We start from the raw sequence: 57,671 nt of genomic DNA, 5'->3' as shown, positions 1-57,671 counted from the left end.
GGCTCCCAAGTGGTCGCGGACTATCTGCGCAAGGCCGGTCTGCAGGAGGACCTCGACGCGTTGGGATATGAGGTCGTGGGATTCGGATGCACCACGTGCATCGGGAATTCGGGTCCGCTTCTTCCCGAGATCTCGCAGGCGGTTAACGAGAACGACCTCACCGTCACCGCGGTTCTCTCCGGGAACAGGAACTTCGAGGGACGTATCAGCCCCGATGTCAAAATGAACTATCTCGCGTCGCCGCCGCTGGTCATCGCCTATGCTCTCGCGGGCACGCTGGACTTCGATTTCGAGTCGCAGCCGTTGGGGTCCGATGCCGACGGACATGACGTGTTCCTTCGCGACATCTGGCCCAGCAACGAGGATGTGCGGGACATCGTCGACCGGACGATATCGCGGGATATGTATGTCGACGACTATTCCTCGGTTTTCGACGGCGACGAGCGGTGGAAGGGGCTCAAAGTCCCCAAGGGGGAGCTCTTCGCATGGGATCCGCGCTCCACGTATGTGCGCCGTCAGACGCTTTTTGATGGAATGTCGGCCAAACCCGAACCGGTCACCGATATTTCCGGTGCCCGCGTTCTGGCTCTTCTCGGCGACTCCGTCACGACGGACCACATCTCTCCGGCCGGCGCATTCACCTCGTCGAGTCCCGCGGGGAGGTATCTCACGGAGCATGGGGTGGCTCAGAAGGATTTCAACTCCTACGGGTCGCGCCGCGGGAACCACGAGGTGATGGTTCGTGGGACTTTCGGCAACATACGGCTACGCAACCAACTTCTCGCATCCGTGGGAGAGGAGGTGCGTCCTGGTGGGTTCACCTTCGATTTCATCAGCGGCAAGCCATCGACCATCTTCGACGCGTCGGTCGACTACGCCGCCAAGAAGGTCCCGCTTGTCGTTCTGGCCGGCAAGGAGTATGGCACGGGGTCCTCGCGCGACTGGGCGGCCAAGGGCACGATGATGCTGGGGGTGAAGGCCGTGATCGCCGGCAGCTTCGAGCGCATTCACCGCTCGAACCTTATTGGAATGGGAGTGCTTCCGCTGCAGTTCCCTGAAGGTGAGTCGGCGCAGTCGCTGGGGCTGGATGGCACCGAAACGTTCTCGATCACGGGAATCGAGAAGTTCAATGATGGCGTGATTCCTCAAACCGTCCATGTGCATGCGGCGGCCACTGACGGCGGGACCGTGGATTTTGACGCGGTTGTCCGGGTGGACACTCCCGGTGAGGCCGCGTATTTCCGCAACGGTGGAATACTCCAGTACGTTCTGCGCAATCTCATGCAGCAGCGCTGAGAGACTGGACCGAGACTCTGGTCGCGCACGGGGATGGGCGGGATGCGCCCATCCCCCGCTCTTCGGTTCCGGTCGGCGCCGCGCAGGACGCTCACGCGGTGGCGCCGACGCGGCGGCTAATCAGTTGCGGCTTCCGAAAAGGCGCAGAAGATACAGGAACATGTTCACGAAGTCCAGATAGAGGTTCAGTGCGCAGACGATCGAAAGACGCTTGATGGCAACGGTGTCCGTTCCATACGTGGCGAACAGGGCCCGGGTCTTCTGGGCGTCGTATGCGGTCAGGCCGGCGAATATGAGGAGGCCGATTGCCGAGACGAGCATGACGGTCGAATCGCTGGGGGAGATGAACATGAGGACGACTTCGCCGATGATGAGAACCAGAAGAGCGGTGAACAGAATGGGCCCCGCCTTGAGCATGTCTCGTTTGGTGGTGAGCGCGAGCATGGTGAGGGCGAAGAAGAAACCGATGCTCAGGCCCAAAGCCATGCCGATGGAGCTCAGATCGTACACATAGAAGATCGAACTGAGGGTGAATCCCATCAGCGCCGCATACAAATAGAACACCATCCGTGCTGTCGCAGGGCGCATGGTCATGGCCCTCGCGCCAAGAGCCACGGCCATGACCACTTGGACAATCAGCAGCCCGATCCAGCCCAGACTGCCGGTGGCGGTGTGGAAGGACTCCAAGGCTCCGGTCATCTGGGTGAGCACGGCCACTACGGCGGTCACCACCAAGCCTGCGGTCATCTCCGCGTATGCCCGGGTCACGGACACACGCACCGCATTGTCGCGGCTATAGGCGGCGGTGCCATCCATCACCGTCTGCGCGCCTGTCCCATACGGGTAGGATGAGGCTGAACCGGCCTGTCCCGGCGCATATCCGTAGTTGGTGCCGTTCTGGGCCTGCTGGGAATACCGGCCGTCATAGTTCTGATATGGAGTCTGTCCTTGGGGGGCGTTGGCGTTGTTGTCCATCTCTGCTCCTTCGTGGTTGCGTCTGTGTCGGGGAGGTGCTGGCGTGCGGGGCACTCGCCGCGCATGCCGTTTCTCTCCCAAGTCTCACAATCACCGTCATTCTAGTAAGACCCTCTGTAAGTTGGCTGGATGTTGTTCCGCCCTCCGCGCAACATGGGTGAATGCCGTCAACATGCAATATGGAATGAAGAGACGGAGCGCGGATGCATGCGCCCCCGTTCTCGCCAGCATTGAATGCGGACGTCCCTGTTGAAAGGAAAAACATGATCAACGAATCACGAATTGTCTTGAACAACGGGGTGTCCATACCTCAAGTCGGATTGGGGGTCTTCCAGAATCCGGACGGGGAGACGACGGTGAACGCGGTCCGTGAGGCTCTGTCCGTCGGGTATCGGCATATCGACACGGCCAGGATCTATGGGAACGAGTCCTCCGTTGGGGAGGGACTGCGGCAATCGGGCGTCGCCCGTCGTGACGTGTTCGTGACGACGAAACTGTGGAACGAGGACATCCGTCAGGAGCGGACGCGTGAGGCATTTCTCGAGAGCCTCGACAGGCTGGGGCTCGACTATGTGGACATGTACCTTATCCATTGGCCGGCGGATCATTGGCAGCGTGCATGGGAGGAGATGGCCGGGCTTTATGAGGAGCACCGCATCCGTGCCATCGGCGTGAGCAATTTCCAGCCGCACCATCTCAGGGAGCTGATGACCATAAGCTCGGTGCTTCCGGCCGTGGATCAGATTGAATCATCCCCTTTGTTCGCCAACAACGAAACCATCTCTTTCGCCCGTTCGCGGCATATCGACGTTGAGGCGTGGAGTCCTCTGGGAGGAACGGGGGGCTCCCTGCTGTCGGATCCCCATCTGCTCGCGCTGGCGGCGAAGTATGGGAAGTCCCCCGCGCAGATCGTGATCCGGTGGCATATCCAGCGGGGTGTGATCGTGATACCGAAGTCCACCCATGCGGAAAGGATCCGGGAGAACATCGACGTCGCCGATTTCGCATTGTCATCAGAAGACATGGCGGCGATCGACTCCATGGAGACGGGGACTCGCGTGGGAGCGGATCCCGATCACTTCGACTTCTGAGACTCCTCAGATGCCCCGGCCTGCTGCGATCCAGGCTCCAGACCCGGACGCGGAGTCTCGTCGCCGCGCGGGGCCCCGTTGATGTCGCGGTGAATGCTCTGCATCTGAGCCTCGACGTTCTGAAGGCTGCGCGCGCAATCCAACAGGGTCTGGGAATGCTCGGACAGCTTCGCATCGGGAAGGTTGGATTTGTAGCGCAGGGCGTGCTCGAGGCTTGCCCAGTAGTCCATGGCGATGGTGCGGAACTGCACCTCGACGGGCGTGTAATGGGCGCCTGTTGAGAGGAAGACGGGCACCGCGTAGATGACATGCAGGCTCCGGTATCCGTTCTGCTTCGGATTGCGGATGTAATCCTTGACCCGAAGCACCTGGATGTCCGATTGGGCCGAAAGATAGCGTGACACCGAGTAGACATCGTCGCGGTAGTTGCATATCACACGGATTCCCGCAACATCGAACAGGTGATCCTTGATGGATTGCGTGTTCAGGGGCAGTCCCTTGCGCTCCAGCTTTCCGATGATCGAGCCGACCGATTTAAGCCGACGTTCCATGTGGTGGATGGGATCATGCGAGAAGCGGACCTGGAACTCGTCGTCGAGAATCTCGAGCTTCGTGCTGATCTCGTACATCGCACCCTCATAGACCTGCATGAGGTCGATGAAGTCGCTCGTCTGTTCGACGGGTATGCGTCGGTCCGAAGTCCCGGCGGACTCCAGCCGGGCCTGCATCTCGGATGAATTGATGCGATCATGGCGGTCAAGTATCACGGAAACCCATGATACGCGGGGTTGTGTGCGAATGTTGGGAAGCCTTGTGACCTTCAGGAGGTTGGAAGCCTTCCCCCGGGGAGTCGCCGCGGCGTCGCGGGGTGTCACGCGGATAGAATCGCTCGTATGGATGAAGCGATGATGACGCGCGACGAAAGACAGGTGGGCGATCGCCCCGAAGGCGAGACGGCTCCGCGATGCGGACGGGGGGTGTATTACGTCCACACGCTCGGGTGCCAGATGAACGTCCATGATTCCGAGCGCATCGCCGGAGTGCTTGAGGAGCAGGGCTATCGTGCGGCGTCGCGCCGGCAGGTTGATGATGGCGAGGTCGACGTCGTGGTGTTGAACACATGCGCAGTACGTGAGAACGCTGCCGACCATATGTACGGGATGATTGGTCAGTGGGCTGAGCTGAAAAGGAACAGACCGGGAACGCAGATCGCGGTCGGGGGCTGCATGGCGCAACTCGACAGGGAGCGCATCGCACGGCGGGCCCCCTGGGTCGACGCCGTCTTCGGAACGCGCAATGTCGGCTCGCTTCCGAGGCTTCTCGATCAGGCGAGGGCCGAGGGGGTGGCCCAGGTGGACGTCTCCGAGGGCGTGAGGTATTTCCCCAGTGATCTTCCCGCGGCGAGGGGATCCAAGGTGTCCGCATGGGTGTCCATATCCATGGGGTGCAACAACACGTGCACCTTCTGCATCGTTCCTACGACCAGGGGGAGGGAAAGGGACCGGCGCCCCGGGGACATCCTTGACGAGATTCGCGCGTGCGTGGACTCGGGCGCCCGCGAGGTCACGCTTCTGGGGCAGAATGTGAACTCCTTCGGATACGCGATGGGCGATCGCTATGCGTTCTCCAAGCTTCTCCGGGCCTGTGGAGACATCAAGGGATTGGACCGTGTCCGTTTCACGTCCCCGCATCCCGCCGCGTTCACGGATGATGTGATCGAAGCCATGGCGTCCACACCCAACGTCATGCATCAGCTTCATATGCCGCTGCAGTCGGGGTCGGACGCGGTGCTGCGTTCCATGAGACGGTCGTATCGCAGCTCACGTTTCCTCGACATATTGCGCAAGGTTCGAGATGCGATGCCGGATGCGCGGATAACCACGGACGTCATCGTCGGATTTCCCGGCGAGACCGAGGAGGATTTCCAGGCGACGATGGACGTGGTGCGCGAGTCGCGCTTCGCGTCGGCGTACACCTTCGAATATTCGCCGCGTCCAGGAACTCCCGCGGCATCCATGCCGCAGGTTCCACATGATGTGGTCCGTGATCGGTTCGAACGGCTGCTTGCGGTCCAGGCTCCCATAACGGAGGACTTCATGCGCGGCTTTGTCGGACGGGATGTGGAGGTTCTTGTCACTGGGGACTCGGGACGGAAGGACAGGTCCACTGGACGGGCCACGGGACGCGAGAGAACCGGGGAGCTTGTCCATATCGGCGTGCCGCAGGGATATGCCGCGCCGGGACTGGGGGATGTGGTCCGGGCCACGGTCACGCATGCCGGGGCTCATCATCTCATCGCAGATCCGGATCCGAAACGGGGACAGACCTATGACATCCGGGTGTGACGATGGTGGGGGGAGGACCCATACCGCCGGAAGGGGTCTCTCCACCGGCTTGGCGGAATCGGAAGGTCCCGCGACTGAACCCAATATCGAAAGGGAATCCGATGGGCGCAGGGTGGTGTCTATCGTTGGCCCGACGGCTTCGGGGAAGACATCGCTGGCCATCGCGCTCGCCGAAGCTCTGGGGGGTCGGGGACAGAAGGCGGAGATAGTCAACGCGGATGCTTATCAGATGTATCGGGGGATGCGAATCGGAACGGCGCAGCCGACCGATGAGGAGCTCTCGCGCGTCGCGCATCATCTGGTCGGTGTCATCGAACCGGACGAGGTTATGACGGCGGCGAGGTTTCAGACCATGGTTCGAGGATGCATTCGTGGATTGCGCACGAGGGGGGTGAGGCCAATCCTCGTCGGAGGATCGGGATTGTACGCTCGCGCGGCGCTTGACGACATCTCCTTCCCCGGTACGGATGCGGCCGTCCGCACGCGCCTTGAGGCCAGGTCGCGTGAGGAGGGGCCGGGGGTGCTTTTCCGGGAGTTGCAGGAGCGTGATCCGCAGGCGGCGTCCCATATGGATCCGAGGAATGTGCGACGCACCATTCGGGCGTTGGAGGTTATCGACATCACCGGACGACCGTATTCGGCGAGCCTTCCCCGGTATCGTTATGCGGTTCCCGCAGTGCAGATAGGGTTGGATCTTGACCGTGCGGAGATGGACCGGCGCATCGACGAACGGACCCGGTCGATGCGCGACCACGGATTGGTCGACGAGGTTCGTGATGTCCGTCGGCACTGGGGGCCAACCGCGGCGCGCGCCTTGGGCTACCAGCAGATCGTTGATTATCTTGACGGTCTGTGGTCCTGCGATGAGGCGTTCGACGACATCGCGCGCCGAACAAGACGTCTTGCCCGCAAACAGATGGGCTGGTTCGGAAGGGATCCTCGGATCCATTGGATCGATGCGTTGAATCCCGAACGTCTGGATACTGCTTTGGCGATCGTGGACCGTGCCGATTCCGGTGCTTATGATGCGACGGATGCGCGTGCCGATGAGTTCGCCCACCATCCGCTGGGAACGGTTTCGACGTCGCGGTCGCCCGACGACACCGACGTCTCCGTGTGACCGCCGCTTCGCTGGAGCGTGCGGATTGTGATCCGGAGCGTCTTGGGAAAGGACTCCGGTGGTTTTCGGACGGGTCCTCTGCGTAGAATCGATTGTGTTATGGCACGACAGGCATCTTCCTCAAAGAAAAATTCCGCGTCCGCGCGGTCGCATGGCCGACGCGGTGATGGCGCGTCCTCCGATGCGCGCGACGAATCCGTTCAGGAGCCGATGTGGTATCGCGTCCTTCTCGCGTTGCCCAGGGCCTTGGGAACACTGGTGCGTTCGGTGAGCGGAGTGGGTGACGAATATGATCCCGCGTACCGTCGTGACGGAGTTTGCCTTCTTCTTCTCGTGCTCGCCGTGCTTTTCTGCGCATCGGAATGGTTCAGGGTCGACGGCGTTCTCGGCAGGGTGCTTCATGCCATGGCATCGGGCGTGTTGGGGGTTATGAGCGTCGTTCTTCCGGTGCTTCTTCTCATACTTGCCATCCGGCTTATGCGTCATGCCGGAAAAAGCTCCGAGAATCCCCGTGTCATCAGTGGCTGGTTTCTCCTGCTTTGGTCGGTCTGCTCGATTATCGACATCGTTCTTTTGGCGGATGTCAAGGGCTTCTCCATGTCCGCGGTGCAGGGCGCCGGTGGCCTGTTGGGATTCGCGTTGGGATCGCCTTTGGCGTGGGGACTGTCGAATGTCTTCGCGATCATCGTTTTCGTTCTCGTCGGACTGTTCTCGGTTCTCATGATTCTGGGACGGAGCATCAGCGACATTGTCGATGGTGTGTCGGGTTTGAGGTCACGTTCGCATGATGGCGACAAGGATCAGGATGAGGAGTTCCCCGATGAGATGCGTGTCGGCGATGATGTCATACCGGTCGCGGCCGGTGTTCCCGCACATGATGGCAGCGGTGAGGATGAGGATGTTGGCGACGAAGTCCGTCGGCCCTCGGGATTGAGGGGGTGGTGGTCTCGGCTGGTTCACAGGGATCGAAACGATCCCGACGGGCATCTCGACCGTTACGCGGGCGATGACCCATTCGTGTCGGCGACTGGATCTCGAACGGATGGTGACGGCGACGCGCGGCAGCCATCGACGGGGCGTTCCGTCGCATCGTCGGGCAGAACGGATTCCTGGGATGGATCCGATTCTCGCCATGGCGATGATACCGTTCCCTTGGGTGGGACGGCTGGTTCCCCCGATGCCGTCGACGCTTCCGTTGCTGAGACGGTCGCGATGGGTGCGGCGGGCGTCGAACAGTCTTCCATCGGTGGTGGGGGCGACGATGCTGATCCGTGGGCGATGACGATCCCGGTGGGAGCCACGCGGTCGGGTCGCTCCGAGACGCAGGGACGGACGGATGTCGAGGAATCCCCGGTCTCTTCCGGTGGCGTCGTTGCCCCGTATCATCTTCCCGACCTTGAGCTGCTCACGCATGGGAAGCCGCATGCGGCCCGTACTGCCGCGAATGACGCGGTGATCCGGTCTTTGGCGTCGACCTTCCAGCAGTTTAATGTGGATGCCAGGGTGGTGGGTTTTCTCCGTGGTCCGTCGGTGACGCAGTACGAGGTCGAGCTTGGCCCCGGAGTCAAAGTCGAGAAGGTGACGAATCTCCAGCGGAACATCGCATACGCCGTGGCCAGCTCCGATGTGAGGATACTGTCGCCCATTCCGGGCAAATCGGCCATAGGAATAGAGATCCCGAACGTCGATAGGGAGATCGTCCATCTGGGGGATATTCTGCGCTCGGACAAGGCGTTGTCGGATCCGAATCCGATGCTCGCGGGTGTGGGCAAGGACGTCGAGGGACATGTCGTCACCGCCGATCTGACGAAGATGCCCCATCTGCTTGTCGCAGGAGCAACCGGTTCGGGAAAATCCAGCTTCATCAATTCGATGCTCACGTCGATCATCATGAGGGCGGATCCGGAGCAGGTCCGCCTGATTCTGGTTGATCCCAAAAGGGTCGAGTTGTCCGCGTACGCCGGGATACCGCATCTTCTCACCCCGATAATCACCGATCCGAAGAAGGCATCCCAGGCGTTGGAGTGGGTCGTCAAGGAGATGGACGCGCGGTATGACGACCTCCAGTTCTTTGGATTCCGCCATGTCAAGGATTTCAACGCGGCCGTCAGGGCCGGGAAGGTCCATGCCCCAGCCGGATCCAACAGAAAGGTGGCGCCCTATCCCTATCTTCTGGTGGTGGTCGACGAGATGGCGGATCTGATGATGGTCGCCAAGAACGATGTCGAGAGCTCCATCCAAAGAATCACGCAGCTTGCCCGCGCGGCCGGCGTCCATCTTGTGCTGGCCACGCAGCGGCCTTCCGTCGATGTGGTAACGGGACTGATCAAGGCGAACATTCCGTCCCGTTTGGCGTTTGCCACATCGTCGGCGACGGATTCGCGAGTCATTCTCGACACCGTTGGCGCGGAGACGCTTATCGGCCAGGGTGACGCGTTGTTTCTCCCCATGGGATCCGCCAAACCGATTCGTGTGCAGGGGTCCTGGGTGAGCGAATCGGAGATCCGCAAGGCCGTCGACTTCGTCCGCACGCAACGCAAGCCGCGCTACCGTGAGGACATCGAGCAGATGGCCAAGGAGTCGGATATGAAGGCCGCCGAGCCCGAGGAGGACATAGGCGGCGATATGGATGTTCTTCTTCAGGCTGCCGAGCTTGTTGTCACGACGCAGTTTGGTTCGACGTCGATGCTGCAGCGCAAGCTTCGTGTGGGATTCGCCAAAGCCGGAAGGCTTATGGATCTGTTGGAATCTCGTGGCGTCGTGGGTCCGTCCGAGGGGTCGAAGGCGCGCGAGGTGCTTGTGCAGCCGCAGGATCTTCCCCAGGTTCTGGCCTTCATACGCGGGGAGACGTCGGCCATCGAACCATCCGGATCCCCGTCTGAGGATAGGTGAGTCCGGAGTGGTGGCTATTCCTGTCAGGACGATGTTTCGCGCGTATCGACGTTGTGGGTGTTGGTGGGGCTAAGGTGGAGTCCATGCGGAAAGCTCATGATACGGAACGAAGGCTTCTTGACGGTTGGAACAGCCCGCCGAATCTGGTGACGTACACACGCATTCTTTTGGTGATTGTTTTCATCGTCATCGATGTCATGGCGGGACCTTGGGGCGTGTCGAATGTCCGGTTGCGCTGGGCGGCCGCGATCCTCTTCATCGTCGCCGCGTCCACCGACAAACTTGATGGCTGGATGGCGCGATCCCACAATCAGGTGACCGAACTGGGGAAGCTGCTGGATCCCATAGCCGACAAGCTGTTGATTGGCTCGGCCTTGGTGGTGGCCTCCGTTTTCGGTGAGATATATTGGTGGGTCACGGTTCTCATGCTTGTTCGGGAGATCGGCATCACCGTGATGAGGTTCTTCGTCATTGATACGGGCGGACGCGTTATCGCGGCCTCCTCTGCGGGCAAATACAAAACGCTCGCGCAATGCGTGGGTCTGGGCCTGATTCTGCTTCCCGCGTGGTCGTTGGCGCCCTCGTGGCAGTCCTCTCCCATGTGGCTTGACGTGTATTACGTCGCCGCTTACACGGTTGTGTATCTGTCTCTGATCCTGTGCCTGTACTCGGGCGCGCTGTATGTCCTTGGTGTGGTCCGGGCGCGTCGGTCGCGGATGAGCCGTGGTTCTGAGGATGGGTCGGACGAATGATGGCGTCGCCGTCCGATGGCGTCGTCGACTGGCATGACGATGGCACGTGGTTGGACGGCATGTCCGATGGCGATATCGATCGGGAATGCGACGCCTTGTCGCGTTCGGTGATGGTTCAATGCCGGATGCGCGGTGTCCGCATCGCGGTGTCCGAATCGTTGACCGGAGGGCTGCTCGCGGATGCCTTTGTGAGGGTTCCTGGAGCGTCGACGGTGTTCCTGGGTTCCGCAGTGACGTATGACGTCAGGGCGAAGGCGTCGATTCTCGGCGTGAATCGCGACGTTCTGCGCGACCGTGGAGCGGTTGATCCGACCGTCGCCGCGCAGATGGCTTCCGCGGTCGCGCGCCTGTTCGATCAGCCCGTGTACGGAGGTAGGGTTCTGGGGCTGTCGACGACTGGTGTGGCCGGGCCCGGCCCCGATGGCAGGGGAATGCCGGAGGGGCTTGTGTATGTGGGCGTAAGCATGAGCGGTGTTTCGGATGATGCCGGCGTCCATGTTATGCGGGTCACGGCCCATGGCGACCGGGGGCGCATACGCCGTTATGCGGTTGATGCCGCCTTGCGCTATGTGAGCCATGTCACATCGTCTGATTGGGAATAATCCCACGATTCGACGTGTTGTATATGGCGTACGTACTGAACGTTACCGGCAGAAATGGGGTGCGCAATGGAAACCATGACACGAGAGGACGAGCGTCGTGATCAGGATGTCGTGAGAATCGGCGCTGCGCCATCGGCTGCCAGGATGCGGGATCTCACTCCCGCGCAGCGCAGGGCGGTGATGTTTGCGCAAAGGCAGGTTGTTATGGCCCGCGCGGCGAAGAAGGCCAAGGATGACCGTCAGGCGGCACTCGGCCGGATGTGGATGGAGGAGGATGCCGAACATGAGCGCGCGGCCCGGTCCACCACGAGGAGGCGGGAGAGCGAGGGGAGCTCTCGGGACGTCTCGCTGAGGGAGGCGATAGGCCATGTTCTTCGCGACCTTCGCACGCGGGATCGTAAAACGCTTCGCGAGGTGAGTGAGAAGGCCGGGGTGTCTCTTGGCTATCTCTCCGAAGTGGAGAGGGGTCAGAAGGAGGCGAGCTCCGAGCTGCTCAGCTCGATTTCCGAGGCTCTGGGCTTGAGCACGGCGCAGATGCTGAGGATGGTCGCAGATTATCTTGATTCCATCGACGCGTGACCCAATGGTTTCTGATCTTTTATTGATGGCGCCATTGCCGATGGTGGGCGTATGGCGTGTCGTTTCGCAGAGGATGATGCTGTGAGGGAACGTGAGTTCTGGCAATTGGTAGACGAGGTGTTCGGGCGCGCCTATGGCCGGAGCGTCTCGCGTGATCTGTGCCTTACCGCGCTGGATGGCGCCACGGTTCTTGAGGCTCTGGCGCGCGGAACCGAGCCGCGAATCGTGTGGAATGTCCTGTGTGATCAGATGGGCGTTCCGGATTCACGCAGATGGGGAGGGATCCATAATGCGCCCCCCCTTCCGATGTCCTTTCGGGCGTTGGGCTGATTCCGGGCGTTTGATGTGGGGGATGGCCTAATGGCACCGCATTCGAACATATGTTCGTACGATGGTGTATTGTGGCCATGTCGATGGGTTCCCGCCGTTTGGCCACAGGGGACGTGTCAGCCGATCCGGTATGGCGGCCGCATCTATTGTGGGCGTTCGAGTCGATCCCACGGAATGAAGCAAGGAGAAGCGATGGCGCAACGTACAAAGTCCTCCGCAAGGACGTCCGCCGAGAGGCATGATTCCACCGATAAGGACGTTCCCGGGGTGGACCCTCGGCGCCAGGCCGCCTTGAACACGGCGCTGGAGCAGGTTGAGCGCAATTTTGGTAAGGGTTCGGCGATGAGGTTGGGAGACAAGCCCCCTCAGAACGTTGAGATCATTCCCACCGGTTCGTTGGCTCTGGATATGGCTCTTGGCATCGGAGGCCTTCCGCGTGGCAGGATCGTCGAGATATACGGTCCCGAATCCTCCGGCAAAACGACTCTCGCCCTTCATGTCGTCGCCAATGCGCAGAAGAAGGGGGGAGTGGCCGCCTTCATCGACGCGGAGCACGCTCTTGATCCCGTGTACGCCAGACATCTGGGCGTGGACACGGATGCCTTGGTGGTGTCTCAGCCGGACAACGGGGAGCAGGCGCTGGAGATCGCCGACATGCTCATACGGTCAGGGGCTTTGGATGTTATCGTCATTGACTCGGTGGCGGCGCTGGTGCCCAAAGCCGAGATCGAGGGCGAGATGGGTGACAGCCATGTGGGACTACAGGCGCGGCTTATGAGTCAGGCTTTGAGAAAGATGACCGGGGCTCTTGCCCAGGCCGGCACCACTGCCATCTTCATCAACCAGTTGCGCGAGAAGATCGGTGTCTTCTTCGGAAATCCCGAGACCACAACGGGTGGGAAGGCTCTGAAGTTCTATTCGTCGGTCCGTCTTGACATTCGACGCATACAGACTCTGAAGAATGGTGATGAGGCCGTAGGCAACCGTACCAGGGTCAAGGTCGTCAAAAACAAGATGGCTCCGCCGTTTAAATCCGCTGAATTCGACGTGTTGTATGGCGAGGGCATATCAAAGGAGGGGTCGATTCTTGATATGGCCCTGCAGGGCAATGTGGTCAAGAAATCGGGATCATGGTTCACCTATAACGGAGACCAGCTCGGTCAGGGCCGTGAGAACGTCCGCAAGTTCCTCAAGGACAATCCCGCGATTACGGATGAGATTGAGAACAAGGTCAAGGTGGAATTCGGACTTATTCCCGATCCCGATGCCGGGGACGACGGCGATGGGCAGAACGGTTCCGACGACTCAGCCGGGACCACGGATGAGTCGTCGACAAACGCGGCATGATCGACGTCGATGGTTTTCTTCGTTCCCATCCCGTGGCGGTGGAGAGTGACGCGCGGAATGACGATTTCGGACAGAGACACAGTGATGGACTGATACGAGGTGATGCGTCGTTTCCGCGGTCCCCGCATCATGGCCGAACGCGTGACGCCGAGGATGGTGGATGTGACGCCTGTCGGGAATCGGCTTTGCGCCTTTTGGACGCGGCCCCGCGCTCGTCGCAGGCGATGCGGGAGCGTCTTATCGCCAAGGAGTACCCGCGCGAGGTTGTGGATGATGTTGTTGAGTCGTTGATACGCGTTGGTCTTATAGATGATGAGAAATACGCGCGCATGCTTCTTGACCATTGCCTGAAACGGTGCATGGGATCCAGAGGAGTGGCCGTGGAGTTTTCTCGTCGACGTGTGGACAGGAATCTGGCGGACGATCTGCTTGCCCATGCGAAGAGCGAGGGGCTTTTCCTTGAATCGGCGCGTCGTATGGCGGAATCAGTGAGATCGAGGACGAGGGGCTGCGATCGGCGGACGTGCCTGCGCAGGTTGTGGGCGACGGCGGGGCGCGAAGGTCATGAATCCGAGGATGTCAGAACCGTCGCGAGGGAATTTTTCGATCAGTGGTGATGACCGGCGCATCGATGAGCTCAGTGAAAGCGGAGTCAGTGCAATCCCCCGTATTCCTGTGATGTCCGGTGGAAGCGTGGCATCAAATGGGGTGGAATGCCGATGAAGTGTGTGCGAGACCTCCATACCCCGGGTTCTGTCACATGTTTCCATGCGGATGGCCATCCATCTCGACCTGACGTTGCCGCCAGGCTCCAGCGGCCTACCCGAAGGCGCGGGCGAGCAGCCCTTGATGCCTTCTGCTTGGCCTTGCTCCCGATGAGGCTTGCCATGCGACCGCTGTTACCAGTGGCCCGGTGGTCTCTTGCACCGCCGTTTCACCCTTACCCCGAAATTCGGGGCGGTCTGTTCTCTGTTGCGCTATCTCTCAGGTCACCCTGGGCGGACGTTATCCGCCATCGTGCTCTGTGGAGCCCGGAAGTTCCTCAGCCCCAAAGGGGTCGCGGCCATCAGGGGGTCTCGCGGGAACAATCATAACAGCGTCCCACCTCAAACGCGTGTCGTCCCACCGTCGCTTCGCGTGGCGCGGATTGGGGGTGAGTGTTGCGTCGCGCGTGGCTACAATGGACGTACCGATGGCAAGGCAGCCGTTGGAACGCAGATGGCGGGTCGTTCCCGCCTGATTGTCAAGGAGGTCCACATGGAGATCGTCGTTACCGGACGCCACACGCAGATCAAGCAGAAGTTCCGTGATGTCGTCGAGAGCAAGATGAATCGTGTGACCGCCATAGCGCCTGATACGCAGCGCGCGCAGGTGGTGCTGACTCACGAGGGCAACCCCCGTCAGGCGGACACGGCGCGACGCGTGGAGATAACCGTCGTCGCGGGGAGCACTGTTGTGAGGGCCGAGGCATCGAGCGCTGATGAGTTCAGTGCCCTTGATATGGCGCTGGATAAACTCACTTTGCGTCTTCGCCGCGCCAGGGACCGGCGCAAGGACCACCGTCGTGGATATGTTCCGATGCAGTCCTTGGGAACCGGTGTGGATGATGGTGGTGCGGAGGGCTCCGAGGAGCTTGCGGATCAGGAGCCCTTGACCAGCCCCGAAGCGGCGGTCGCGTCGGATCTGGGACCGGGGGAGTCGGTGGAGGTCCAGGTGGGTGACACGCCAATCGTCATCCGTCGCAAACTGCATGTGGCCGAGCCCATGAGTATCGATGAGGCGTTGTACGAGATGGAGCTGATCGGACACGACTTCTTCCTGTTCGTCAACAAGGCGACGGGAAGGCCGTCGGTGGTTTACCACCGTCATGGCTGGAGCTACGGGGTCTTCGAAATCGACACCCCTGAGAACGTCAAGGCGCAGCCCAAGGCCGGAGCATCCGATAAGTAGCGAAACCGCCCGCATGAAGGGGTCACGTGTCATCGCGTGGCCCCTCTTTCCATGGGGCTTCTTCCCCAGGCGCCACCGGCGTGGGACGTCTCTGGAAATCGCGGGGAAGGAGCGGCGTATGGCCGGAGAAAGATTTCGGGGTGTTATCGCCGTGGTCGCGTACACTTAGACAAGGTTTGTGCCCGGACGCATGGTTTCGGGATATGCTCGTTGATGACTTGTGGAACGAGGGAGCAGGAACGTGGTGGATATCGTCGACAAAGCCCTACGGATGGGCGAAGGTCACCAGATCAAGAAGCTTGAGGCTGTGGCCAAGGCCGTCAACGCATTGGAGGACGAGATATCTTCGCTCACCGATGACGAGCTGAAGGAGCAGACAGGAAAGTTCCGGCAGCGCTTGGAGAACGGCGAGAAGCTCGACGCGCTCATGCCTGAGGCGTTCGCCACCGTGCGTGAGGTCTCGAAGAGGACCCTCGGTCAGCGTCACTTCGATGTGCAGCTTATGGGCGGTGCGGCTCTGCATTGGGGCAACATCGCGGAAATGAAAACTGGTGAGGGGAAGACCCTTGTCGCCACGTTGCCGAGCTATTTGAACGCGCTTGAGGGCAAAGGCGTCCACGTCATCACCGTCAATGACTATCTCGCCAGTTATCAGAGCGAATTGATGGGGCGTATCTTCCGCTTCCTCGGAATGAGCGTCGGGTGCATCATCACCGATCAGAAGCCCGCCGAGAGGGAAAAGCAGTATCAGGCCGATATAACCTACGGAACCAACAACGAATTCGGTTTCGACTACCTGCGCGATAATATGGCGTGGAACAAAAACGATCTTGTACAGCGAGGGCACCACTTCGCCATCGTCGACGAGGTGGACTCGATTCTTATTGACGAGGCCCGTACTCCGTTGATCATATCGGGGCCGTCCGAAGGCGATGTGACACGGTGGTACAGGCAGTTCGCACGTCTGGTCCCCAAGCTTACGCGAGATGAGGACTATGAGGTCGATGAAAAGAAGAAAACCGTCGGAATACTCGATCCCGGAATCACCAAGGTTGAGGATTTCCTCGGAATCGACAATCTGTATGAGCCCAACAACACCGCTCTTATCGGTTATCTGAACAACGCCATCAAGGCCAAGGAGCTGTTCCTTCGTGACCGCGACTACGTCGTGACCAAGGGCGAGGTCCTTATCGTGGACGAGCATACTGGTCGAATTCTTCCCGGACGGCGCTACAACGAAGGACTCCATCAGGCCATCGAGGCGAAGGAGGGCGTTGAGGTCAAGGCTGAGAACCAGACCTTCGCCACCATCACTCTTCAGAACTATTTCCGCATGTACGACAAGCTCTCGGGAATGACGGGCACCGCGGAGACTGAGGCCGCGGAGTTCATGGGCACCTACAAGCTCGGTGTTCTTCCCATTCCGACGAACAAGCCCATGATTCGTGAGGACAAGGACGATCTCATCTTCCGGACCAAGAAGGAGAAGCTCACCGCCATCATCAAGGATGTGGCGAAGCGTCACGCCTCCGGACAACCGGTTCTTCTCGGCACGGCGAGCGTTGAGAGCTCCGAGGTCGTATCGTCCCTTCTTGATGTGGCGGGCATACCCCATCAGGTGCTCAATGCCAAGCACCACGCGCAGGAGGCGTCCGTGGTCGCCGTCGCGGGTCGGAAGAACGCGGTGACGGTCGCCACCAACATGGCCGGTCGTGGAACCGATATCATGCTCGGTGGCAATGTCGAGTTCCTTGCGGACCAGAAGCTCAAGGCGGAGGGGTACTCGCCGGAGGACACACCTGAGGAATATGAGAAGAGGTGGCCTGGGACTTTGGCCGAGGCCAAGGCGCAGGTGAAGGACGAGCACGAGGAGGTCGTCGCACTCGGCGGCTTGTACGTGCTTGGAACCGAGAGACATGAGTCTCGGCGTATCGACAACCAGCTTCGCGGCCGCTCCGGGCGTCAGGGGGATCCTGGCGAATCGAGGTTCTATCTCAGCCTCGAGGACGATCTGATGCGGTTGTTCAACACCCAGCTCGTCGCGCGCGTGATGGCGAAGGGACTTCCCGAGGGGGAGCCCATCGAGTCCAAGAGCGTGTCCAGAGGAGTCCGGAACGCCCAGAAGGCGGTTGAGTCGAGGAACTTCGAGATCCGTAAGAACGTTCTGAAATACGACGATGTAATGAACAAGCAGCGCAAGGTCATCTACGCCGAACGTCAGGCCGTTCTCAAAGGCGCGGACATCCACGACGATGTCATGCGTTTCATCGACGAGACCGTGGCCAGCTATATCCGGGGCGCGATGAGGGGATCGGACAAGCCTGATCGTTGGGATTGGAAGGGTCTTTTCACCGCGTTGAAGTCCGTGTTCCCGGTCAGCGTGGATCCCGTCGCGACGCAGGACGCCGTGGTGTTGCTTAAGCGCGCGAAGGCCGAATCCGAGCTCAAACGCATCATCGTCGACGATGCCAAGAGACAGTACGAGGAGATGGAGGAGAAGGTCCCCGAGGAGGGCATGCGCCAGCTGGAGCGCCGTGTTGTGCTTGCGGTGCTGGATCGCAAATGGCGCGAGCATCTGTACGAGATGGATTATCTCAAGGATGGCATCGGCCTGCGCGGCATGGGCCAGCGCGACCCGCTTGTCGAGTATCAGCGCGAGGGCTACCAGATGTACAACTCCATGGTGGAGGCCATCAAGGAGGAGAGCGTCCAGCTTCTGTTCCACATCGACATCGAGCAGGTCGTCAGCTCGGAGGACACCGAAACCGAAACCGACGAGGATGCAGCGGTCGGACAGGCCGAGATCAACATGGGCCTGTCCGTTCCACAGGATGCCGAAACCACCGAGGACGCCGCGGCGGACGATGACGGCGCGGAGGAGTCCGAATCCGATGGTGTGGAGGATGCCGCGGACACGGATAACGGTGACCATCTGGCTGGACTGGCTGGCCCGCAGCCTCTCAGCCACGCCGACGCGGAGGTTCCCCTCTCGAAGCGGCCGAAGAGCGAGGAGCTTCGCTCCCCGTGGTCCGATGGACGGACTTTCCCCGGCACCTCGAAGAACGCGCCCTGCCCGTGCGGATCGGGACGCAAATACAAGATGTGCCACGGACAGAATGAGAAATGACGGCCTGGCCATGATGATTGGCTGAGGTCCGGCGGGGCTCGGATGGCGTTGCGACTTTGGTCGTCGTCCGAGCCCTTCGTCATATCCCTGCTGCGGCCGTACGCCCTAATCCCGTCGAACCTGCGCGAGAGGGCATCCATTATGGACACGAAGACGTAGACACGGCGGAGGAACACTACAATTCGCTGTGTGGACATGATTGTTGTCCGCGTACTCAACATCGCCTCATCGCGCACTAAGGAGGAAACATGGCGGAGATCACATGGAAGTCGATTCTCACCAGACTCATCGCTGGAAACCATCTCAGCGCGGAGGAGTCCGAGTGGTTTGTGAACGACCTCATGGAGGGGGATGCGAATCCTGCCGCCGTCGGCGCGGTGCTGGCCACGCAGCAGCAGCTGGGCCTGACAAGCGCCGAGGTATATGGGGCGGCGCAGGCCATGGTGTCTCATGCCGTTCCTTTGGAGGTCTCCGGTGAGACGACGGATATCGTCGGCACCGGTGGGGATGGCGCCGCGACCGTGAATCTGTCGACGATGGCATCCGTCGTCGCGGCATCGACCGGCGTCAGGATCGTCAAACACGGGAACAGGGCCGCCTCCAGCAAATGTGGCGCGGCCGACTGTCTTGAGGCGCTTGGCCTTCCTCTGGATCTGACTCCGGGGCGGGTCGGGGAAATCGGCGAGGAGGTGGGGATCACTTTCGCCTTTGCGAAGACGTTCCATCCCGCCATGCGCTTTGTGGGACCCGTTCGTTCCGCGCTGGGCATTCCCTGCGTCTTCAACGTTCTTGGACCGCTCACGAATCCCGCGAATCCACAGCATGTCGCCATCGGCTGCGCCGATCGGCGGTTGAGTCCCATTATGGCCGAGGTGTACGCGAAGCGCGGCCAGACGGGAATGGTCTACACATCCTCCGAGGGGTTGGATGAGATGGCTCCGACGGGTCCTGTCTCCGTATGGGAAATCCGTGACGGGAAGATTTCCGAGACCGAGTTCGATCCCGCCGAGGAGCTGGGACTGGAACGGGTTACCGTGGAGGACCTCCGCGGGGGGGAGCCGGCCTACAACGCCTCTCGGATGAGGGCTTTCCTTGCGGGCGAGGACGTTCCGTTCCGTTCGACAGCTTTGCTTAACGCAGCCTCGGCGATTGTGGCCGATGGGCGTGAGTTGTCGGATCCAGAAGCCTCGCTGTCGGATCGGTTCTCTCAGGCCTACGCGCTTGCCGAGGAGGCTGTCGATTCCTCGCGCGCGGCCAGACTTCTTGACCGGTGGCTCGCCGCTGCCCGCAGATGACGAATCACGTGGTGGCTGTCGAAGTGGCGGCTGCTCGTCGTGGTCCCGGTTCCTCATCGAACCGGGGCCACGACTATGTGGGACTCCATATCCTCGAATCCGTGCGATTCACGGATTCATGCGATTCACGTTCAGATTCCAACGGCGGACAATGGAGATGTTCGACTATACCCGTGCCCCATCGTCTCCATCACGGCGGCCCGGAGCGTGCGGCCTGCGGGTGTTGATCAGTCCCACCCCACCGATTACGGCACTCACGCCGGCGACCAACACCAGAGTGTTCGTCAGCCCCGAGACCACCGTGGATGCAATGATCGCCAGTATTCCCGCCACAAACAGGACAGCAAAGACGGCGATTGACGCCCGTGGCCGTTCATGATGGGGATCCGGTGGGACAAACTCGTCGTCAGGTGAGGACAAAACGCTCGAGTGTGTGAAATCCCGCGGACCGGATGAGGGAACGTCGTCGGTGAACGCCCCATTGGCAAGGTCGTCGACTGAGAGAAGGGCCTTCTTGCGCTGGCGCTTGATATGACGCTCGAAGCGTTTGGCGCTGCGTGACGAGGCGACGTCCTGAAGCTCCTGCGCATGCTCCTTCTCGAACTCACGCCACATGTCCTCGGACGAGGATCCGGAGTCGTCCGGTTGCGGGCGAGGGACATTGCTATTGTTGGTGTCAGTCATAATCCCCACTGTAATGGTGCGGGATGTCAAAATGAGAAGAAGGCAGGGAGGACATTCGGTGCTCTATTGGTTTTTCGTTCGTCTTCTGGGACCAGTGGCCCGACGTCGGGTGCATCCCACCGCGCAAGGTCTGAACAACATCCCCTCGACTGGCGGTGGCATCGTTGCCGCGAACCATCTTGCGGTCATCGATGACGCGCTGCTGCCGCTCACCTGTCCCCGGATGATTCATTTCATGGGGAAGGCCGAGTATTTCGAAGGAAAGGGGCTCAAGGGCCGGTTCATCGCATGGTGGTTCACCTCGGTTGGCGTGTTTCCCGTGGACCGATCAGGTGGATCCAAATCTCTAGGCGCCCTCCGTCATGCCAGGACGATCATCGAGGACGGGCATCTCTTCGGAATACACATCGAGGGCACGCGCAGCCCGGATGGCCGGCTGTATCGCGGGCATACCGGTGTGGCGCGGCTGGCCTTCGAAACCGGATGCCCGATCATACCCACGGCGATAATCGGCAGCCGAGAGATACAGAAGCCAGGACAGACCATTCCCTCCAAAGGCCGCACCACGGTGATCTATGGCCGTCCCATCCAGGTGGGACGTCGTGACCCGGGGGATGTCACCCACGAGGAGCTGCGGTCACTCACCGACCGTATTATCGCCGAGATAGCGCGTATGGGCGGACAGGAGTATGTGGACGAATACGCCCAAGTGGTGAAGAAGAGGATGGCGGCATCACGCGGTGTCACACAACCGTCAAAGTGATGGATGTCGCGACACCTTTCTCGCTACGTAGCCGGCTCTGTGTCCCCGGGCTGATCGATTGAAGGCGTACCGTGTGCGTCAGATCGCCGAGTGGGGCGCTCACGGTGATGCGAAGGCCTAGTGCCGTCAGCACGGATTTCGCCTTCGTCGTCGACATTCCCCGCACGTCGGGAATGGTGACCATCTCAGGCCCTTTGGACACGACGACGGACACCGTGTCGCCCCAGTAAAGTTCCTTGCCGGCGGCGTACTCGGCCGATATGACCACGCCCTTCTTGACCGTGTCGCTGTATTCCTCGGTGTATGTGGCGGTGAGCTTGGCGTCGTCGAACGAGGACTGCGCCTCGCTTTTTGTTTTCCCGACGATGTCCGGCATGCTCACGGGCATGGGTCCTTTGGAGAGAACGACTGTGATGGGAGTCGAATGATTGGCCGTCGTCCCCGGGTCAAGGCTGATCGATATCACCGAGCCTTTCGGAACCGACAATGACCATGAGTCACTGTCATCATTATGGGCGATATTCGTGAATCCGGCTTTTTGCAAAGCCGCGATGGGGTTCTTTCCATGGGTGGTGTCTGTGTCGAGGATATCGTTGGGGACGGTGGCCTTTCTCACGCCTTTGGACACGACAACGGACACTGTGTCGTTCGTTCGTCTGCCTACATGGGATCCCACGGTTGACGGCGATGTCGAGATGATCTTTCCGGTCGCCACGTCGTCGCTGTAGCTTGTTGTGACCGAATAGGGTATTCCCACCACAGTGAGAGACCTCTGATAGTTCTTCCACGATACGTTCGTAATGACGCACGCGGTGTCCGAGGAACACGACAAACCCGCCGGTTTGGGAAGAGTCCAGTAGCTTCCTGGACCGCGCATGTACCACCAGACCCCGGTCCCCGCCGCAGCCGCAAGGACCAGCGCGCTGAGGATCAGAGTGATGATCACGGCACGTCGGTGCGCGTGCGGACGGACCGATTCGTCCCCCGCAAGAGGCATGGTCGCCATCGCATCGCCAGGGAACCCCGTGCGTCCGGCCTCAGCGTCGTCATACTGCGACACCTGCGTGTCCTGCGACGCGAATGGCGTCCTCGCCGCGTCCACGTCCGTCTCGTTCGTTCCGCCTGTCTGGTCCGGCTGGTTAGTCCGTAGTCCTGTCAAATCCGTGGGAGCCACTGGATTTGCGAGGCTTCTTTCATCCATCTTCTCGGATTCATGCGTCACATCGGACCGACCTGTCACATCGAATGGTGCCGCTGCGGGAGACAAACGGTAATCCCATGCCGCCGCGGGAAGGCCTCGGACCAGATCCCTGACGATTGAGAACGCCTCCACGGCATCACGTGGACGTTGGCTGGGATCTCTGGCCGTAAGCCGCCTGATGAACGCCACGATGGCCGGATCGATGCCGGGGCAGACCTGATCGACGGGAGGAACGTCGTCATGGACATGACGGAAGACGAGGGTGACGGGGTTGTCCGACACGAAGGGAAGCCGTCCGGCGAGCATCTCCCAGGCCATCATTCCCACGGAGTACAGATCTCCCTGCGGTGTGGAGATGTTCTTTTCAATCAATTCCGGGGCGAGATAGGATGCGGTTCCCAGAAGCATGCCGGTGGAGGAGAGCGTCGCCTGGGACGCGGCCTTGGCGAGCCCGAAATCAGTAATCTGCACACGCCCTCTGTCGTTGATCAGAATGTTCTCGGGCTTGATGTCACGGTGGACGAGCCCGGCGGCATGAGCAGCGGCGAGGCCGTCCAACGTTTCCGCGAGGATGCGGAATGTCGAGCGCACGTCGAATGTCGAGCGGCGTGACATCTCGTCGCGGAGGTTGACCCCGTGGACGTATTCCATGACGAGGTACTCACGTTGGGAGTACTCGCCGGTGTCGTAGACCTGCACGATATGGGGGTTGGCGATCGCGGCCGCGGATCGGGCCTCGCGGTGGAATCGTTCCACGAACTGCTCGCGGTGTGGCCCATTCGCCAATTGGGTGTGCATCACTTTGATCGCGACGTTCCTGTCGAGCCTTCCGTCGATGGCGAGGAAGACGGTCGCCATGCCACCCGCGGCTATGCGGCGGGTGATGCGATAGCGGCCGTCGATGACGGTTCCCTCGACCTGTGTGGTGGAATCACCCATGGTGTCCTGCCGGCCCCCCGTTGTATGGATGTTCTGGTGACATCAGTTTAGTGGCTCCGCGTCTCCCTTGCGGGCATGGCCCATCATCGGCACGAATTCCATGCACGACGTCCTCAGAAGGTCGTTTGACGTGTCGTCGAGCCGACATGAGTCGATGGCCATCACTGCTTGCGACCACAAATGGGCTATGCGTTGGCGCGACTTCTCAAGAGCTCCGGAGGATTCGAAAATTCCCGCCGCGGTCCGAACGTCCTCATCCGTCCGCTCGCGCTTCTCGAAGATGGATATGAGGGTTTGCCTGTCGGATGGCCGCGCGGAGTCGATGGCGTCCGCAAGAAGAACGGTTCTTTTCCCCTCCCTGATATCGCCGCCGACTGGTTTGCCGGTGGAGGACGGCGAACCCACGACATCAAGAAGGTCATCCTCAAGCTGGAACGCCACGCCAAGGGGTTCGCCGATTGCATGAGCCGCCTTCACGCAGTCGGCGGGCTCCCAGGAACCGGAAGCCAGGAATCCCAGCTCCAACGGGGCGATCGTGGTGTAGCTCGCGGTTTTCCATCGAAAGACGTTCAATGATGCGCCCACGAGCTCGCGTGGTTCGGACAGTGGGGTGAGCTCGACGCCAAGATCCATGACTTGTCCAACCCCGACGTCCCGCTGCATGGTGAGGAAAGACGAGACCACAAGACCCGCATTGCATAGGGAGGAGGAGGCTGTGGCGGCGGCGTCGATGCTGCACGTGGCGAGAACGTCTCCCAGCATAAGTCCCAGGCCACGGCCTATCCGCGCGCTGTGGACGCGGTTTCCCAGAGCCCTGTGCGCACTGGGCTGGCCGCGTCGAAGGTCGGAGTCGTCGATGATGTCGTCGTGGACGAGCGCCGCGGTCTGGAATATCTCGATCGCGCACGCGAGGTCAAGCATGGCGTCCATATGCTCGCCGTGGAGGCATAGATACGAGGCAAGGGCGAGACGGGCTCTCAGCCTTTTGCCTCCGACGGTGGATGACTGCGCCTGGGACACGACATCGGCCAGCACGCGGGAGCACACGTCATCGGCCGTCGAACGGCTCACGGGCGGCGCATAGCGGTCGATGAGGTCGAGAGAGCGCCTCTCTATGGAGGATCGATCGGGGATGCAGCTCATGCCTTGAGATTAGCCACACCGTTCTACGTCGTTGTGGCCGGTGCGTTTGACCACACTTCCGGGTGCCTTCCTTCGGCTGAAGCCATATCGGCGAGAGTGGGGATTGCGTTCGACACGATGGCGCATGAACCTGGAGGTGGGGGAGCTCGAATGAAGGATTGCATCCAAACGAAATGGACGGACGATGACGGCGCGGATGGCTGCGACACCGAGAATGCGCGCGGACGCATGCGTGGTCGCGTGGATGACCTGCGTGCCTCATGTCGGGAGAATGGTTTGGCGGCGACCATCGACGACGTCTTGGCCCACCCGCTTGAAAGGTGGGTCGATGCTATTTCGAAAGGTATCCCGCTGTCCCAAGGCGATGTGGAGATACTGCTCGTCGGTGTGAATGAGTTCATGTCGTTCAGAGACAGTCTTATCGTGTCTGTGGTCTGCATGGTCGATGAGGTCGATTCCCTTCTCGCGATGGCGGCCCATCCACATGATTCCGCCAGCGTGTCAAAAATGTCGGAGCATCTTTCACGGGCTTTCGAGGATCCCGAGTCACGGCCCGATGAGGAGCGGTGCGTCCGTGCCATAAGCATCCTCGAGCGCATGGCGGCGATGGCTGAATCCAGTCAATCTGCGCAACCCCATGCCGTGATCGCGTATGTAATGTGGTGGATGGGGCGGGATGGAGCCCGGCGCAGGGCTGAGTCCGCGCATGATGCCGATTCCTCGTGCTCGTTGGCGTCGATTGTGATGTCCGCTCTTGACAGAGGCGTTTTCCCGGCGTGGGTGGGCGCGTCGAAAAGATGTGATGTTTCATTCCCAGAGGAATAGGGGAATTTAGTCCTCCGTCGGTGGTTAACTCCAATGGTTGACGATTTGCCCTTGCCTAAGCTATGCCCGAATGGGCGGCGGGGGCATGACGTGGGAGGAAAGAGCTTGGCCACCAAGGAATCAGCGACGACGCAGGAACATGTCGATCAGGCGCAGAAGGCCGGAGACGAGACTGCCGTGAAGGGTCGTGGAACGGCCGCGCGCTCTCGAACGACGAAGCCGAAGAAGACATCGGCCGCATCCGCGACGAAGGCGAAGTCCGGAGCCAAAAGCCCTTCGTCCACGACGAAAGCACAATCCTCGAAGCGCGGCGTGTCGGGAAAAACCTCGGGAAAGGGGAAGAGCCGCACATCCGGGACGAATTCGGTGGATGAGGTGGATGCCACGACTTTGGACGACGAGGACGTGGACATCTCGGTGGAGGACGAGGAATTCGATATTGATGATTCGGACGTCGACGAGGCGGATTCGGATTCCGACGGAGACTCCGATGATGCCGAGAACTCTGAGGACTCTGATGATTCGGAGCCTGACCATGAGGGCGACGACAGCGAGGATGAGGACACGGAGCAAGCAGATGGGTCGGAGAAGACCGTGTCCCATGATTCTCCAGCCAAGGGTTCCTTCACTGTTCGGGATGATGAGGATGACGAGCCCCGCGTGAAGCCAGGCAATCCCCGACGCAGAGTGGTGTCCGCCGGAGCCACGGCCGATCCGGTCAAGGATTATCTCAAGCAGATAGGCAGAGTCAGTCTTCTCAACGCCGAGCAGGAGGTGGACCTGTCCGAGCGCATCGAGGCCGGTCTGTACGCCCAGCACCTGCTTGACACCGACTCCCAGTCCATGACGTTCCAACGCCGCAGGGAGCTTCAATGGGCCGCGGCGGATGGCAAGAAGGCGAAGGACCATCTTCTTGAGGCGAATCTGAGGCTTGTCGTCTCCTTGGCCAAACGCTACACCGGACGAGGGATGCTGTTCCTGGATCTGATTCAGGAGGGTAACCTCGGTCTGATTCGTGCGGTTGAGAAGTTTGATTGGAAGAAGGGATTCAAATTCTCGACCTATGCGACCTGGTGGATTCGGCAGGCCATCACCCGTGCCATGGCCGATCAGGCTCGTACGATACGCGTGCCAGTCCATATGGTCGAGGTCATCAACAAGCTCTCCAGAGTCCAGCGTCAGATGCTTCAGGATTTGGGAAGAGAGCCCACTCCTGATGAGATCGCACGTGAGCTGGACATGCCGGTGGAGAAGGTTCAGGAGGTCCAGAAGTACGGACGTGAGCCCATATCCCTGCACACGCCGTTGGGAGAGGATGGGGACTCCGAATTCGGCGACCTGATCGAGGACACGGATGCCATCGCGCCGTCTGACGCCGTCGCGTTCTCCCTGTTGCAGGAGCAGTTTAAGCAGGTTCTTGAGACGCTGTCCCCGCGCGAGGCGGGCGTCATCAAAATGCGTTACGGCTTGGAGGACGGTCAGCCCAAAACGCTCGACGATATCGGACGCGTCTATGGGGTGACCCGTGAGCGCATCCGCCAGATTGAGTCCAAGACGATGTCGAAGCTCAGGCATCCTTCAAGATCCCAGACTCTGCGCGACTTCCTTGATCAATGAGAATGCTTTCTCCGGAGCACGGAGGGAGGTAACAGGGATCCCTGTGGGAGACGAGGATATTTCACGGTCACGGTCGGAGGACATGAATGGCTAAAGTGTACAGTGCCAAGGATCTGTCGGTGCTCGAGGGTCTTGACGCAGTTCGCAAGCGTCCGGGAATGTACATCGGAACAACCGATAGCCAAGGGTTGATGCACTGTCTGTGGGAGATTCTCGACAACGCCGTGGACGAGGCCCTTGCCGGGGCCTGCACACGCATAGTCGTCACGCTTCATGGCGATGGGTCCGTTGAAGTGGCCGACAACGGCCGAGGGATACCAGTGGACGTCGAGCCGAAAACGGGGTTGACGGGCGTTGAGGTGGTTCTTACCAAGCTCCACGCCGGAGCGAAGTTCGGCAACTCCGCATACACGGCCGCGGGAGGACTGCACGGTGTCGGCTCCTCCGTGGTGAATGCTCTGAGCTCGCGTCTGGACGTCGAGGTGGACAGGGATGGTGTTACCCATCACATGGCGTTCCACCAAGGACACCCCGGAACCTATGAGGATGGGGATTCCTCGGAGCCATCCCCGGAATCGCCATTCCATCGGACCAGGAAGAACAGGCCGACGCCTTTGGATATTCTGGGCAAGGTTGGCCGAAAAACGACCGGGACCCGCATCAGATACTGGGCCGATCCCGAGATTTTCAACGACACCGCCCGTTTCAGTTACGACCAGTTGATCGACAGGGTCCGCCAGACCACTTTTTTGGTTCCCGGATTGACGATCGTTGTCGTCGACGAGACCATTCCGGCGACGGGCGACGACTCGATAGACGAGATGAGCGAGGTGGACACACCGTCGGATCCTGCCGGCGATGCCGTGGTGCCTGAGGACGATGAACGCGATGACGGTGGCGAGCGGGCAGACGGTGACGACGAGACCATCGTCGACACGGGGATTCCCGATCATCGACGTGTGGAGACGTTCCAGCATACCGGCGGGGTTCGGGACTTCGTCGACTTCCTGTCCTCGGGCGAGCCCGTCAGCGACATCTGGCATATCAGCGGGAACGACACTTACCGCGAGGAGACGCAATCGGTGGGAGCGAATGGGGAGCTCACCGCTCAGGAGGTCACGCGAGAGTGCGGTGTCGACATCGCCCTGCGTTGGACGAATGGATATGACACCACCATCCGCAGCTTCGTCAACGTCGTCGAGACTCCCGGCGGTGGCATGCATGTGGATGGCTTCCTTCAGGCGATGGCCCGCCAGGTTCGCAAGGCGGTCGAAACCAACGCCCGTCGTCTCAAGGTCAATCTCAAGGATTCGTCGATCCGGGTCGAGCGTGATGACATCCTCGCTGGTCTGGTGGCCGTTGTCACCGTGAGGATAGCCGAGCCGCAGTTCCAGGGACAGACCAAGGACGTCCTCGGAACCGCGCCCGTCAGACCGATCGTCGCGTCGATCACCGACAAGCAGTTCGGTGAGATGATTTTCGGCTCGCGTCGCGGATACAAGGATCAGTCGGCGCGTGTGCTCGACAAGATCGTGGGGGAGATGCACGCCCGAATTCAGGCGCGGCGGACCAAGGAGGTCACAAGGCGCAAGAACGCCCTCGAATCCGCCTCGATGCCATCGAAGCTGTCGGACTGTCAACCCGGGAACGACGATATCGCCGAACTGTTCATCGTCGAGGGCGACTCCGCATTGGGAACAGCAAAGGCCGCGCGGAACTCCCAGTTCCAGGCGCTTCTCCCCATCAGAGGAAAGATCCTCAACGTGCAGAAGGCGAGCGTCTCCCAGATGCTGTCGAACAAGGAGTGCTCTGCGATCATCCAAGTGGTGGGAGCCGGTTCCGGAGCGGGCTTCGACATCGGGCAGGCACGGTACCACAAGATCATCATGATGACGGACGCCGACGTGGATGGTGCCCATATACGCATTCTTCTGCTCACGCTGTTCTACCGGTATATGCGGGGTCTGATCGAGGATGGCCGTGTCTACGCCGCCGTGCCGCCGCTTCATCGCATAGCCCTGTCCGGGAAGCGCAAAGGAGAGTACCTCTACACCTATTCCGACGATGAACTCGCAGGTCGGATCGCGGACCTGCGAGCCCGTCACATCGATTTCAACGACGACATCCAGCGGTACAAGGGACTCGGCGAGATGGATGCCGATCAGTTGGCGGACACGACGATGGATCCGCGCACCCGAATGCTGCGCAGAATCCGTATGGAGGACGCACGTCAGGCGAGCTCCGTCTTCGACCTGCTTATGGGGGACAACGTTCCTCCTCGAAAGCAGTTCATCATCGATAATGCGGATGATTTCGACAGGTCCAACATCGACACCTGATGCCTGGTCGGCCGATGGTGTCTGATCGGCCGGTGGTGTGCTTTAGCCGGCCACCTGCACATTAATCGTCGTGGTGCTCATGGCAGGTTTGTCCGAGTTTCCGAGACAGAGTCAGCGGATCGAGAAGCCTGTCGAGCTCGGATGCCGGAAGATCCGTCAACTCGGCCGCCACGTCGCGCACAGGCCGTCCCGACTCGGTTGATTCCTGCGCGATTTTCAGTGAACCCTCATATCCAATGACCGGGTTCAAAGCCGTTGCCAGGGCTGGCGACGCCAAAGCGTGTCTCCGCCCTCCCTCGATGTTCACGGTGATGCCATCGACGCACAGGGTGCGGAACATGCGCATCGCGTTCGCCAGCAGCCGAATCTGCGTGAGAATCGAATGCATGATGACGGGTTCGAAGGGGTTGAGCTGAAGCTGTCCCGATCCCGCGGCCGCACACACGGTCGCATCGAGGCCCATCACCGTAAAGCAGCATTGGTCGACGCTTTCAGGGACGACCGGATTGATCTTTCCCGGCATGATGCTGCTTCCGGCCTGACGGGGTGGGACGTCGATGTCGTTCAGACCGGCCCTCGGACCGGAGTTGAGGAGGCGGAGATCGTCCGCGGCCTTCTTAAGATGCAGGGACAGGTTGCGCAGCGATGCTGAAACGGAGACGAAATCGGACATATCGCTCACCGCAGCCACGGGATCCCAAGCAGCGGTGACGGGAAGACCGCTGATGCTGCGCAACGTCCGCGTCGCCAAGTCCCGGAAACGGACATCCGCGCAGATGCCTGTTCCCACCGCGGTGGCTCCCAGATTGACGACGCACAGGGGCGTCACCATGGATCCGAGTGCCCGCGCGTCCGATTTGAGGAAACTTGCGAAGGCATGGAATTCCTGTCCGAAGGTCATGGGCACGGCATCCTGCAGCTGTGTGCGGCCCATCGTGACATCGTTGATGTGCCGGTCTGCGAGATCGTGGAACGACAGGGCCAGCTCGGTCGTCTCCGTGGTGAGCGGGGAGAGCGCTCTGACGATGGCGAGGCGGCATGCCGCGGGATACGTGTCATTTGTGGATTGCGACATATTGACGTCGTCGTTGGGGTGGATCAGGTCGTATTCGCCGCGCTCGTGGCCGGAAAGCTCCAGCGCCCTGTTCGCGATGACCTCGTTGACGTTCATGTTCGTCGACGTTCCCGCTCCGCCTTGGAGAACATCAATGGGGAACTGGTCCTGGAGCTCTCCATGTTCCAGTTCCCGACAGGCCGCGATGATCGCCTTGGCGGTTCCGGCGTCAAGAAGGCCCAGATCGGCGTTCGCGCTCGCGCAGGCGTGCTTCACCAGAGCGTACGAGGCGATGAGTTCGGGATGGTCGGAGACGTGGGCGGAGCCGAGCGGGAAGTTGGACATCGCACGATGGGTGTGGATTCCCCAGTAGACGTCCGCAGGTACTCTCGCGGATCCCAGACAGTCGTGTTCGAGTCGTGTGGCGGATGGGACATCCTCGGGGAATGTGCCGTCGCCAGAGGAGGGATGGCTTTCCAGATGGGTGACTCCGGTTTGATGCGCCGTGGTTCGTGTTTCCATACCGTATGCTGATTTCCCTGTCACAATGCCTCCATCAAGGGATCGGTCCATGGGCGTGGCGCGGGAATCGTTTCGAATCTCCCTCTCTCCACATCAGGGCATGCTAGTCCATGTTTGTGCTGGCATTGAAACGCTGGTGTCGACGCGTGGCGTCAGTCAACGATCGCAATGGGCGACGACAGCTCGGTCCCGGATGCGTCACGCCGCATCACGGGCTTGGGAAGTTCGACCACCGACCCCGATGATGTCGCCGCGCGACGGGGGTATGGCCCGACGGACGCGAGGATGATCGCGTTCTGTCCCTTCAGGAAACGCTGCACCCGCACTCCGCGTGTGGCCCGTCCTTTGGTTGGATACATCTGTAGCGGAGTAATTTTGCAGGAGCCGGATTCGGTTCCCGGCAATGCGTCCGCGTCCCCCGCGACGGTGAGGACCACCGCGCCCGATGCGCTGGACAGCCCCTCGTCGTTCTCGTCATAGTTCCACGAGACGTCGTTGGGACTGACAACGGCGAATGCGGCGACGTGGGCTCCCTCGGATAGGGTGATTCCGGCCATTCCCGCCGCCGTCCGGCCTTGGGGACGGACAAGGGACGACGGATACGTGAGCAGCAGGGCGTCCGATGTGATGAACACCAGCTGGTCGTCGTCGTTCGCTGTGGCCGCGCCGATGACCTCGTCATCCTCCTTGAGGTCGATGACGGCCCACGAGTCCATCGTCGTGGGCGATTCCCCGTTCCAGCGTTTGATCACGCCGTGCCGTGTGGCCAGCGCCAAAGGCGTGGGATTCTCGTCCAGAGGAACCGCCGCCACAACGGTTTCGCCAGCGTTTTCCGATGTGTCGGATGCCGTGGACATGAGTCCGTGCGAGCTCACTCCGGTGGAGCAGTCCGGAGAGGCCGAATTCGTCGATGGCAGATCCGCCACATGGGCGACGACAAGCCGTCCTGCGGATGTGATCAGCGCGAACCGGGATCGTGTGCTTGTGGCGATCAGGCTGATGACCTGATTTGAGGGGGCGATCGTGGGAACGCTCTGATGGGATGGTTCGAAAGACAACCAGGATTCCGGGCCGGTCACGACCCTGCCGTCTGCGCCAAGCATGACCGCGCAGGGACTGTCCTCCAATTGCATTGCGGCGGCGTCGGGGGTTTTCCCTCCTCTGCCAGTGAGGGGTTGCACGGCCGTGTCCACCGTTACGGCCTCGGCGGCCGCCTCCATTCCACTCGGGGAGGGGGAGGATGGATCCGCCAATGATGGAGGTGCGGCGGTGTATCCACCGTCGGAATCTTGGTCGAGGATGAGCGTGCGTCGGGGAGTGCCCCATGTGTGCGCGGCCTGGTCCATCTCATCGAGAACCACGCCATCCAGCCGCTCCTCGGATTTGAGGATCGCCGTTAGCTCGTCGATTCTGGAGCGCAGGTCGTCCCGCTCGGACTCCAGTTCGATGCGGCTCATCCGGGTCAGTCGACGCAGACGCAGATCGAGGATGTACGATGCCTGGGCCTCGTCGAGGTCGAAAACCGACATCAGACGTGTGCGCGCCGACTCGGCGTCCTCCGAGGTGCGTATGACCTGTATGACCTCATCGATGTCGACCATGGCGAGAAGAAGACCCTCCACCAGGTGGAGTCTTTCCTGCGCCTTATCAAGGCGGAAGGCGCTGCGCCGCTTGACCACCGTCCGCCGATGCCCGATCCACACCTGAAGCATCTCACGCAGTCCAAGCGTGTGTGGCCTGCCGTTCACCAGCGCAACGTTGTTGATGGTGAACCCATCCTCGAGCGGTGTGTGACGGTACAGCTGGGCCAGAACCGCCTTGGGGTCGAATCCCGTTTTGATCTCGATGACCAGACGGGTTCCGTTGTGTCTGTCAGTCAGGTCGATGGCGCCGGAGATGCCCTCGAGCTTATGGTTCCGCACACCCTCGGATATCCGCTCCAGCACCCGTTCCGGACCCACGAGGAAGGGAAGCTCGGTTACGACTATCGCCTTTTTACGCGCGGTGATGTTCTCGACGTGCGTGACCGCGCGGGTCGAGAAGGCACCCCGACCGGTTTCATAGGCCTGCCGTATGCCGTCGCGGCCCACGATGACCCCGCCTGATGGCCAGTCCGGTCCGGGGACGTATCTCATAAGGTCCTCAAGGCTGGCATCCGGGTGCCGCATGAGATGTCTGGCGGCTCCGATCACTTCGATGAGGTTGTGGGTTGGCATGTTCGTCGCCATGCCGACGGCTATGCCGGAGGCGCCGTTGACGAGAAGATTCGGGATCGCTGCGGGCAGGACGCTGGGCTCCTGCAGCTTGTTGTCGTAATTGGGGGTGAAGTCGACGGTGTTCTCGGCGATGTCGGAGTTCATGCCAAGCGCTGCGGGTGCGAGACGGGCTTCGGTGTATCGGGATGCGGCCGGACCGTCGTCGAGGGAGCCGAAGTTTCCGTGTCCGTCCACCAGCGGCAATCGCATGGCGAAGGGCTGGGCGAGCCTGACCATCGCCTCGTAGATCGCGGAATCGCCATGTGGATGGAGTTTGCCCATGACTTCTCCGACCACACGGGCGGATTTCATGTACGGACGGTCGGGGGCGAGGTTCATCTGGCCCATCTGATAGATGATGCGTCGTTGGACGGGCTTGAGGCCGTCGCGGGCGTCGGGAAGAGCTCTGGCGTAGATCACGGAGTACGCGTATTCGAGGAACGATCTGCTCATCTCCTCGTTAAGCGGCGTCTCCACGATGCGTTCCTTCACGGACCGCGGGTCGAAGGACGGGTGCCGTGATGTGCGGCGTGATGCCATTGCTGCGAACCCCCTGATGGACGTGACAATCCGATTCATGATACTCCACGGGCTGATATACGGCGGTTTTCTCACGCCGGTGATTGAATGGGGGCCATGAGTGTGTCGACGCCGGATGAGGACGTGTTGCTGTCGATGGCGCCTGATGCGCCGCGGAAGAATAGCGACCAGGGGAGTGCCCGCCGGTTGTCGGCGGTTCTTCCCGCGCTGTCCAGCGCCATAGGACATCCGGTGGCCACCGCAGTGCATGGCGATCCGCGCAGGTTGCAGAGCGAGCTGGGCTTTCCCGATGCCCGCAGCGTCATCGTCGCTCTGGTCGATGGACTGGGCTTTTGGAATCTCACGGCACGTATCGGCCATGCGCGTTATCTGCGCTCGCTGATGGACGATTCGGCGAATCAGCGTCCGATCGCGACATGCGTGCCGAGCACGACCGTCGCGGCCATGGCCGTGTTCGGCACCGGAACATGTCCCGGACTGACGGGGATGACGGGGTACACGCAGAAGAACACCCGAAATGGCAGGCTATGTCAGCTCATCCAGTTCCGCGATGCTCCGGATCCGCACGATCTTCAGCGGGTGTCGACAGTGTTCGAGGGGCTTGTGGGGCAGGGAGTAAGAACCACCAGTTGCGGCATGCCGCGTTTTGAGAACTCCGCGTTGACGCGTGCGGCGTTGCGTGGCGCGGACTACCGGTGCGGGTCGACTCCGCGCGATCGTATGCGCGATGCCGCCGCAAGCGCCCGCACGCCCGGATTGACATACGTGTATCTCCGCGATGTCGACAAGGCCGGACATGCATACGGATGGCAGTCGGGGGAATGGGCGGATGCGGTCGAGCGCGTGGATTCCCAGTTGGGATATCTTCGGCGGTGTGCTCCAGCTGGAACCCTGATCGTCGTTGTGGCGGACCACGGCATGGTGTCGGCGCGCGAGGCGGATCGTGTGGACATCGCCATGAACCCGGCTTTGCGCGAGGGGGTGGCCATGGTCGGCGGCGAGCCCCGTGCGCCCATGCTTTATCTGGCCGATGGCGTGGAGCCATCCGACGTGCTGGCGCGATGGCGTGGTGAGCTTGGGGATTCCGTGGTTATGATGACCCGAGACGAGGCGATCTCCGCGGGAACATACGGGTCGGTGGATAATCGCGTCGTGCCCATGCTCGGCGATGTGCTTGTCTGGGCGTGCGGACATACGACGATCGTCGACTCGCGGGAGCAGACGGATCTGGCCACAAGGCTTCCGGGGGTCCACGGGTCACGCACGACTATTGAATCGGACATACCGTGTCTGATCGACGTGGTCCCCGAGAGGGCCATCTGAGAGGATCCGGGGCTTTTGGCGGCCTTTTTGGCGGTGTGATGCCGATTTCTTGGAGTCCGGGCCCTCGTTTGCGGTGGGCGTATGCGGTCAGTCGCCGAAAAGGATCTCGTCCCAGCTGGGTACCGCAGAGCGTCCTGAATGCTTTCTGGCGCCCTTGGACTGCTGTGTGGATGGTGTCTCCGGGGAGTCCACGGAGGATGACCGATCGGCGGCTGGCGAGTTTTGACCCTGTCCGTCCTCATCGGAGGCATGGCCGCTGGTGAGCGCCGTTTTCCCGACGTTCGTCGAAGACGCGGAGCGCTCACGTGCCGGACGCTCATCGTCGGCGTCGGACACGCTCGCGAGATTGTCGGCTAGGGATCCACGCGACGATGGCGATGAGGCCTCCGCGACGACGGCCACCGGATCCAGGGAGGACGCTCTGCGTGTCGTGTGGTCGGTTCTGGGGTGCCGTGACGCCTGGATCCGTAGTGGCTCCTCGGCTGCCGACGGTTGTCCGTCGGCGGCCGCGCCGGTCCCCTTCCGGGTTCTGCTCTTGTCGGCCGCGCCTTCCCCGTCTGTGCCGGGTTCCGGCAGCGCCCACGATGACACGGCCCTTTCGATGCGGGCGGATTGTATGGCGCGCCCGGGAATGGCCTCGCGGCGATTCCGCGGCTTGCGATTCGTAGGCGCGGGGAAGGGGGTTGCTTGGGAATCGGCGCGGGGGTCCGTGGATGCCTCCGAATCGTCTTGGGGCGGATACAGGCCGAGAAGCCGCCGTGCGCTCTCATTCATGCATGACACGGAGTTGTCATGCATATCCCATGACCATTCGGGCTTGATCGCCCCCGATGACGTGGTGAACCGAGCCGAGATCCTCCACGGTTCGAGGCCTCGGCGGGTGGCGCTCCAGGACGCGCCCTCCATGCCTGTTCCCATGGCTACGAGGCTGCTTTCGATCATTTCTCCCAAGGAATGCGCAGGGACGTCCTTGGGAGCGGAGACGCTGAGAAACTGTTCGATGGCGTACTGTTTCTCCGTCTCCACCGCGGTCGAGAAACGCCGCACAAGCGTTTCGCTGAGATTGTAATGCTCAGCCACTTTGGTGGGGTTGGCTCCAGCGCGTATAAGCGATTGAATTTGCGAGATGGGAACACGCGGGGCGGCGGGGGACGGCTTGTTCCGCGAGTCCGCGATGATTTGCCGAGCCTCGAGAATCGCCTTGTTTAGGGTGTCGTCGACCGTCACGGCGAAGGTGGCCTCACCCGTGGTGAAGATAAGCTCCCCCTCCGGCCCCACATGGTCGAAACGAGCCGCGACTGGCGAATTATCAGGCATGCGCTCATCACTTTCCTCGGAGTTGTCGGCTCTCCGATAACGCCGTCAGTTAAACCGAAACTATCTCCATTGTGCCCCTATCTCTTGCATTTTAGGGTCATTTCGCGCGACACCCCGCCGAAACAGGGGATGGTTCATGTATTCTATGGCGCAGCGCGTGTCTTTCATCTGGAAAGGAGTGGGTATGGCTCAGGACTACGATTCGCCCCGCAACAAGGACGACGACGACTCGTTGGAGGAGCTCGGCAAGGGGAGCAGGCCGTCCGCGGCCGATCTTGAGGAGGATGACGATGAGAACAATATGGCGAGTTCCTTCGACACCTATCCGGGTCCCGATGTCAGTAGCGAGGACTCGTCGATAACCGTCACGCCAACCCAGAGCGACGAGTTCCTCTGCTACAGCTGCTTTCTGATCAAGCACCGCAGCCAGCTGGCTCGAACCGACGCCAATGGTCATGACTATTGCAAGGAGTGTGTCGGCGGTGACGGTGGATACGTCCTATAACGAACCGGAGAGTACCGAAGTCCTTCTGACCGTGGTGGGAAACGGCGAAGGGCTGGATCTCCCGTCGTACGTGCACCCTGGCGATGCCGGGGCGGACCTGCGCACGACGCGCGATGTCACGCTTGCGCCGTTCCAGCGCGATCTTGTTCCAACCGGAATAGCGATTGCGCTGCCTGCGGGATATGTCGGCCTTGTGCATCCCAGATCTGGTCTTGCCATACGCGACGGCGTGACCGTCCTCAACGCGCCGGGAACCATCGATGCCGGATATCGGGGTGAGATCAAGGTCCCTTTGATTAATCTCGATTCCGATTCGACCGTGGTCCTCCATCGTGGCGATCGAATAGCACAGCTTGTGATTCAGCGGTATGTCGAAGCCTCTTTCGTCCGTGCGGAGAGGCTGCCCGGGTCGGAACGCGGGACGGGTGGTTTCGGATCTTCCGGAGTATGAGCATCCGGGTGTGAGCGTATCGCCGGAGTTGTGACGCGCGCATGAGATTCCGTTGTGTATGGGATGGTGCGGAATCGGATGGTTCGGAACATAGGTAGGATGGGTTGTCAGGTCGAGGGAGGTGGATGGTGGCTGAAGCGAGTGGCGAGGTTCGTCCGGCCCGGATGCTGGGCTGTGAAATCAGCGATGACGTGCTTGATCCGCTGCGTCCCATCGTCCAGACCTGTGCCGTTCACTATCCCGACGAGGACCTTGACATTCTCGAGCGCGCGTACAGACGTGCTCTGAAGCAGCATTCCACACAATGGAGGAAGTCGGGGGAGCCGTACATCATCCATCCTCTGGCCGTGTCCCAGATTCTCGCCGATTTGGGCATGGGGCCATTGGTCATCGCGGCGGGGCTTCTTCACGACACCGTAGAGGACACCGACTACACGCTTGAGGAGTGTAGGGAGGAGTTCGGGCCCACGGTGACCGGCCTTGTCGACGGAGTCACCAAGATCTCGAAGATGGATTACGGCGATTCGGCCCCGGCGGAGACGATTCGCAAGATGGTCGTGGCGATGAGCCGCGATGTGAGGGTTCTGGTCGTCAAGCTCGCCGATCGTGTGCACAACGCCCGCACCTGGCGCTACGTCAAGACGTCAAGCGCCCAGCGCAAGGCCAGAGAGACGTTGGACGTGTACGCCCCGTTGGCGAATCGTCTGGGCATGAACGCCATCAAGACGGAGCTCGAGGAGCTGAGCTTCAAAACCCTTTATCCCAAGATCTACAACGAGATCGTGGTTCTGGTCGCGCGAAGGGCCGGTCAGCGGGATGTCTATCTCGAGCAGATCATCGACGAGATCGAAGGGGACCTCAAGGACCAGCACATCAGGGCCACCGTCGGAGGCAGACCCAAGGATTATTTTTCGATATACCAGAAGATGGTCGTGCGGGGGCACGATTTCTCGAACATCTATGATCTGGTCGGCGTGCGCATCATCGTTGATTCGATCCCCGACTGCTATGCCGCTTTGGGCGCGGTGCACGCGCGGTGGAATCCCGTTCCGGGGCGCTTCAAGGACTACATCGCCATGCCCAAGCTCAACATGTACCAGAGCCTGCACACCACGGTGGTGGGACCTGGAGGGAGGCCCGTCGAGATTCAGATCCGTACGTGGGATATGCATCGGCGCGCGGAGTTCGGCATCGCCGCCCACTGGAAGTACAAGGAGAACGGGCAGGCAGGTCGTGCCCTGAGCTCTCCCGACAGCGTGGACAGACAGCGTGAGTCCGAGAACGTCCAGGAGCTGAGCGAGGCCGACAACCTCAAATGGATACAGCAGCTCGCCGATTGGACGAGTGAGACCCCGGATTCGGACGAGTTCCTGGGATCCCTCAAGGAGGATCTGGGCGGGTCCGAACTGTATGTGTTCACTCCGAAAGGGGCGATCGTCTCCCTGCCGGCGAAGGCCACTCCCGTCGATTTCGCCTATGCGGTCCACACGGAGGTGGGGCACCGCACGATGGGAGCGAGGGTCAACGGCCGTCTGGTTCCGCTTGACACAACCCTTGAGAACGGCGACACGGTCGAAATACTGACGTCGAAGTCCGACACAGCCGGGCCGTCACGCGACTGGCTGTCCTTCGTCAAAAGTCCGAAGGCCCGCAACAAGATACGCCAATGGTTCAGCAAGGAGCGGCGGTCGGAGGCCATCGAGGAGGGCAAGGACGAGCTCACCCGCGCCATGCGCAAGAGGAACCTTCCCACAACTGTCCTCATGACGAACGAGGCCATGATCGGCGTTGCCGAGGAGTTGAACTTCGCAGGTCCCGACGCCGTTTTCGCGGCCATCGGAGATGGGCAGATATCGACGCAGAACGTGATCTCGCATCTGGTCAAGGACGCGGGGTCGGACGAGGTCGCCGAGGAGGTGGAACAGGAGGCGCTGCCGCTGCGTCAGCGCTCGCGGAGCAAGACAACGAGCTCCCTTGGCGTGTCCGTCAAAGGGGTGGGGGATGTGTGGGTCAAGCTCGCGCGATGCTGCACCCCCGTTCCGGGCGACGACATCATCGGTTTCATCACCAGAAACGATGGAGTCTCCGTGCATCGGGCGGACTGCCAGAACATGCTCGATCTTGAGAAACATCAGCCGGAGCGTGTCATTGACGTGCAGTGGACGAGCACCAAGGGCCTGTTCATGGTGAAGATCCAGGTGGAGGCGCTTGACCGGCCACACCTGTTGTCGGATGTCACGCGGGTGCTGTCCGATCATGGCGTGAACATCATCTCGGGGTCCATCTCGACGGGCTCCGACCGCGTGGCGACGAGCCAGTTCTCCTTCGAGATGGCCGATCCGCAGCATCTGACGACGGTGCTGGCGGCGGTGCGCAAAATCGACGGCGTCTTCGACGTCTATAGGATCACGGGTGCGAAGGATTCCGCGCAGCCGCGCCTGCGCCGAATGCGCGACGGGGGTCGCGCCTGAGCGTGGCCCCCATCGGAGGATCCCCGATGTGGCAGGATCTGCAATCTAGTCGGCGTTCCGTGCGACGGTTAGTCACACAAGCGGATTATTCGCCAAACCAAGCAGTGGCCTGCCTTCCCGGAGTTTTCCACGACTTCTAGAGGACGTCGATTCCGAGGATTCCGACGGGTTCCAGTGGACGGTCGGAACGGTCGGTGGGAACCGCGTCGATTCGCGCGACTACAGCCTTGGACGCGTCGTCGGCCACCTCTCCGAAGATGGTGTGGTGACCATTAAGCCACGGGGTCGCCACGGTCGTGATGAAGAACTGCGATCCGTTCGTTCCGTGGGCCCGCCCGTCGCGGCCACGGCGCAGCCCGGCGTTCGCCATCGCCAACAGGTAGGGGCGGTCGAAGGTGAGATTCGTGGAGATCTCGTCATCGAAGTCGTAGCCAGGGCCGCCGGTTCCGGTTCCGAGTGGGCATCCGCCCTGGACCATGAAATCCTTGATCACGCGATGGAAGATCAGGCCATCGTAGAAGGGCTCATGGGAAGTCTCGCCTGTGGCGGGATCGGTCCACTCCTTGGATCCATCGGCCAGACCAAGGAAGTTCTCTACCGTGGTGGGGGCCTTGTCGTCGAAGAGGTTGATGGCGATGTCGCCTTCGGACGTGTGCATGATGGTTGATGTCATGCGTCCAATCGTCTCATATCAGTGCGACTCGCACGGACGGGGGACCCGCTGGGGCGCGATCACAATATCGCGAAGTGTCTGAGCGCGTTCATGATGCCGTTGTGGTCGACATCATCCGTGATGTAGTCAGCGGCTGCCTTCGCATCCGCGGTGGCGTTTCCCATGGCCACCCCGATTCCCGCGTACCGGAGCATCGTCGCGTCGTTGCCTCCGTCTCCGAAGGCTATGGTCTGCGTATGGCTGAAGCCATAGCAGTCCCCGAAACGCTTGATTCCACGGGGTTTGCCTCCATCGGAGGGGATGAGGTCGGTGAACGAGGGATGCCAGCGCACCCCTGTGGTGTGAGCGCAGAGGGAGGTGAGCTCTTTTTCGGCGGAGGGTGGGATATAGGGACTGATCTGATAGGTCCTATGGGTCGGCGTGCGGACGTGCGGGTCGTCGATGTGCACGGCGGGAGCGGTTTTGCCCAGCTGCCTCCATGTGGCGCGCATGGTGTCCGTCACCTGGTTGAAATACACGTAGTCGCTTTCGCAGAAGTTGGCGACGACATCGGGATGGTCATCAAGCCATCGGTTGATGACGTCCACGTCGTGCGGGTCGAGGGACTCCGTCTCCAGAAAGCCGGAGTCATCGAAGCAGTACTGGCCGTTCATGGCGACGATCCCGTCGAAGGACACGGGCATCGTGTCGAGCACCACGGACATGTGCGACGGCGCCCGACCTGAGCAGATGTAGATGCGGATCCCGTGGTCTTGCAGCGCATGCAGCGCCTGAACCGTCGATGTGGGGATCTCGTGCGTGGCGAAGCTGGTGAGCGTGCCATCGATGTCGAAGAACGCCGCTTTGATGTCGGGTGCTGTGTCGTGGAGCGCGTCGGCATGAGAACCAGTGGATGAGAGATCGGGTGTCATTGTTCTCCTGTTCGTTCTGCGACCAGTCTACGGGTGATGGCCGAAGAAGGGCGCAGACCCGTGGTTTCGCCATATTTGCACCGGATATAGCGAATATGAATAGCCGATTGCGCGAAATCCGCGTCTCATCCGGCCAAGTCGCATTATGGTGATGGATTGTCGACATGCCGGGCCGCATGCGTCGCGCGAGGAGAAGCGCGGCGGATCGCGACGGCGTTTGGACGAGAAGAGAGAAAAGCGAAGGAAGAGGGAGAATCATCATGACGGAGCCAGGCAGCAACACGAGCGGTGACGGGCAGAAGCCCGACGGAATTCGCAATCCGGCGCCGTTCGACCCGCAGGAGCCCGTGAGAGTCAATCACACGGCCCGCAACATAGTGATCGTGGTCATCGTCGCGGCGCTTGTGGTGCTCGCCGTGTTCTTCGGCGTGCGGTTCTACAAAAGCGCGCATTCCACGGCCGAGAAGGGATCGCAGGCGAATCCCGTGAAGATAGGTGTGATCGGCGCGACCGATCCGCAGTGGGTGGAGTTCACGAAGAAGGCGAAGGCCGCGGGCATCTATGTGAAGCTTGTCGATTTCCAGGATTACACCTCCGAGAATCCGGCGCTCGACTCGGGGGATCTCGACCTCAACGAATTCCAGCATCTTCTGTATCTGGCGAACTACAACGTGACGAACAGCAAGGACCTCCAGCCCATCGGTGGCACGGCCATCTTCCCCCTGGGCGTGTATTCCAGCAAGGTCAGCAGTGTCAAGGACATCGCGAAGGGTCAGACCGTGGCCATCCCGAACGATGAGACGAACCAGGCACGGGCCATCGGTGTTCTCAAGGCGGCGGGACTTGTCAAGCTCAAGGGCGATTGGACCGCGTTCACCACGCCATCCGACATCGACACGTCGAAATCCAAGGTCAAGGTCACTGCGTTGAAGGCCGAGCAGGTCGCCAACGCCCTGAAGGATCCCAAAGTGGCAGCGGGAGTCATCAACAACGACTATGTGGCGGATGCAGGTCTTAAACTCACCGATTCGATATACCAGGATGACGCGGAGAGCAAGGAGGCCAGACCCTACATCAACGTGTTCGTGGCACGGAAGGCCGACGCCGACAATCCCACCTATCTGAAGCTGGTGAAGATCGCCCAGTCGAAGAGCGTGTTCACGAAGCTTAACGCCCAGTCCAACGGAACCGCGGTGTCGGCCTCCGACTTCACGGCCAAGCAGCTGCAGACGTATCTCGCTCAGATCGAGAAGCAGGTCCGGTCCCAGTCCTGACGGGCTTGACGGGTTTGCTGCGGGCCATAAGCGGCTGGGGTCCTGACGCCGGGTGGTCGTGAGCATCGGGTATATCGGGCTCTGTTCGATTCGTGCGGCGGTATGCGGCGCGAACCGTCCGGAGCCCGCGGAATCCCGGGGGAGCACAGTGCGACCGGCAGAGTGGAAAAGGTGGCGTATGTCAGAGTCGATCATCACCTTCGATCATGTGGTGAAGGAATACCGGCGACGCTCGGGTGGAGACGGCGGAGGCGTCACCCGGGCCGTCGATGACGTGAGTCTGGACATCGGCCGCGGCGACATCTTCGGCATCATCGGATACTCCGGAGCGGGAAAGTCGACTCTTGTGCGCATGATCAACGCGTTGGAGCGCCCCACATCCGGATCCGTCACCGTGTTGGGGACGCGCGTCGACGGTCTTGGGGAGTCGAGGCTCAGGCCGATACAGATGAAGATCGGCATGATATTCCAGCAGTTCAACCTGTTCTCCACGAAAACGGTGGCACAGAACATCGCCTATCCGCTGCAGCTCGATCATTGGCGGAAGGACTACCAGACCAAACGTGTGAGCGAGCTTCTCAGATTCGTGGGTCTGGAGGACCACGCGGACAGCTACCCCTCACAGCTGTCCGGAGGGCAGAAGCAAAGGGTGGGAATCGCGCGGGCCCTCGCCACCAATCCCAAAATCCTGCTCGCCGATGAGGCCACAAGCGCTCTGGATCCGGAGACCACATCCGAGGTGCTGGACCTGCTAAAAAGGGTGAACGAGCAGTTGGGAATCACAATCGTGGTGATCACCCATCAGATGAACGTCGTGCAGCGCATCGCCGACAAGGTGGCGGTGATGAGTTCGGGGCGCATAGTCGAAACCGGAACCGTGTACGACGTTTTCGCGGCACCCGAGCAGGATGTCACACGGCGGTTCATCGCCACCGCCATATCCGGACTCCCGGATGAGGACCGCGTGTCCCGACTGCATGGCGAATGGTCGGGGAGAATCGTCAGCGTTCTTGTCCGGCAGCGTGACGTCCCCGCCCGCGCAGGCTCACCAGCCGTAAGGGCCTCGGGGCAGAACGTGTCGGCTTTGATCTCGCGGTATGGCATCGACAGCGGTCTGGTGTACGGCGGGATGGACACCGTGGGCGGCTCAGCCATCGGCGCGATCACCTATGAGTTCGATGACGCGAATCCGCGTTTCGACGAGTTTCTCTCGGCGTTGCGTGACGGCAGCGATGTGGTGGACTTCGGCACCGCGGGAAAACCGGTGTCCTATGATGCGGCTCTTGCCGCGTCGTCGAGGGGAGGCTCACGATGAGCATGTGGACGACGACGGCCGTGTTGGCCGGTAAATCCGATTGGACGGTTCTCCGTCCGCTGCTCGCCGAATCCGTGGCGCAGACTCTGGAGATGGTTCTTGTCACCCTGCTGATCGGCGGCTTCCTTGGTCTTGTTCTCGGTGTGGTGCTGTATGGAGCAAGGCCGGGAAGCCTGTTTGAGAATCCGGTTCTGTATCGTGTTCTGGACGTGTTGGTGAACGTGATCCGCCCGATTCCCTTCATCATCTTCCTCGCCGCCATGCAGCCGCTGACCATCAAGGTCATCGGCACATCGATCGGAACCGCCGCGGCCATATTCCCGATGTCGGTCATGTGCACGGTGGTCACATCGCGCTTGGTCGAGCAGAATCTGGTGCCCGTCGACCCGGGGGTCATCGAGGCCGCGCGTTCCATGGGCGCGTCGACGTTCACGATCATCCGCACGGTGCTGATCCCCGAGGCGTTGGGGCCGTTGATACTCGCTTACGCCTTCCTGTTCATCGGGGTCCTCGACATGTCGGCGATGGCCGGATACATCGGGGGTGGCGGGTTGGGAAACTTCGCGATCGCCTACGGGTATCAGAAGTTCGACCAGACCGTCACGTGGTCGGCGGTGGTGATCATGATCGCCCTCGTGCAGGTCGTGCAGGCGGTGGCCAACGCACTCGCGAAGCATGTTCTTAAGCGTCGGCGCTAGGAGGGCGCCACGAGGTCGCCTTTGCGCGGGACGGTTCGGCTGCAGGAAGCCAGACGGCCGTAACCAGACCTGGAACTAGACTGGAGGAATGACTCAGATACGCCTCGCCCTCGCCCAGATCGACACCTGTGTGGGGGACCTTTCCGGGAACGCCCGCATGATTCTCGAATACAGCCGCCGTGCGCACGATGGTGGAGCCAATGTCGTCGTGTTTCCCGAGATGACGTTGACGGGATATCCGATTGAGGATCTCGCTCTGCGGGGCACATTCCGCCGCGCCGCGTGGGACAAGGCGAACGAGGTCGCGGCATGTCTGAGAGGCGAGGGTCTCGGCGATCTCTACGTCATAGCGGGAACGGTGGGAACCGACCACGGGAACGACAAGCCCCGCAACAGGCTCGTCGTTCTGCATGACGGAGTCGTTTGGGCGGCCTATGACAAGCATTTCCTTCCCAACTACGGTGTTTTCGACGAGTTCCGCATATTCTCGCCGGGCGACCGTTGTCTGGTTCTTGACATCAAGGGCGTTCGGGTGGGGGTGGCCGTCTGCGAGGACATCTGGCAGGACGGCGGACCGGTCGCCGAATTGGCCGGACGGGGGGTCGACGTTCTCGTCACCATCAACGGCTCGCCGTATGAGGAGGGTAAGACGCACACGCGCCTCGACATCGCCCGCCGTCGAGGTGCGGAGGTCGGCGCCCCGGTTGTGTATGTCAATCAGGTGGGAGGTCAGGACGACCTGGTGTTCGATGGGGCGAGCTTCGTCATCGACGTGTCCGGCGAGGTGGTTTTGCGCTCGCCGATGTTCGTCGAGGATATGTCCTATGTGAGCGTCGACTCGGACGGCGGCGTCGCCCACGACGGTCCGGTGGCGGCGGATCTTGATCCCGATGAGGAGGTCTACCTCGCGTGCGTGTTGGGATTGCGCGACTACATGCGCAAGAACCATTTCGAGGGGGTCTGTCTGGGGCTTTCCGGGGGCATCGACTCCGCTTTGGTGGCGGTCATGGCGGCCGATGCCTGTGGAGGGGAGAACGTGCATGGCATATCGATGCCGAGCATGTATTCATCGGATGGCTCACGCGACGATGCCGCCGTCCTGGCCGGACTCATCGGCGCTTCGTTGGATGTGCGGCCGATCGAGCCGCTGTTCACCGCGTTCCAAGGAGAGCTCCACCTCGAGGGTGTTGCCGAGGAGAACCTTCAGGCGCGCATTCGTGGAGTCATCGTCATGGCCTTTTCGAACTCCCGGGGGCTGCTCGCGTTGGCGACGGGGAACAAGTCCGAGCTCGCCTGCGGGTATTCGACCATCTATGGTGACGCGGTCGGGGGCTACGCCCCCATCAAGGACCTTCTGAAAACACGTGTCTGGGAGCTGTCGCGCTGGCGCAACAAGGCGGCGTCGCGTGGCATCGGCGTCGGGGGAGCGCTTCCGTCGTCGCGCGGCGCGGTGTCCATCCGTCCGGTGGATCCCTCCGGACTTGTTATCCCCGAGAGCTCGATCACGAAGCCGCCCAGTGCCGAGCTGCGTCCGGGGCAGAAGGATTCCGATTCGCTTCCCGATTATGCGGTGCTGGACAAGGTGCTTGCCGCGTACATTGAGCATGCGCACGGTCGGGCCGATCTTCTCGCGGATGGCTTTGACGCCGATACCGTCGATACCGTGATGCGGCTTGTCGATCGTGCCGAATGGAAACGCCGGCAGTACCCGCTGGGTCCCAAGGTCACGGCGTTGGCGTTTGGGCGCGACCGCCGGCTGCCCATAACAAGCGCGTTCCGCGAGTAGCGCCCGATTCCGTCGCGGGACGATGCGACACGACTCCGGGCGTGGCCGTCGATGTCTCCGTGTGGGCTTGATCTTTCATCCTGTGGAGGACCCGGACGCGGGAAGCGATGGCATGAGGAAGGATGGGGAATATGGCAGACACCAGATGGTATTTCAACACCGTCACCGAGGAGCCCGAGCAGGGTCCCCAGTCTCCGGTCGATCAGCGGATGGGCCCATATGATTCGCGGGAGGAGGCTTTACGCGCGTGGAAGATAGTCCGAGAGCGTAACCTCACATGGGATCAGCAGGACGCCCAATGGAAAGACTGGGGCCGGGGACGGTGACCCGGACCTTGGGAGTGGGCCCGCGAGGCCCGCGACGGGACACGCCCGTACTTTCTGGACCTGTGTGACCTCATAGTGTGATATAGCTCACGTTGCATGGGCGGGCACGGCTATCTACTATTCGCTAGAATCTTGTGTTATGGCGACGTAAAGAGGCGTCGTCGTGTACGCAAGGAGTGATTATGACCGCTGCTGACGTAGCCGCCCCCACCGCCGAAGAACTTCAGGCCGAGGCTTGGAAGGGTTTCTCCGAAGGACACTGGCAGAACGATATTGATGTGCGTGATTTCATCCAGAAGAACTACACGCCCTATGACGGCGACGAGTCGTTCCTCGCGGATGCCACGGACAAAACCCGACATCTGTGGAAATATCTTGATGACAACTATCTGGCAGTGGAGCGCAGGCAGCGCGTGTATGACGTCGACACCCACACCCCCGCCGGAATCGACGCCTTCCCCGCCGGATACATCGATAGCCCCGATGTCGACAACGTGATCGTCGGACTCCAGACCGATGTGCCCTGCAAACGCGCGATGATGCCGAACGGCGGATGGCGCATGGTGGAGCAGGCCATCATCGAGGCCGGCAAGCAGCCTGATCCCGAGATCAAAAAGATCTTCACCAAATACCGCAAGACGCACAACGACGGGGTCTTCGGCGTCTACACCAAGCGCATCAAAGTCGCCCGTCACAACAAGATCCTCACGGGTCTGCCCGACGCGTATGGCCGTGGACGGATCATCGGCGACTACCGCCGTGTGGCTCTGTACGGCGTGAACACCCTGATCGCGGTCAAGAAGCGCGACAAGGACTCCGTGCCGTACCGCAACGATTTCACCGAGCCGGAGATCGAGCATTGGATCCGCTTCCGTGAGGAGCATGACGAGCAGATCAAGGCGCTCAAGCAGCTCATCACGCTGGGCAAGGAGTATGGCCTCGACCTGTCCCGTCCGGCCGTCACCGCTCAGGAGGCCGTGCAGTGGACGTACATGGGCTATCTGGCCTCGGTCAAGAGCCAGGACGGCGCCGCCATGTCCATCGGCCGTCTGTCGGCGTTCTTCGACTGCTACTTCGAGCGCGACCTCAAAAGCGGCCTGATTACCGAGACCGACGCGCAGGAGATCATCGACAACATCGTCATGAAGCTCCGCATCGTCCGGTTCCTGCGCACGAAGGACTATGACAACATCTTCTCCGGCGACCCCTACTGGGCGACCTGGTCGGACGCCGGGTTCGGCGATGACGGACGTTCGATGGTCACCAAGACGTCCTTCCGCCTGCTCAACACCCTCACCCTTGAGCATCTGGGGCCGGGGCCTGAGCCGAACATCACCATCTTCTGGGATCCGAAGCTTCCGGAAGGATACAAGCGTTTCTGCTCCCGCATCTCCATCGACACCTCGGCCATCCAGTACGAGTCCGACAAGGACATCCGCGCCCATTGGGGCGACGATGCGGCGATCGCCTGCTGCGTCTCACCCATGCGCGTGGGCAAGCAGATGCAGTTCTTCGCGGCCCGCGTCAACTCCGCCAAGGCGTTGCTGTATGCGATCAACGGTGGCCGCGACGAGATGACCGGCATGCAGGTGATCGATCCGGGCGTCATCGAGCCCATCGCGCCCGAGGCCGACGGAACGCTCGACTATGAGAAGGTCAAGGCCAACTACGAGAAGGCGCTCGAGTGGCTGTCCGAAACCTACGTCGAGGCGCTGAACATCATCCATTACATGCATGACAAGTATGCGTACGAGTCGATCGAGATGGCTCTGCACGACAAGGAGGTCTACCGCACCCTTGGCTGCGGAATGTCCGGTCTGTCCATCGCGGCGGATTCGCTGGCGGCGCTGAAGTACGCCAAGGTGTATCCGATCTACAACAAGGACGCCAGGACGATGCCGGGCCACGAGTCCGAGTACGTCGAGGGCGCGGACGACAACCTGGTCGTCGGATACCGCACCGAGGGGGAGTTCCCCGTCTACGGCAACGATGACGACAGGGCCGACGATCTGGCCAAGTGGGTCGTCAGCACGGTTATGGGTCAGGTCAAGCGCCTTCCCGTGTACCGTGGCGCGGTCCCGACCCAGTCGATCCTCACGATCACCTCGAACGTCGAATATGGCAAGAACACCGGGTCCTTCCCCAGCGGGCACAAGAAGGGCACCCCGTATGCCCCGGGCGCGAACCCCGAGAACGGCATGGACTCCCATGGCATGCTGCCCTCGATGTTCTCGGTCGGCAAGATCGACTACAACGACGCGTTGGACGGCATCTCGCTGACCAACACCATCACACCGGATGGTCTGGGGCGCGATGAGGATGAGCGCATCAACAACCTCGTCGGCATCCTCGACGCGGGCAACGGGCATGGTCTCTACCACGCCAACATCAACGTCCTGCGCAAGGAGCAGCTGGAGGACGCGGTCGACCATCCCGAGAAGTATCCGCATCTGACGGTGAGGGTCTCCGGATACGCCGTCAACTTCGTCAAGCTCACCCGCGAGCAGCAGCTTGACGTCATCTCCCGCACGTTCCATCAGGGAGCCGTCACCAACTGACGCCCCGAGGAGCATAGGGTCATTGGTGCGGCCGCCATCGGGACTTCCGGTGGCGGCCGCACCGGCTCGGGAAGACACGACGAGGGCCGGCCTTGAATTCTCGATTCCATGTCGGCAGGTCATGATCGGAGGACCATATGACGGCAGTGTTCAGAACGACCACCCCGCATATGCTGCGGGAGTCCCACCAGTTGGGAAGCCGCACGCTTATGGGTGGATTGTCCGGATTCGAATCCCCGGTGGGGATGGACCGCCATGACCGTCTTGACGCCCTGCGCACCGGCGACATAGGATTCGTCCATTCCTGGGACATCAACACCTCCGTCGATGGCCCCGGGACGCGTATGACCGTCTTCATGAGCGGATGCCCACTGCGGTGCCAGTACTGCCAGAATCCCGACACATGGAGGATGCGCGACGGCAGCCCGGTCTATCTGGATGCGATGGTCGCCAAAATCGACAGGTACAAGGATCTTTTCATAGCCACTGGCGGCGGAATAACGTTCTCCGGCGGCGAGTCGATGATGCAGCCGGCGTTCGTGTCGCGTGTCTTCAGGGCCACCAAGGAGATGGGCGTCCACACATGTCTGGACACCTCCGGATTTCTCAATCAGAACTACACGGACGCCATGATCGACGACATCGACCTGTGCCTGCTTGATGTGAAGTCGGGCGATGAGGAGACATACCGCAGGGTCACGGGCGGGACGCTCGCCCCCACAATAGCGTTCGGACGGCGTCTGGCCGAGCGTGGCAAGAAGATATGGGTGCGGTTCGTCCTCGTGCCGGGTCTGACGGACTCCGTCGAGAACGTTGAGAACGTCGCCCGCATCTGCGAGAGCTTCGATGGCGCGGTCGAACATATCGACGTTCTGGGATTCCATCAGTTGGGGCGGCCCAAATGGCACCAGCTGCGTATACCCTATCCGCTTGAGGACTGCGAGGGTCCTTCGAAGGAACTCCGCGAACGCGTGGCGGGGCAGTTCCGCGACCACGGTTTTGTGGTGTACTGATTAAGAAGTCAATGGTCTCTCTAGCCTAGGGAATATGTCACAAGTTCGAGCGCAGCAGCATAACACGCAGATGGGGCCGGTGCCCCGGTTGCTTCGGGAGCCTTCGCAGGGCGTTCCCGACGTTGTGGATACCGCGGATGGATACCGTGAATGCTGTGAGCGTTTGGCCGCAGCCTCGGGTCCCCTCGCCGTCGACGCCGAAAGGGCATCGGGATTTCGCTATGGGCATGAGGACTGGCTTATCCAGTTCAAACGTGAGGGTGCGGGGATCATCCTTCTTGATCCGGTGGCGCTGTCGCGGGAGAACGTCCGATGGAAGGATTTCTCCGACGCGGTGTCGGGCGCGGAATGGATTCTTCATGACGCGAAGCAGGATCTTCCCGGATTCGCGGATCTGGGGCTGGTCCCGGACGCTCTTTTCGACACGGAGCTCGCTGCGCGGATGCTGGGCGTCAGACGATTCGGCCTGGCCGCCGTCACGGAACGTTTTCTGGGCGTGACGCTGGCCAAGGAGCATTCCGCCGCGGACTGGTCCTATCGTCCGATTCCCCGGGATTGGCGAAACTACGCGGCCCTTGACGTGGAGCTGCTCATCGATCTTGAGCGGGTGCTGGGAGCCGAACTGCGCGATCAGGGAAAGGACGGATGGGCGCGTCAGGAGTTCGCGCACATCCTGTATGTTTCGACGCATCCGTCCCCCTCGCATAAGGTGCCGTGGATGCATATCTCCGGGTTCACGGCACTAGGCCGAGACCGCCGTGGTCAGGCGGTGGCGCGCTCTCTATGGATGGTGCGTGATGAGCTGGCGAGGGAGCATGACATCGCTCCGTCCCTGCTGCTTCCCGACCACGCCATCATCGAGGCGGCCCGCGTCAAACCACACAACGGACGCGAGTTCCGTGCGATCCGATCGCTGAACGAGCGTGTCCGCGTGCGAACGGGGGACGACAGGGAACGCATGTTCGCGAGATACGCTCCGATCCAACGCCAGGTAAGGCCTTCGGTGTGGCGCGAGGCGATTGAACGCGCACTTGAGCTGCCGGAGGACGAATGGCCGTCTTCTCCGAGCGCTGGCGATACCGAGCTGGCGAACGCGCCGAAATCCATGCGCGTGTGGGAACGACATCCCCGGAGGTTGGAACGCTTGACCGCGGCACGCGGGGTGGTGTCGGGGATAGCGCGCGACACCCGGACGCCGGCCGACGTCATCATCAAGCCTCAGATCGTCCGCAATCTGTGCTGGTCGGATGACATCGACGCAAGTGATGATGACAGCGTCCGCGTGTTTCTCACTCAGCAGGGCGCGCGGCCCTGGCAGGTGGATCTTGTCGGAGAGTCCGTGAGACGCGCTATCATGTAACGGTTGCCTTAGGGCAGAGTCAGCATATAAATCAGTCTTCAGGAGCGCCAGAGTGAAAATCAGCGTCAGGAATCTTGAGCCCACCAAGGTGAGGCTTACCGTCACGGTCGACCCCGAGGAGTTCGATCCGTATCTGGATCAGGCGCGCAAGGACATCGCGTCGCAGATCAACGTCCCCGGCTTTCGCAAGGGCCACGTTCCCGGCAAGATCGTCGACCAGCGTCTGGGCTTCGCCACAGTCGCCGGCGAGGCTGTAAACAAAGCCGTCCCGGAACTGTACTCCAAGGCTTTGGAGACCAAGAAGGTCCGTCCGATGGCCGATCCCGAGATTGATGTCCAGGAGGTTCCCGATTCGGCGTCGAGCGAGACCAAGCTGAAGTTCGTGGCGACCGTCGAGCGTCGTCCCGACATTGAGATTCCCGAGCTCGCCGACCTCACGATCGAGGTTCCCAAGGCCGAGATTTCCGACGAGGATGTCAATCGTCGCCTTGAGGCTCTGCGTCAGCGTTTTGGAACCCTCGTCGGCGTGGACCGCCCCATCGAGAAGGGCGACTTCGCCAACATCGACCTCAACGCCACCGTTGACGGCGAGACTGCCGATTCGCAGGAGGGCGTCAGCTACCAGCTCGGATCGGGCACCATGCTTGACGGTCTGGACGAGGCCCTTGAGGGACTCTCCGCTGGCGAGGAGACGACGTTTGAGGGAACGCTTGAGGCCGGAGACCACGAGGGGCAGAAGGCCGAGATCAAGGTGAAGGTCAACTCGGTAAAGACCGAGGAGCTTCCTGAGCTTGACGACGACTTCGCGCAGGAGGCATCCGAATTCGACACGCTCGACGAGCTCAAGGCCGATGTCCGCAAGGCCGCCGCACGTGACGCGGAGGGCCGTCAGGCCACCGACGCCCGTGACGCCTTCATCGCCAGGCTTCAGGATGGCCAGGAGATTCCCGTTCCCAAGGATCTGCGCAAGAACGCGGTTGAGGAGCATCTTAAGGGCATGACGCCCGATCCCGAGAAGGCCACCGACGAGCAGCGCAAAGAGGCAGAGGAGTCTACCGACAAGGAGCTGCGCGACCAGATGGTTCTCGACGCCCTCGCCGAGAAGATGGAGATTACCGTCAGCCAGACCGAGGTCACCAACTTCCTCGCGTCCATCGCCCAGCAGTACGGCATGGATCCCAGCCAGTTCATCAACGCGATTGTCCGCAACGGCCAGCTTGGTTCGGCCGTTCAGGAAGTCGGCCGTTCGAAGGGCCTGCTCGCGGGAATGCGCGCCGTCTCGTTCACCTCCGGTGGCGAGGCCCTCGATCTCAGCGAGTTTCTTGGGGATGCGGCCGAGGAGGAGGAATCCGAAAGCGTTGAGGCCGCGTCGGCCGCCGCGCAGGTGGCCGATGAGCTGTCGGCGCAGGACGATGCTCCCGTGGAGGACGCCGAGTAGCCGGCAGAGATCACGGCAATGACCATGACAACGGTGATGGGCACGTCTGACGCGACGACGTCCTCTCACTAGGGTGGTGAAGGTCCGGGGCTTCCGTTCCGGACCTTTCTTTTATGCTGGCATAGAGCGTAGTGCCGTCCGAACCGACCTCGGATGCTCTGATGGTCATGCGCGAGCAAAGGAGTGCATCCATGTCCGCTGAATCCGCTGCGGGTGAGCCTGAATCGCTGTCGCCACGGCGCTTCGCCATGTATCTGGGCGTTGTGATCGTCCTCGGCGCCGTGGTCGGCGTCGGCGCGGGTCTGCTGTCGCTACTTCTGTATGGCATCGAGAAGCTCGCCCTGGGATTCGTCGAGACCTCGGCGCAGCCTGGTCCGTTCGAGACGGATCCCATCCGACGCATCCTTTCGGTCGTCATCGGATCGGTCATCGCGGCCATCGTCTGGTGGCTTCTGCGGACACGGTCGCGGCCGGTTCCCTCCGTCGCGAAGGCGGTGTCCGGGGCTCCGATGCCATGGTGGCAGACGATCGTCCATGTCCTTCTGCAGATCATGATCGTCGGATGCGGTTCGTCCATCGGCCGTGAAGTGGCCCCCCGCGAACTGGGCGCTCTGATGGGCCAGTGGTTCGGTCGCGTGGTCTCCGTGTCGGAGCACGACCGACGGATCATCGTCGCGGTCGCCGCCGCGGCGGGACTCGCCGGCGTGTATGATGCGCCGCTGGCCGGGCTGTTCTTCGTCACCGAGATACTGGTCGTCGGCGCGTCAGTCACCACGGCCGCCGTGGCATTGGGGACTTCGGTGGTGGCGGCCTTCGTCGCGTCCCTCATCAAGGGACGGCATGTGTTCTACGACGTGGCGGGACTGTCGACGGCGTACACGCCGACCATCCTCATCTTCTCTCTGGTGGCCGGGATGGTCTTCGGAGTGGCCGGGGCGCTTTTCCGCAGGGTGTCGGCGATCGCCACGTCCAACAGGCCGACCGGATCGGACATCCTGTGGATGATGCCCGCCGCCGCCATGGTGACGGGTCTTGTGGCGCTGGTCGTCCCGCAGGTGATGGGCAACGGCAGGGCCTCCGCCCAGCTGACGCTGTCGCTGACGTCGATGACCTCGCCGGTGGGAGTCGTGGCTGCTACCGCGGCGCTGACTTTTCTGGCCAAGGCCGTGGTGACGCTGATCACGCTTCGCTCGGGCGCGTCGGGCGGCGTTCTTCAGCCGGGAATCGCGTTGGGAATGTCTTTGGGAACGCTTCTGGGGTGCGGCTGGATCGTGGTGATGCCCGGCGATTCCCTGGCCGCCTGCGCCGTCATGGGCGGTGCCGCGCTGCTTGCCGCCTCCCAGAAGGCCCCGATGATGGCCATGTGTCTGGTGTTCGAGCTGGTCAACGCCCCGATGTCGCTGGTGGTGCCGGTGGGTCTCGCTGTGGCCGTGTCGTCCATGGTCGCGCAGTTCGTGGAGCCTCGTCTGTTGCGCATTGAGCGCAACGATCCGGCCGTGGTCTGTTCTCAGCGGTAATGTTCAAGAAACGACACATCGATAAGGAGACATGGTGGCAGATATTCTGACATCCACGCCATCCCTGGCGTCCCGGCCCGTGATGGCCGAGGGCGAGGGGCCTTCGGCGGCGGATCCCATCTTCACGCGTCTGCTCAAGGAGCGCATCATCTGGCTGGGGTCCGAGGTCAAGGACGACAACGCCAACGTCATCTGCGCGCAGATGCTTATGCTCGCGGCGGAGGATCCGACCAAGGACATCTGGCTGTACATTAATTCGCCGGGTGGCTCCATCACCGCGGGCAGGGCCATCTACGACACCATGCCGCTCATCGAGCCCGACGTGGCGACGGTGGCCGTGGGAATGGCGGCGTCCATGGGCCAGTTCCTGCTCAGCTCGGGCACGAAGGGCAAGCGTTTCATTACGTCCCATGCCCGCGTTCTCATGCACCAGCCCTCGGGCGGGGTCGGGGGGACGGCGACCGACGTGCGCATCAACGCCGAGCTGATCATGGACATGAAGAAGACGTTGTCGGGACTCACCGCCGAGCAGACGGGACACACGGTCGAGGAGATCTACCGGGACAACGAGTACGACCATTGGTTCACAGCCCAGCAGGCGTTGGAGTATGGTTTCGTGGACCGCATCGTGACCACGCCGGAGACGATGAGCACCAGGAAGCAGGGGGAGTGAGCATGGCAAGCGAGGAAGCGCGTTTTGTGACGCGTGCCCGGCGTCTGGCCGGACCGTCGTGGAGATCCGGCGAGCAGGCCCAGGACAGGTATGTTCTTCCGCAGTTCTCGGAGAAGACGCCTTACGGGATGAAGACCCAGGATCCGTATACGAAGCTGTTCGAGGATCGGATCATCTTCATGGGCGTTCAGGTGGACGACACATCCGCCGATGACATCATGGCGCAGTTGCTGGTTCTGGAAAGCCAGGATCCGGATCGCGACGTGATGATGTACATCAACTCGCCCGGTGGATCCATGACCGCCATGACCGCGATCTACGACACGATGCAGTACATCAAGCCCGACGTTCAGACGGTCTGCCTTGGACAGGCGGCCTCCGCGGCTGCCATCGTGCTTGCGGCGGGAACCAAGGGCAAGAGGCTGATCCTTCCCAACGCCAGGGTGCTGATCCATCAGCCGGCCATCGACCAGGGCTTCGGCAAGGCGACGGAGATCGAACTCCAGGCCAAGGAGATGCTCCGGCTGCGTGAATGGCTGGAGGACACCCTGGCCAAGCACACCGGTCAGGATGTCGAACGCATCCGCAAGGACATCGAGGTCGACACCTTCCTCACGGCCCCACAGGCCAAGGAGTATGGAATCGTCGATGAGGTGCTGGGCCCACGCAAGTAGTCCGCGCGTTTTCCGACCACGTCGTACCGTATGCCCCCGGCGCCCGCCGCCGGGGGCATCGTCACTCCGGGGGTATCGTCCGGGGGTATCGTCATAGGGGAGACCCGATCGGTCGAAAGGATCATCCATGGGTGAAGTGGTGAGCTACAACGAGGATTCCCCGCGCTGCACCTTCTGCGGCAAATCGGAGCATCAGGTCCGCAAGCTTGTCACGGGGCCGAGCGCGGCCATCTGCGACGAGTGCATCGGGCTGTGCGTCGAGATCATCTCGGAGGAGGCCCGCAGGGACGCGGTGGACAATGCGGTGCCTCTGCCCTCACCGGCTGCCGTGAAGAAGCATCTCGATCGGTATGTCGTGGGGCAGGACGCAGCCAAGCGGACTCTGGCGGTCGCGGTGCGCAACCATTACAAGCGCGTCAACATGGACATGATGGACGCGGCATCCACACTCCGCGTGCATACCCGCGGCGACGACAAGGACGTGCACGCGCCGAACGAGGGCGGTCCCCTACAGAGCGTGAAAGTGGAGAAGTCGAACATCCTGATGATCGGCCCCACGGGCGTGGGCAAGACGTATCTGGCCAAAACGCTCGCGTCGGCCATGGACGTGCCCTTCGCCATGACGGACGCCACCACGCTCACGGAGGCGGGATACGTCGGCGACGACGTCGAGACGGTGCTCCAGAGGCTTGTGCAGGCGGCCGACGGCGATGTGGAGATGGCTCAGCATGGCATCATCTACATCGACGAGATCGACAAGATCGCCCGCAAAAGCGGCGAGAACACGTCCATCACCCGCGACGTGAGCGGCGAGGGCGTGCAGCAGGCTCTGCTCAAGATCATCGAGGGCACCACTGCCAGCGTTCCCGTGGAGGGCACGCGCAAGCACCGCGAGCAGGAGACGGTGAAGATCGATACCTCGGGAATCCTTTTCATCTGCGGAGGCGCGTTCGTGGGTCTTGCCGACATCATCGAGCGACGACTGGGAGCGCATACCAGTGGGTTTGCGTCGACCTGGAGGAGCGAGCCCATCGACGAGCATGACATCCTCTCGCATGCGACGGCGGATGACCTCGCCGACTTCGGTCTGCTGCCGGAATTCATAGGACGCCTTCCCATCGTCACCGTGCTCCATGATCTCGATGAGGATGATCTGGTGCGGATACTCACGGAGCCCGTGGACGCGCTGACCAAGCAGTATGAGAGGCTCGTCGCGATGGATGGGGCGGAGCTTTCGTTCACGCCCGAGGCGTTGCGGGCCATCGCCCATTCCGCGGTGGATTCGGGCACGGGGGCGCGCGGGCTGAGGGCGATCATCGAACACGTGCTGGAGGGGACGATGTTCGATCTTCCCCAGCGCGACGACGTGGCGAAGGTCATCGTGGAGGAGGAGTGCGTCACGCAGGGGGCGGCCCCCACGGTGATCCTCGCCTCTGAACGGCAGCAGCGAGGACGGCTTCTCGCCTAGACGTTTCGTCACGTGCCAGCGACACGCCAGTTTGCACGGCTCCGGACCGCGCGGTATTCTATTCGAGTTGCCGAAAACGATGGCCTCACGGTGATCGAGATAAGCGACATGCGCCAGTAGCCCAATGGATTAGAGCAGCTGACTACGGATCAGCAGGTTGCAGGTTCGAATCCTGTCTGGCGCACCACATGAAAGCCCTACGATCTCCGGGTCGTGGGGCTTTTTTGTTGCCTGCGGGGTGATTGGCAACAGCATTCTATGGTGATGCCGGAGTGCTACCTGATTCGGGGATTGCCTGCGAGACGATGCAAGCCCGCGTCATGCGGGTTACATGAGG

The 57,671-nt window shown here is 61.4% G+C and carries 45 protein-coding genes, 1 tRNA gene and 1 other RNA gene (1 of these 47 running past the window's edge); 36 read left to right on the top strand and 11 right to left on the bottom strand.

The annotated features are described in order from the left end of the window. Positions 1-1,296: the end of an aconitate hydratase AcnA gene (acnA, locus tag Q1X90_RS07100; RefSeq protein ID WP_300768482.1), read on the top strand. 1,410 nt of this gene lie to the left of the window's left edge; the window shows 1,296 of its 2,706 coding nt (coding positions 1,411-2,706); its start codon lies beyond the left edge, outside the window; its stop codon occupies positions 1,294-1,296. Between the two features lie 120 nt (positions 1,297-1,416). Here the strand turns inward: acnA and Q1X90_RS07095 are convergent, their stop codons facing one another. Further along, positions 1,417-2,112 carry a Bax inhibitor-1/YccA family protein gene (locus tag Q1X90_RS07095; RefSeq protein WP_300768516.1) on the bottom strand — a complete coding sequence of 232 codons (696 nt, stop codon included), beginning with the start codon at positions 2,110-2,112 and terminating at the stop codon, positions 1,417-1,419. A gap of 422 nt (positions 2,113-2,534) precedes the next feature. Between Q1X90_RS07095 and Q1X90_RS07090 the strand changes: the two genes are divergently transcribed. Further along, positions 2,535-3,362 carry an aldo/keto reductase gene (locus Q1X90_RS07090; RefSeq protein ID WP_300768481.1) on the top strand — a complete coding sequence of 276 codons (828 nt, stop codon included), beginning with the start codon at positions 2,535-2,537 and terminating at the stop codon, positions 3,360-3,362. Here the strand turns inward: Q1X90_RS07090 and Q1X90_RS07085 are convergent. Further along, on the bottom strand, positions 3,347-4,090 hold the full coding sequence (locus tag Q1X90_RS07085; RefSeq protein ID WP_300768513.1) for a GTP pyrophosphokinase family protein: 744 nt from the start codon (positions 4,088-4,090) through the stop codon (positions 3,347-3,349). The genes Q1X90_RS07090 and Q1X90_RS07085 overlap by 16 nt on opposite strands. A gap of 165 nt (positions 4,091-4,255) precedes the next feature. Between Q1X90_RS07085 and miaB the strand changes: the two genes are divergently transcribed. From miaB to Q1X90_RS07040, 9 genes are all read left to right on the top strand, one after another. Then, positions 4,256-5,707 carry a tRNA (N6-isopentenyl adenosine(37)-C2)-methylthiotransferase MiaB gene (gene miaB, locus Q1X90_RS07080; RefSeq protein WP_300768480.1) on the top strand — a complete coding sequence of 484 codons (1,452 nt, stop codon included), beginning with the start codon at positions 4,256-4,258 and terminating at the stop codon, positions 5,705-5,707. Continuing rightward, positions 5,691-6,827, top strand: a complete 1,137-nt coding sequence (gene miaA, locus Q1X90_RS07075) for a tRNA (adenosine(37)-N6)-dimethylallyltransferase MiaA (RefSeq protein WP_300768479.1) — start codon at positions 5,691-5,693, stop codon at positions 6,825-6,827. Before miaB ends, miaA begins: the two co-directional genes overlap by 17 nt. Before the next feature lie 99 nt (positions 6,828-6,926). After that, positions 6,927-9,719, top strand: coding sequence for a DNA translocase FtsK (locus Q1X90_RS07070; RefSeq protein WP_300768478.1), 2,793 nt, complete (start codon positions 6,927-6,929; stop codon positions 9,717-9,719). An 83-nt stretch (positions 9,720-9,802) separates the two neighbouring features. After that, positions 9,803-10,471 carry a CDP-diacylglycerol--glycerol-3-phosphate 3-phosphatidyltransferase gene (gene pgsA, locus Q1X90_RS07065; RefSeq protein ID WP_300768477.1) on the top strand — a complete coding sequence of 223 codons (669 nt, stop codon included), beginning with the start codon at positions 9,803-9,805 and terminating at the stop codon, positions 10,469-10,471. A gap of 59 nt (positions 10,472-10,530) precedes the next feature. Beyond that, positions 10,531-11,073, top strand: a complete 543-nt coding sequence (locus Q1X90_RS07060) for a CinA family protein (protein ID WP_300768511.1) — start codon at positions 10,531-10,533, stop codon at positions 11,071-11,073. A 66-nt stretch (positions 11,074-11,139) separates the two neighbouring features. After that, positions 11,140-11,652, top strand: coding sequence for a helix-turn-helix transcriptional regulator (locus Q1X90_RS07055; protein WP_300768475.1), 513 nt, complete (start codon positions 11,140-11,142; stop codon positions 11,650-11,652). An 81-nt stretch (positions 11,653-11,733) separates the two neighbouring features. Continuing rightward, positions 11,734-11,982, top strand: a complete 249-nt coding sequence (locus tag Q1X90_RS07050) for a DUF3046 domain-containing protein (RefSeq protein ID WP_300768473.1) — start codon at positions 11,734-11,736, stop codon at positions 11,980-11,982. Between the two features lie 192 nt (positions 11,983-12,174). Beyond that, positions 12,175-13,329, top strand: a complete 1,155-nt coding sequence (recA, locus tag Q1X90_RS07045; protein WP_300768471.1) for a recombinase RecA — start codon at positions 12,175-12,177, stop codon at positions 13,327-13,329. Continuing rightward, positions 13,326-13,946, top strand: a complete 621-nt coding sequence (locus Q1X90_RS07040) for a regulatory protein RecX (protein WP_300768469.1) — start codon at positions 13,326-13,328, stop codon at positions 13,944-13,946. The genes recA and Q1X90_RS07040 overlap by 4 nt, the downstream gene beginning before the upstream one ends. Before the next feature lie 110 nt (positions 13,947-14,056). Here the strand turns inward: Q1X90_RS07040 and rnpB are convergent. Next, positions 14,057-14,408: RNase P RNA component class A (rnpB, locus tag Q1X90_RS07035), an RNA gene on the bottom strand. Positions 14,409-14,586: 178 nt separating this feature from the next. Here rnpB and raiA point away from each other — a divergent pair. The 3 genes from raiA to trpD all read left to right on the top strand — a co-directional run bounded on the left by raiA (position 14,587) and on the right by trpD (position 19,701). After that, positions 14,587-15,279, top strand: a complete 693-nt coding sequence (gene raiA / locus Q1X90_RS07030) for a ribosome-associated translation inhibitor RaiA (protein ID WP_300768509.1) — start codon at positions 14,587-14,589, stop codon at positions 15,277-15,279. 241 nt (positions 15,280-15,520) lie between these two features. Next, positions 15,521-18,406, top strand: coding sequence for a preprotein translocase subunit SecA (gene secA / locus Q1X90_RS07025; RefSeq protein ID WP_300768467.1), 2,886 nt, complete (start codon positions 15,521-15,523; stop codon positions 18,404-18,406). A gap of 248 nt (positions 18,407-18,654) precedes the next feature. After that, on the top strand, positions 18,655-19,701 hold the full coding sequence (gene trpD / locus Q1X90_RS07020) for an anthranilate phosphoribosyltransferase (RefSeq protein WP_300768465.1): 1,047 nt from the start codon (positions 18,655-18,657) through the stop codon (positions 19,699-19,701). Between the two features lie 165 nt (positions 19,702-19,866). On the opposite strand, the gene Q1X90_RS07015 is transcribed toward trpD, so the two are convergent. Further along, positions 19,867-20,385 (bottom strand): hypothetical protein, encoded by a 519-nt coding sequence (locus tag Q1X90_RS07015; RefSeq protein ID WP_300768464.1) that lies wholly within the window; start codon positions 20,383-20,385, stop codon positions 19,867-19,869. A 58-nt stretch (positions 20,386-20,443) separates the two neighbouring features. Here Q1X90_RS07015 and Q1X90_RS07010 point away from each other — a divergent pair, with 58 nt between their 5' ends. Then, entirely contained in the window at positions 20,444-21,148 is a 705-nt protein-coding gene (locus Q1X90_RS07010; protein WP_300768506.1) for a 1-acyl-sn-glycerol-3-phosphate acyltransferase, read from the top strand. On the opposite strand, the gene Q1X90_RS07005 is transcribed toward Q1X90_RS07010, so the two are convergent. After that, the gene (locus tag Q1X90_RS07005; protein ID WP_300768462.1) at positions 21,129-23,288 is read right to left on the bottom strand and encodes a PASTA domain-containing protein; all 2,160 of its coding nucleotides are present in this window, start codon (positions 23,286-23,288) and stop codon (positions 21,129-21,131) included. The two genes, Q1X90_RS07010 and Q1X90_RS07005, sit on opposite strands and share 20 nt — an antisense overlap. A gap of 42 nt (positions 23,289-23,330) precedes the next feature. After that, on the bottom strand, positions 23,331-24,431 hold the full coding sequence (locus Q1X90_RS07000) for a polyprenyl synthetase family protein (protein WP_300768460.1): 1,101 nt from the start codon (positions 24,429-24,431) through the stop codon (positions 23,331-23,333). 150 nt (positions 24,432-24,581) lie between these two features. On the opposite strand from Q1X90_RS07000, the gene Q1X90_RS06995 reads away from it, so the two are divergent. The 3 genes from Q1X90_RS06995 (at position 24,582) to Q1X90_RS06985 (ending at position 29,212) form a co-directional block, all read left to right on the top strand. Next, a complete protein-coding gene (locus tag Q1X90_RS06995) occupies positions 24,582-25,256 on the top strand; it encodes a hypothetical protein (RefSeq protein WP_300768458.1) in 675 nt (224 codons plus the stop codon). A gap of 105 nt (positions 25,257-25,361) precedes the next feature. Continuing rightward, a complete protein-coding gene (locus tag Q1X90_RS06990) occupies positions 25,362-26,873 on the top strand; it encodes an RNA polymerase sigma factor (RefSeq protein ID WP_300768503.1) in 1,512 nt (503 codons plus the stop codon). A gap of 86 nt (positions 26,874-26,959) precedes the next feature. After that, positions 26,960-29,212, top strand: coding sequence for a DNA topoisomerase IV subunit B (locus tag Q1X90_RS06985; RefSeq protein ID WP_300768454.1), 2,253 nt, complete (start codon positions 26,960-26,962; stop codon positions 29,210-29,212). Positions 29,213-29,273: 61 nt separating this feature from the next. Here Q1X90_RS06985 and Q1X90_RS06980 read toward each other — a convergent pair whose 3' ends face one another. After that, the gene (locus Q1X90_RS06980; protein WP_300768452.1) at positions 29,274-30,812 is read right to left on the bottom strand and encodes an aspartate ammonia-lyase; all 1,539 of its coding nucleotides are present in this window, start codon (positions 30,810-30,812) and stop codon (positions 29,274-29,276) included. A gap of 128 nt (positions 30,813-30,940) precedes the next feature. Continuing rightward, positions 30,941-33,583, bottom strand: coding sequence for a DNA topoisomerase IV subunit A (locus Q1X90_RS06975; RefSeq protein WP_300768500.1), 2,643 nt, complete (start codon positions 33,581-33,583; stop codon positions 30,941-30,943). A 96-nt stretch (positions 33,584-33,679) separates the two neighbouring features. On the opposite strand from Q1X90_RS06975, the gene Q1X90_RS06970 reads away from it, so the two are divergent. Continuing rightward, a complete protein-coding gene (locus Q1X90_RS06970; protein WP_300768450.1) occupies positions 33,680-34,906 on the top strand; it encodes an alkaline phosphatase family protein in 1,227 nt (408 codons plus the stop codon). Between the two features lie 87 nt (positions 34,907-34,993). Here Q1X90_RS06970 and sepH read toward each other — a convergent pair whose 3' ends face one another. Beyond that, the gene (gene sepH, locus Q1X90_RS06965) at positions 34,994-36,223 is read right to left on the bottom strand and encodes a septation protein SepH (RefSeq protein WP_300768448.1); all 1,230 of its coding nucleotides are present in this window, start codon (positions 36,221-36,223) and stop codon (positions 34,994-34,996) included. Positions 36,224-36,407: 184 nt separating this feature from the next. Between sepH and Q1X90_RS06960 the strand changes: the two genes are divergently transcribed. The 3 genes from Q1X90_RS06960 (at position 36,408) to Q1X90_RS06950 (ending at position 39,650) form a co-directional block, all read left to right on the top strand. Beyond that, positions 36,408-36,728 carry a DUF4193 family protein gene (locus Q1X90_RS06960; RefSeq protein ID WP_300768445.1) on the top strand — a complete coding sequence of 107 codons (321 nt, stop codon included), beginning with the start codon at positions 36,408-36,410 and terminating at the stop codon, positions 36,726-36,728. Next, positions 36,706-37,179, top strand: a complete 474-nt coding sequence (gene dut / locus Q1X90_RS06955) for a dUTP diphosphatase (protein WP_300768498.1) — start codon at positions 36,706-36,708, stop codon at positions 37,177-37,179. Before Q1X90_RS06960 ends, dut begins: the two co-directional genes overlap by 23 nt. Before the next feature lie 125 nt (positions 37,180-37,304). Next, positions 37,305-39,650 carry a bifunctional (p)ppGpp synthetase/guanosine-3',5'-bis(diphosphate) 3'-pyrophosphohydrolase gene (locus tag Q1X90_RS06950; protein ID WP_300768443.1) on the top strand — a complete coding sequence of 782 codons (2,346 nt, stop codon included), beginning with the start codon at positions 37,305-37,307 and terminating at the stop codon, positions 39,648-39,650. Positions 39,651-39,786: 136 nt separating this feature from the next. Here Q1X90_RS06950 and Q1X90_RS06945 read toward each other — a convergent pair whose 3' ends face one another. Next, a complete protein-coding gene (locus Q1X90_RS06945; protein WP_300768442.1) occupies positions 39,787-40,323 on the bottom strand; it encodes a peptidylprolyl isomerase in 537 nt (178 codons plus the stop codon). Positions 40,324-40,382: 59 nt separating this feature from the next. After that, positions 40,383-41,234: a Cof-type HAD-IIB family hydrolase gene (locus Q1X90_RS06940; RefSeq protein WP_300768440.1), complete on the bottom strand. Its 852-nt coding sequence runs from the start codon at positions 41,232-41,234 to the stop codon at positions 40,383-40,385. A gap of 260 nt (positions 41,235-41,494) precedes the next feature. On the opposite strand from Q1X90_RS06940, the gene Q1X90_RS06935 reads away from it, so the two are divergent. The 14 genes from Q1X90_RS06935 to Q1X90_RS06870 all read left to right on the top strand — a co-directional run bounded on the left by Q1X90_RS06935 (position 41,495) and on the right by Q1X90_RS06870 (position 57,521). Beyond that, complete coding sequence (locus tag Q1X90_RS06935; RefSeq protein WP_300768437.1) at positions 41,495-42,508, top strand: MetQ/NlpA family ABC transporter substrate-binding protein; 1,014 nt, start codon at positions 41,495-41,497, stop codon at positions 42,506-42,508. Positions 42,509-42,686: 178 nt separating this feature from the next. Then, positions 42,687-43,823, top strand: a complete 1,137-nt coding sequence (locus tag Q1X90_RS06930) for a methionine ABC transporter ATP-binding protein (protein WP_300768435.1) — start codon at positions 42,687-42,689, stop codon at positions 43,821-43,823. Between the two features lie 2 nt (positions 43,824-43,825). Beyond that, complete coding sequence (locus Q1X90_RS06925) at positions 43,826-44,521, top strand: methionine ABC transporter permease (RefSeq protein ID WP_300768496.1); 696 nt, start codon at positions 43,826-43,828, stop codon at positions 44,519-44,521. Between the two features lie 88 nt (positions 44,522-44,609). Continuing rightward, positions 44,610-46,307, top strand: a complete 1,698-nt coding sequence (locus Q1X90_RS06920; RefSeq protein ID WP_300768433.1) for an NAD+ synthase — start codon at positions 44,610-44,612, stop codon at positions 46,305-46,307. A 131-nt stretch (positions 46,308-46,438) separates the two neighbouring features. Further along, the gene (locus tag Q1X90_RS06915) at positions 46,439-46,633 is read left to right on the top strand and encodes a hypothetical protein (protein WP_300768431.1); all 195 of its coding nucleotides are present in this window, start codon (positions 46,439-46,441) and stop codon (positions 46,631-46,633) included. Positions 46,634-46,815: 182 nt separating this feature from the next. Then, positions 46,816-49,191 carry a formate C-acetyltransferase gene (gene pflB / locus Q1X90_RS06910; protein WP_300768429.1) on the top strand — a complete coding sequence of 792 codons (2,376 nt, stop codon included), beginning with the start codon at positions 46,816-46,818 and terminating at the stop codon, positions 49,189-49,191. Between the two features lie 137 nt (positions 49,192-49,328). After that, positions 49,329-50,204, top strand: a complete 876-nt coding sequence (gene pflA / locus Q1X90_RS06905; RefSeq protein WP_300768427.1) for a pyruvate formate-lyase-activating protein — start codon at positions 49,329-49,331, stop codon at positions 50,202-50,204. Positions 50,205-50,238: 34 nt separating this feature from the next. After that, on the top strand, positions 50,239-51,564 hold the full coding sequence (locus Q1X90_RS06900; protein WP_300768425.1) for an HRDC domain-containing protein: 1,326 nt from the start codon (positions 50,239-50,241) through the stop codon (positions 51,562-51,564). 52 nt (positions 51,565-51,616) lie between these two features. Further along, the gene (gene tig, locus Q1X90_RS06895) at positions 51,617-53,002 is read left to right on the top strand and encodes a trigger factor (RefSeq protein ID WP_300768423.1); all 1,386 of its coding nucleotides are present in this window, start codon (positions 51,617-51,619) and stop codon (positions 53,000-53,002) included. A 191-nt stretch (positions 53,003-53,193) separates the two neighbouring features. Then, positions 53,194-54,519, top strand: coding sequence for a chloride channel protein (locus Q1X90_RS06890; RefSeq protein WP_300768421.1), 1,326 nt, complete (start codon positions 53,194-53,196; stop codon positions 54,517-54,519). Between the two features lie 82 nt (positions 54,520-54,601). Beyond that, on the top strand, positions 54,602-55,192 hold the full coding sequence (locus Q1X90_RS06885) for an ATP-dependent Clp protease proteolytic subunit (RefSeq protein ID WP_300768494.1): 591 nt from the start codon (positions 54,602-54,604) through the stop codon (positions 55,190-55,192). A 2-nt stretch (positions 55,193-55,194) separates the two neighbouring features. Continuing rightward, entirely contained in the window at positions 55,195-55,866 is a 672-nt protein-coding gene (locus tag Q1X90_RS06880) for an ATP-dependent Clp protease proteolytic subunit (RefSeq protein ID WP_300768419.1), read from the top strand. A gap of 127 nt (positions 55,867-55,993) precedes the next feature. Further along, positions 55,994-57,334: an ATP-dependent Clp protease ATP-binding subunit ClpX gene (gene clpX, locus Q1X90_RS06875; protein ID WP_300768417.1), complete on the top strand. Its 1,341-nt coding sequence runs from the start codon at positions 55,994-55,996 to the stop codon at positions 57,332-57,334. A gap of 110 nt (positions 57,335-57,444) precedes the next feature. Beyond that, positions 57,445-57,521: transfer RNA gene (locus tag Q1X90_RS06870), tRNA-Arg, on the top strand. The last annotated feature ends 150 nt before the right edge of the window (positions 57,522-57,671 follow it).

Origin of the sequence: uncultured Bifidobacterium sp., assembly GCF_949292005.1 — a bacterium.
GTDB lineage: Bacteria > Actinomycetota > Actinomycetes > Actinomycetales > Bifidobacteriaceae > Bifidobacterium.
This window is presented reverse-complemented; position numbering and strand designations above follow the sequence as displayed.

What these genes read in the sequence shown, in the direction of transcription:
- Q1X90_RS07095 (WP_300768516.1), bottom strand. Translation starts at nt 2,112, where the DNA reads ATGGATGGCACCGCCGCCTATAGCCGCGACAATGCGGTGCGTGTGTCC.
- Q1X90_RS07090 (WP_300768481.1), top strand. Translation starts at nt 2,535, where the DNA reads ATGATCAACGAATCACGAATTGTCTTGAACAACGGGGTGTCCATACCT.
- Q1X90_RS07085 (WP_300768513.1), bottom strand. Translation starts at nt 4,090, where the DNA reads ATGCAGGCCCGGCTGGAGTCCGCCGGGACTTCGGACCGACGCATACCC.
- miaB (WP_300768480.1), top strand. Translation starts at nt 4,256, where the DNA reads ATGGATGAAGCGATGATGACGCGCGACGAAAGACAGGTGGGCGATCGC.
- miaA (WP_300768479.1), top strand. Translation starts at nt 5,691, where the DNA reads ATGACATCCGGGTGTGACGATGGTGGGGGGAGGACCCATACCGCCGGA.
- Q1X90_RS07070 (WP_300768478.1), top strand. Translation starts at nt 6,927, where the DNA reads ATGGCACGACAGGCATCTTCCTCAAAGAAAAATTCCGCGTCCGCGCGG.
- pgsA (WP_300768477.1), top strand. Translation starts at nt 9,803, where the DNA reads ATGCGGAAAGCTCATGATACGGAACGAAGGCTTCTTGACGGTTGGAAC.
- Q1X90_RS07060 (WP_300768511.1), top strand. Translation starts at nt 10,531, where the DNA reads ATGTCCGATGGCGATATCGATCGGGAATGCGACGCCTTGTCGCGTTCG.
- Q1X90_RS07055 (WP_300768475.1), top strand. Translation starts at nt 11,140, where the DNA reads ATGGAAACCATGACACGAGAGGACGAGCGTCGTGATCAGGATGTCGTG.
- recA (WP_300768471.1), top strand. Translation starts at nt 12,175, where the DNA reads ATGGCGCAACGTACAAAGTCCTCCGCAAGGACGTCCGCCGAGAGGCAT.
- Q1X90_RS07040 (WP_300768469.1), top strand. Translation starts at nt 13,326, where the DNA reads ATGATCGACGTCGATGGTTTTCTTCGTTCCCATCCCGTGGCGGTGGAG.
- raiA (WP_300768509.1), top strand. Translation starts at nt 14,587, where the DNA reads ATGGAGATCGTCGTTACCGGACGCCACACGCAGATCAAGCAGAAGTTC.
- trpD (WP_300768465.1), top strand. Translation starts at nt 18,655, where the DNA reads ATGGCGGAGATCACATGGAAGTCGATTCTCACCAGACTCATCGCTGGA.
- Q1X90_RS07015 (WP_300768464.1), bottom strand. Translation starts at nt 20,385, where the DNA reads ATGACTGACACCAACAATAGCAATGTCCCTCGCCCGCAACCGGACGAC.
- Q1X90_RS07005 (WP_300768462.1), bottom strand. Translation starts at nt 23,288, where the DNA reads ATGGGTGATTCCACCACACAGGTCGAGGGAACCGTCATCGACGGCCGC.
- Q1X90_RS07000 (WP_300768460.1), bottom strand. Translation starts at nt 24,431, where the DNA reads ATGAGCTGCATCCCCGATCGATCCTCCATAGAGAGGCGCTCTCTCGAC.
- Q1X90_RS06995 (WP_300768458.1), top strand. Translation starts at nt 24,582, where the DNA reads ATGAAGGATTGCATCCAAACGAAATGGACGGACGATGACGGCGCGGAT.
- Q1X90_RS06985 (WP_300768454.1), top strand. Translation starts at nt 26,960, where the DNA reads ATGGCTAAAGTGTACAGTGCCAAGGATCTGTCGGTGCTCGAGGGTCTT.
- Q1X90_RS06975 (WP_300768500.1), bottom strand. Translation starts at nt 33,583, where the DNA reads ATGGCATCACGCCGCACATCACGGCACCCGTCCTTCGACCCGCGGTCC.
- Q1X90_RS06970 (WP_300768450.1), top strand. Translation starts at nt 33,680, where the DNA reads ATGAGTGTGTCGACGCCGGATGAGGACGTGTTGCTGTCGATGGCGCCT.
- sepH (WP_300768448.1), bottom strand. Translation starts at nt 36,223, where the DNA reads ATGCCTGATAATTCGCCAGTCGCGGCTCGTTTCGACCATGTGGGGCCG.
- Q1X90_RS06960 (WP_300768445.1), top strand. Translation starts at nt 36,408, where the DNA reads ATGGCTCAGGACTACGATTCGCCCCGCAACAAGGACGACGACGACTCG.
- Q1X90_RS06950 (WP_300768443.1), top strand. Translation starts at nt 37,305, where the DNA reads ATGGTGGCTGAAGCGAGTGGCGAGGTTCGTCCGGCCCGGATGCTGGGC.
- Q1X90_RS06945 (WP_300768442.1), bottom strand. Translation starts at nt 40,323, where the DNA reads ATGACATCAACCATCATGCACACGTCCGAAGGCGACATCGCCATCAAC.
- Q1X90_RS06940 (WP_300768440.1), bottom strand. Translation starts at nt 41,234, where the DNA reads ATGACACCCGATCTCTCATCCACTGGTTCTCATGCCGACGCGCTCCAC.
- Q1X90_RS06935 (WP_300768437.1), top strand. Translation starts at nt 41,495, where the DNA reads ATGACGGAGCCAGGCAGCAACACGAGCGGTGACGGGCAGAAGCCCGAC.
- Q1X90_RS06930 (WP_300768435.1), top strand. Translation starts at nt 42,687, where the DNA reads ATGTCAGAGTCGATCATCACCTTCGATCATGTGGTGAAGGAATACCGG.
- Q1X90_RS06925 (WP_300768496.1), top strand. Translation starts at nt 43,826, where the DNA reads ATGTGGACGACGACGGCCGTGTTGGCCGGTAAATCCGATTGGACGGTT.
- Q1X90_RS06920 (WP_300768433.1), top strand. Translation starts at nt 44,610, where the DNA reads ATGACTCAGATACGCCTCGCCCTCGCCCAGATCGACACCTGTGTGGGG.
- Q1X90_RS06915 (WP_300768431.1), top strand. Translation starts at nt 46,439, where the DNA reads ATGGCAGACACCAGATGGTATTTCAACACCGTCACCGAGGAGCCCGAG.
- pflB (WP_300768429.1), top strand. Translation starts at nt 46,816, where the DNA reads ATGACCGCTGCTGACGTAGCCGCCCCCACCGCCGAAGAACTTCAGGCC.
- pflA (WP_300768427.1), top strand. Translation starts at nt 49,329, where the DNA reads ATGACGGCAGTGTTCAGAACGACCACCCCGCATATGCTGCGGGAGTCC.
- Q1X90_RS06900 (WP_300768425.1), top strand. Translation starts at nt 50,239, where the DNA reads ATGTCACAAGTTCGAGCGCAGCAGCATAACACGCAGATGGGGCCGGTG.
- Q1X90_RS06890 (WP_300768421.1), top strand. Translation starts at nt 53,194, where the DNA reads ATGTCCGCTGAATCCGCTGCGGGTGAGCCTGAATCGCTGTCGCCACGG.
- Q1X90_RS06885 (WP_300768494.1), top strand. Translation starts at nt 54,602, where the DNA reads ATGGCCGAGGGCGAGGGGCCTTCGGCGGCGGATCCCATCTTCACGCGT.
- Q1X90_RS06880 (WP_300768419.1), top strand. Translation starts at nt 55,195, where the DNA reads ATGGCAAGCGAGGAAGCGCGTTTTGTGACGCGTGCCCGGCGTCTGGCC.
- clpX (WP_300768417.1), top strand. Translation starts at nt 55,994, where the DNA reads ATGGGTGAAGTGGTGAGCTACAACGAGGATTCCCCGCGCTGCACCTTC.